Here is a 57,671-nt window from a genome sequence, read left to right as displayed (position 1 = left end):
GGTCGGCGGGGTTGCGCGGGTTCCGGGCGACCGTGGCGGAGCTGGGCGGCCGGGCCGAGGACTACGCCCGTGCGGCGGGCCTGCCGGTGGCCGCGCTCGACGCGGACGACCTGCTGGTGCCGGACCGGGCGGTGGCGGCCGTGCTGGAGCTGGCCGCCGCCGGGCTCGACTGCCCGGACCTCGGCCTGCGGGTGGCGGCCAGGCAGGACTTCGGCATGCTCGGACCGCTCGCGCCGGCCATCCGGAACTCGCCGACCGTGGCCGACGCGCTGGAGAGCACGTCGCGGTACCTGTTCCTGCACGCCCGGTCGGTGAGCCTGGCGCTGGTGGACGACCCGCACGGCGCGCCGGACCTGGTCGCGCTGCACTACGGCGTGCCGCCGGACGCGCCGGTCGGCGCGCAGGCGATCGACCTCGGCCTCGGCTTCCTGCACCGGTCGATCACGTACCTGCTGGGTCGCCCGTACGGGTTGCGCAGCGTCGAGCTGCCGCACACGCCGACGATCCCGGTCGCGGTGTACGAGGAGTTCTTCGGGGTGACCGTCCACACCGGACAGCCCGCGCCACTGCTGCGGTTGCCGCGCGCCCTGCTGCGCCGGCCGCTGGCGCGCGGCGACGAGCGGGTGTGGCGGCTGGCGCTGGCGTTCCTGGCCGAGCAGGACCCGGGCGGCGCGAGCCTGACCGCGCGGGTGCGCGGCGTGCTGACCCGGTCGCTGGGCACGGTCGCGCCGGAGATCGGCGCGGTGGCCCGGCTGGTCGACCTGCACCCGCGCACCGTGCAGCGCCGGCTGGCCGCCGAGGGCACCACGTTCGCGGCCGTGCTGGACGAGGTGCGGCGCGAGGCCGCGAAGCGGTACCTGACCACGACCAACGTGCCGATGAGCCAGGTGGCCGGGATGCTGGGCCTGTCCGAGCAGTCCGCCCTGAGCCGCTGCTGCCGCCGGTGGTGGGGCAGCACGCCGACCGCCGTCCGACGCGGCGCCTGACTCCCCGCCCCCGGCCGCGCTGTCGTCACGGGTCAAATCCCTGTCGCGTCAAGTCAAGCCCCGCCGGTGGGTCAGGGCCAGACTGGGTGCCACCGACGTCCCCAGGAGGCCGCATGTCCCCGCTCCCGCCCTACCGGTTCGCAGGCGGCACGGCCGTGGTCACCGGCGCCGCCAGTGGCATGGGCGAGCACCTGGCATACGGGCTGGCCCGGCGCGGCAGCCACCTGGTGCTGGTCGACCGGGACGCCGAACGGCTGGCGGCGGTGGCCGCGAAGATCCGCGGCGTGCGGGTCGAGCAGGTGGTGGCCGACCTGGCCGACGTCGCCGGGCTGGACGACCTCGTGGCGCGCGTGCTGGCCGGCAACCCCCGGATCACCCTGTTGGTGAACAACGCCGGCGTGGCCCTGGGCGGCACGTTCGACCAGGTGCGGGCGGACGAGTTCGACTGGGTGGTGGACATCAACTTCCGGGCGCCGGTCGCGCTGACCCGGTTGCTGCTGCCGACGCTGCTGGCGTCGCCGGGCAGCCACGTGGTGAACGTGTCGAGCCTGTTCGGCCTGATCGCGCCGCCCGGCCAGACCGCCTACTCGGCCAGCAAGTTCGCGCTGCGCGGGTTCACCGAGGCGCTGCGGCACGAGCTGGCCGACCGGGGCGTCGGCGTGACCTGCGTGCACCCCGGCGGCATCCGGACCAGGATCGCGGAGACCGCCCGGGTCGCGTCGGGGGTGAGCGAAGCCGAGGCGGCGCAGGGCAAGGAGAGCTTCGCCAAGCTCCTCACCTACCCGGCGGACAAGGCGGCCGAGCGGATCCTCGCGGGCGTGGCCAAGCGCAAGGGCCGGGTGCTGATCGCGTGGACCGCCGTCGCGCCGGACGTCCTGGCCCGCCTGTTCCCCACCTCGTACCTGAAGGTGATGAACCGCCTCAGCCCGTCCACCACGCGCAACGCGTCCACCCGGCAGTAGCGCCGGAGCGTCACCCCGACACCCCCCGGTTGCGCCGATCAAGCGACAAGAATTTTCTCCGATCACGCAACGCCACTACCGGCGGGATTCCCGGCGAGGGCGACTGGATCAACCGGCCCAACGCGATGGGCCGGGTATCTGATCGACAAACCCTGGTACCTGTGTAGTAGAGGGCGACCACAGGGGGTGCGTTCGCCCGACCCGGTGATCCCGGGATTCGGAGACCTTGGGGGGTCAATGAAGCAGCACGGCACGAACAGCTTCTTCGTGGTGGGCGAAGGAGTTCTGGAGTTGGACCGCGACGGGGTGGCGACGACCCGTCAACCGCTGACGGTGGAGGAGCTGCGCCGGTTCCGCTTCTCCCGGCTGGGCCCGGAGGGGACCCCGTCGACCGAGGGGACCATGGTCGCGCTGGCCGCCGCGATGACGGCCGACGTGCCGCAGCTCGACTCGGCGGACCCGCCGATCCCGGCGGGTTTCACCTACCTCGGCCAGTTCGTCGACCACGACCTGACCATGGACCGCACCGATTCGCAGCTCGGCGAGGACGTCACCCTGGACGAGCTGGTGCAGGGCCGCTCGCCCGCGCTCGACCTCGACTCGGTGTACGGGCGCGGTCCCGGTGACCGCAACGACCGCGTCTTCTACGCCGCCGACGGCGTGAAGCTCAAGGTCGGCACGACGTCACCGGTGCCGTTCCCGGACGAGCGGGTGAACGTCGCGCTGGAGGGGTTCGACCTGCCGCGGTTCGGGGCGTCCGGCACGACGGGCGCCGACCGGCGCCGTCCCCTGATCCCGGACTCCCGCAACGACGAGAACCTGGTCGTCGCGCAGACGCACCTGGCGTTCATCCGGTTCCACAACCGGGTCGTGGACGAGCTGGCGCTGCGCGGCCTGACCGGGCGGCGGCTGTTCACCGCAGCCCGCGAGGAGGTGGTGCGCCACTACCAGTGGATGCTGCGCACCGACTTCCTGCCGCGGATCGCGGACCCGGCGATCGTGGACGACGTGTTCGCCAACGGGCGGAGGTTCTTCGAGGCGCCCGGCCGGGGCAGGTCGCCCCACGGCTTGCGGCCGACCATGCCGCTGGAGTTCTCGGTGGCCGCGTACCGGTTGGGGCACAGCATGATCCGGGGCGCGTACCAGTGGAACCGGGTGTTCAGCTCGGACGGGCCGGGCGGCGTCGCCACGCTGTTCCTGCTGTTCGTCTTCACCGGCACCGCGGGCAACTTCGACCCGGGCGCCCAGTTGCCGGACCTGGACGACCCGAACTCGGGCACGCTCGACACGCTGCCCACCAACTGGATCGCCGACTTCCGCCGGCTGTACGACTTCACCGAGGCCGACCGGCCGGACCTGGTGCCGCCGACCGCGGCCGGCGGCAACGTGACCAAGCGGGTGGACAGCCTGCTGGTGAACCCGCTGACCCAGCTGCCCGCGGGCACGTTCGGCGGGCGTGGCAGCGCGTTCCCGGAGATCCAGCGCAACCTCGCGTTCCGCAACCTGGCGCGGGCCGACATGGTCCGGTTGGCGAGCGGGCAGCAGATGGCGCGCGTGTTCGGGGTGGAGCCGCTGACCGACGAGCAGGTGCTGCTGGGCAACGGCGGCGCGAGCCTGGAGTCGCTGACCGAGGCGCAGCGGGCCGAGGTGACCGCCGCGACCCCGCTGTGGCTCTACGCGCTGCGGGAGGCGGAGTTCAACGGCGGCCGGCTCGGTCCGGTGGGCGGCCGGATCGTGGCCGAGGTGTTCCACCGCGCCATCGAGGGCAGCCGCACGTCGATCGTGCGCGAGCCGTCGTGGCGACCGGCCTTCGGACCGGACGAGCGGACGTTCCGGATGACGGACCTGCTGCTGTTCGCGTTCGAGGGCAAGGCGGACCTGCTGAACCCGCTGGGCGACTGACGTGCCGACCCGCTCGGAGGAGCGGACCGGCTCGTGGCGCCGGGTCGAGCGCTGGGCCGTCCCCGGCCTGCGGATCTCGATCGGCGTCGTGTTCGTCTGGTTCGGGCTGCTGAAGGTGACCGGCTCGTCGCCGGTCGCGGACCTCGTCGGCGCGGCCGTGCCGTGGGTCGACCAGGGGTTCCTGGTGCCCGCGCTGGGTTGGTTCGAGGTCGTGCTCGGGGTGGTGCTGCTGCTCGGCCGGCTGCCGCGGTTGGCGTTGGCCGTCGTGGCGGCACACCTGGCGGGGACGTTCCTGGTCTTCGTCCAGGCGCCCGCCCTCGTGATGACCGGGGGCAACCCCCTGCTGCTGACCACGAACGGCGAGTTCGTGCTGAAGAACGCGGTGCTCATCTGCGCCGCGCTGGTGCTGCTCGCCCGGGCCGGGGCGCGGCGGGCGGGTTAGCCGGTGCGGCACGGGCGCCCGGTCCTCCAGGGGACCGGGCGCCCGTCCTTGACAGGTCGGCGTCCGGGGCGGTTGACTGCGCTGGTTTGAAACGATTCAAGCCGTGGAGCCGCCCATGTCGCCCGTGACCGGGGTTTTCGGAGCCGTCGACATCGGCGCCTCGGGCGGGCGGGTGGTGGCCGGGGTGGTGACCGGCGAGCGGACCACCCTGCGCGTGGTGCACCGGTTCCCCAACGGCGTGGTCGAGCGCGACGGGCGCCTCCGCTGGGACTTCACCGCCCTGTACCGCGAGGTGCTGACGGGGCTGCGGGCGCTGGCCCGCGACTTCGGGGCCGTGACGTCCCTCGGCGTCGACACGTGGGCGGTGGACTACGGGCTGCTGGACGAGGACGGTCGGTTGCTCGCCGAGCCGGTGTCCTACCGGGACGGGCGCACGGCGGGCGCCGTCGACCGCGTGCACTCCCGGGTCTCCCCCGAGGCGCTGTACGCGGTGAACGGGTTGCAGCACCTGCCCTTCACGACGCTGTACCAGCTGGAGGCCGAGCGCTCGTCACCGCTGTGGGAGAGGGCGGCGCACGTCGTGCTGCTGCCGGACCTGCTGGCGTACTGGCTGACCGGCGAGCTGCGGACCGAGGTCACGAACGCCTCGACCACCGGCCTGCTGGACGTGCGGACGCGGACGTGGTCGCCGGACCTGGCCGCCGACGTGCCGTTCCCGCCGCTGCAGGAACCGGGCGAGGTGCGCGGCCCGCTGCGGCCGGAGGTGGCGGCGGCGACCGGCCTGCCGACCACGACGCCGGTCACGGCGGTCGGCTCGCACGACACCGCGTCCGCCGTGGTCGCCCTGCCCGCCGACGGCTCGCGCTTCGCCTACGTGTCCAGCGGGACGTGGTCGCTGGTCGGGGTGGAGCTGCCCGACCCGGTGCTGACCGCGCGGGCGCGGGAGCTGAACTTCACCAACGAGGGCGGCGTGGACGGCCGCACCAGGTTCCTGCGCAACGTCGGCGGCCTGTGGCTGCTCCAGGAGTCGCTGCGCGAGTGGCCCGGCCGGGACCTGGCCGACCTCCTGGCCGAGGCCGGGGCCCTGCCGCCGGGCGGCCCGACCGTGGACGTGGACGACCCGGGCTTCATCCCGCCCGGTGACATGCCCCGCCGGATCGCGGCCGCCGCCACCGGTCCCCTGCGCACGCCCGCCGAGACCGCCCGGTGCGTCCTCGACTCCCTGGCGGTCGCCTACGCCCGCACCGTCGACCAGGCCGTCGCCCTGACCGGCCGCGACGTCGACGTGATCCACGTCGTGGGCGGCGGCTCCCGCAACGACCTGCTGTGCCGCCTCACCGCCGCCCTCTCCGGCCGCCGCGTCACGGCGGGCCCGGCGGAGGCGACCGCCCTGGGCAACGTCCTGGTCCAGGCCCGTGCCCACGGCGCCGCACCACCCACCCTGGAAGCCATCCGCTCCCGCCTGGCCACCACCGAACCCCTCCGCCACCACCTCCCCTGACCCGCGTGTCCCACGTTCCCGACCACCGTGTCCCACGTTCAAGACCACCGTGTCCCACGTTCCCGACCCCCGAGTTCAACGCTCGGGGCCGCCGACGCGGCCGGCGTGCCGGGCCCACTCGCGGTGGAAGCCCTCGACGTGGCGGGTGACCCTGGTGGCGGCCAGGTCGCCGTCGCCCGACCGCACGGCGCGCAGGATCGAGCGGTGCTCGCGGCGCAGGCGGACGGCGGTCCGGGACCAGTCGGGCAACTCCTGCACGGCGTCCAGCACGGTGCGGTGGATCGCGTCGCGCAGCGCGGCCATGATGGCGGTGTTGACGGCGTTGCCCGCGGCGGCGGTGAGGGCGACGTGGAAGTCGGCGTCGAGCTGGTGGAACGCGTCCGCGTCCAGGTCCGGCGCGTCCATCCTGGTCAGCAGGTCGGCGGCGCGGGCCAGGTCCGGGTGGTCGGGGGTGGCGGCGGCGGCGCGCACCGAGTGGCTCTCGACCATCACCCTGGTCCCGACCAGGTCGGCCATCGGCAGCCGCCGGGTGGCCAGGTGCAGCCGCAGGGCCGCGCCGAGGCCGCCCGCCGGGTCCGCGATGACGGTGGTGCCCGCGTCCGGTCCCGAGCCGACGCCGCTGCGCACCACGCCCATCGCCTGCAGCACCCGGATCGCCTCGCGCACCGTGGCCCGGCTGACGCCCAGGTCCTCGGCCAGCCTCCGCTCGGCGGGCAGCTGCTCCCCCACCCCGAGCCTGCCCGCGGCCAGCTCCGACTCGACGTGCCGCAGCACCGCGCCGTACCCGGACAACACCAACACCTCCCGAAGCTGTGGTCAGACCACAGCCTGGTGTGGTCCGACCACAGAGCCTAGACTTCCCGCCGTGAGAGTCGCGCTGTTCGTCACGTGCCTGGTCGACGGGTTGTTCCCGGACGTCGGCAAGGCGACCGTCCGGCTGCTGGAACGGCTCGGCCACGAGGTGGTCGTGCCGCCCGGGCAGACGTGCTGCGGCCAGATGCACATCAACACCGGCTACCCCGGCCAGGCGCTGCCGGTGATCCGCAACCACGTCGCGGCGTTCGACCGCGCGGACGTGGTCGTCGCGCCCTCCGGCTCGTGCGCGGGCTCGGTGCGCCACCAGCACGCCGACGTCGCCCGCGCGCACGGCGACCGCGCGCTGGCCGAGGCCGCCGAGGACACCGCCAAGCGCACCTACGAGCTGTCGGAGTTCCTGGTGGACGTGCTGGGGCTGACCGACGTCGGCGCGTACTTCCCGCACCGGGTCACCTACCACCCGACGTGCCACTCGTTGCGCGTGTTGGAGGTCGGGGACCGGCCGCTGCGGCTGCTTCGCGCGGTGGGGGGCATCGACCTGGTCGAGCTGCCGTCCGCCGAGACGTGCTGCGGGTTCGGCGGCACGTTCGCGCTGAAGAACTCCGACACGTCCACCGCCATGCTCGCCGACAAGATGAGCGCCGTGCTGAGCACGAAGGCGGGCGTGCTCACGGCGGGCGACTCGTCGTGCCTGATGCACATCGGCGGCGGCCTGAGCAGGCTGCGCAGCGGCGTCCGCCCGCTGCACCTGGCGCAGGTGCTGGAGAACGCGCGATGACGTTCCTCGGCATGCCCGCCGGCGGCGGGAACCTGACCGGCGCGCCCTTCCCGGAGGCCGCGCGCGAGGCGCTGGGCAACTCCCAGCTGCGGCGCAACCTGGCCAAGGCCACCGGCACGATCCGGGCCAAGCGGGCGAACGTGGTCGGCGAGCTGCCGGACTGGGAGGCGTTGCGCGCGGCCGGCGCGGCGATCAAGGATGACGTGCTGGCGAACCTGGACGAGCACCTGGTCCGGTTCGAGGAGGCGTTGACGAGCCGGGGCACGCACGTGCACTGGGCGCGGGACGCCGACGAGGCCAACCGGATCGTCGCCGACCTGGTACGGGCGACCGGCGCCCGCGAGGTCATCAAGGTCAAGTCGATGGCGACGGTCGAGATCGGGCTGAACGAGGCGCTGGCCGAGATCGGCGTGCACGCCGTGGAGACCGACCTGGCCGAGCTGATCGTCCAGCTCGGCGACGACCGGTCGAGCCACATCCTGGTGCCCGCGATCCACCGCAACCGCACGGAGATCCGGGACGTGTTCCGGCGCGCGATGCCGGGCGTCGACCCCGCGTTGACCGACGACCCGCGCGCGCTCGCCGAGGCGGCCCGCAGGCACCTGCGGCAGAAGTTCATGACGGTGGACGTGGCGATCTCGGGCGCGAACTTCGGCGTGGCCGAGACCGGGTCGCTGGTGGTGGTGGAGTCCGAGGGCAACGGCCGGATGTGCCTGACCCTGCCGCGCACCCTGATCAGCGTCGTCGGCATCGAGAAGCTGGTGCCGCGCTGGCAGGACCTGGAGGTGTTCCTGCAGCTGCTGCCCCGGTCGTCCACGGGTGAGCGGATGAACCCGTACACGTCGGTGTGGACCGGGCCGACCGAGGGGCAGACCAGCCACGTCGTGCTGGTGGACAACGGCCGCACGGCCACGCTCGCCGACCCGCGGGGCCGGGCCGCGCTGCGCTGCATCCGCTGCTCGGCGTGCCTGAACTCGTGCCCGGTGTACGAGCGCACCGGCGGTCACGCCTACGGGTCCACCTACCCGGGCCCGATCGGCGCCGTGCTGTCGCCGCAGCTGACGGGCGTGGAGCGGAACCCGACGCTGCCGTTCGCGTCGTCGCTGTGCGGTGTCTGCTACGACGTGTGCCCGGTGGCCATCGACATCCCGTCGATGCTGGTGCACCTGCGGGACCGGGTGGTCGCGGCGAAGCGGACCACGCCGGAGTCGACCGCGATGCGGGCGCTGGCGTGGGCGATGTCGGACGCGCGGCGGTGGCGGCGGCTGGTGCGGCTGGGGAAGTTCGGCCGGGTGGCGAGCCGCCACGTGCCGCTGCCCGGCTGGTCGGCGGCGCGCGACCTGCCCACGCCGCCGCAGCAGACGTTCCGCGACTGGTGGGAGTCCCGGTGAGCGCTCGTGACGAGGTCCTGGCGAGGGTGCGGCGGGCGAGGGGCGCGGGCGGGGCGGTGGCGGTGCCGCGCGAGTACCGCGCGGCGGGCACGCGCGGGCCGGGCGACCTGGCGCTGTTCGCCGAACGCCTGCGCGACTACCGGGCCCGGGTCCGGGTCGTCGCGGCCGGCGAGGTGGCTGAAGCGATCGCGGCGGCGCTGCGGGACCGGGACGCGCGGCTGGTCGTGCCGGCTCCGGGCGCACCGCCCGCCTGGACGGCCGGGTGGCCGCGACCGGACGCCCCCGTCGACCGCCCGACCCTCGAACGCGCCGACGCCGTCGTCACCGCCTGCCACGTGGCCGTCGCCGAGACCGGCACGATCGTGCTCGACCACGACGCCGCCGACCAGGGGCCCCGGGCCCTCACCCTGATCCCGGACTACCACCTGGTCGTCGTCCGGGCCGACCAGGTCGTGGCCGGCGTGCCGGACGCGGTGGCGGCGCTGGCCGGGGTGCGCACCCAGACCTGGATCAGCGGGCCGTCCGCCACCAGCGACATCGAGCTGGAGCGCGTCGAGGGCGTGCACGGGCCCCGCACCCTGGAGGTCGTCGTCGCCACCTGAACCGTCCCAACGGGTGGACGGGTGCGCCCAGATCCGCGTTCTTCGCTACGATCGGCCTCCCGACCGAGAGGCGCTGCAACGGGCGACGAGCCCGCCACGCTCGGCCGGGGCTCGCAGAGATCCGCAAGGGCGCCTCCCACCACGGGAGGCCCGCGCGTGTCGGAAAACGCCCTGCGAGAGCTGCTGGACCAGCGGGTCGCGGTGCTGGACGGCGCCTGGGGCACGATGCTCCAAGCCGCCGGGCTCGCCCCCTCCGACTACCGCGGCGACCTGCTCGGCGACCACTCGCACGACGTCACCGGCGACCCGGACCTGCTCAACCTCACCCGCCCGGACCTCGTGCTCGACGTGCACCGGCGCTACCTGGCCGCGGGCGCGGACATCACCACCACGAACACGTTCACCGCGACCGGCATCGCGCAGGCCGACTACGGGCTGCAGGGGCTGGTCCGCGAGATGAACCTGCGCGGCGCGCAGCTCGCCCGCCAGGCCGCCGACGAGGCGGGCGCCGGGCGGTTCGTGGCGGGTTCGGTCGGCCCGCTCAACGTCACCCTCTCGCTGTCGCCGCGGGTCGAGGACCCGGCGTACCGGACCGTGTCGTTCGACCAGGTGCAGGCCACCTACGCGGAGCAGATCAGCGCGCTCGCCGAGGGCGGGGTCGACCTGCTGCTCATCGAGACGATCTTCGACACGCTGAACGCCAAGGCCGCCGTCGCCGCGGCCCGCGAGGTCGCGCCGCACCTGCCGCTGTGGATCTCGGTCACCATCGTGGACCTGAGCGGGCGGACGCTGTCCGGGCAGACGGTCGAGGCGTTCTGGAACTCCGTCGCGCACGCCGACCCGCTGGTGGTGGGCGTGAACTGCTCGCTGGGCGCGACCGAGATGCGGCCGCACGTGGCCGACCTGTCCCGGATCGCGGGCACCTACACGGCCAGCCACCCGAACGCCGGGCTGCCGAACGCGTTCGGCGGCTACGACCAGACCCCGGACGAGACCGCCGAGCTGTTGCGCGGGTTCGCCGAGGAGGGCGTGGTGAACGTCGTCGGCGGGTGCTGCGGCACGACGCCGGACCACATCGCCCGGATCGCGGCGGCGGTCAAGGGCATGGCGCCGCGCCCGGTGGCGCGGCGGCCGGAGCGGACCCGGTTCAGCGGCCTGGAGCCGTTCGAGATCGGCGCGGACACCGGGTTCGTGATGATCGGCGAGCGCACCAACGTGACCGGCTCGGCGAAGTTCCGCCGGCTGATCGAGGGCGACGACCACCAGGCGGCCGTGGACGTCGCGCTGGAGCAGGTGCGCGGCGGCGCGAACCTGCTGGACGTCAACATGGACGCCGACCTGCTCGACAGCGAGCGGGCGATGACCACGTTCCTCAACCTGATCGCCACCGAGCCGGAGATCGCCCGGGTCCCGATCATGGTCGACAGCTCGCGGTGGAGCGTGCTGGAGGCCGGGCTCAAGTGCGTGCAGGGCAAGGGCGTGGTCAACTCGATCAGCCTCAAGGAGGGCGAGGAGCAGTTCCTGGCCCAGGCCCGCCGCATCCGCGACTTCGGCGCGGGCGTGGTGGTGATGGCGTTCGACGAGCTGGGCCAGGCCGACACCGCCGAGCGCAAGGTCGAGATCTGCGGTCGCGCGTACGACCTGCTGACGCGGAAGGCCGACTTCCCGGCCGAGGACATCATCTTCGACCCGAACGTGCTGGCCGTCGCGACCGGCATCGCCGAGCACAACGGGTACGCCAAGGCGTTCCTGGAGGCGATCCCGCGGATCAAGCAGCGCTGTCCGGGCGTGCGGATCAGCGGCGGCATCTCGAACCTGTCGTTCTCGTTCCGCGGCAACGACACCGTGCGCGAGGCGATGCACTCGGCGTTCCTGTACCACGGCGTGCGGGCGGGCCTGGACATGGGCATCGTGAACGCCGGCCAGCTCGCGGTCTACGAGGACATCCCGGCCGAGCTGCTGGAGCTGGTCGAGGACGTGCTGTTCGACCGCCGCCCGGACGCGACCGACCGGCTGGTGTCGTTCGCCGAGACGGTGTCCGGTTCGGGCACCAAGCGGGCGGTCGACCTGTCCTGGCGCGAGGCGCCGGTGGCCAAGCGGCTGGAGCACGCGCTGGTGCACGGCATCGTGGACTTCATCGTCGAGGACACCGAGGAGGCCCGGCTGGCGGCCGCGCGGCCCCTCGACGTCATCGAGGGCCCGCTGATGGACGGCATGAAGGTGGTCGGCGACCTGTTCGGCTCGGGCAAGATGTTCCTGCCGCAGGTGGTCAAGAGCGCGCGGGTGATGAAGCGCGCGGTGGCGCACCTGGAGCCGTTCATGGACGCGGAGAAGGAGGCGTCCGGCTCGACCCGCGGCAACGGCAAGGTCGTGCTGGCCACGGTGAAGGGCGACGTGCACGACATCGGCAAGAACATCGTCGGCGTGGTGCTGGGCTGCAACAACTACGACGTGGTCGACCTGGGCGTGATGGTGCCCGCGGCGAAGATCCTGGACACCGCGATCGCCGAGGGCGCGGACGCGATCGGCCTGTCCGGGCTGATCACGCCGTCGCTGGACGAGATGGTGTCGGTGGCGGCGGAGATGCAGCGGCGCGGGATGGCGCTGCCGCTGCTGATCGGCGGTGCGACGACGTCGCGCCAGCACACGGCGGTGCGCATCGCGCCGGTGTACGACCGGACGACCGTGCACGTGCTGGACGCGTCGCGGGTGGCGGGCGTGGTGTCGGCGCTGCTGGACGACGAGCGCGCCGAGGAGCTGGCCGCGGCGAACCGGGTCGAGCAGCAGCGGTTGCGCGAGGAGCACGAGAACCGGCAGAGCACGCCGCTGCTGACCGTGGAGCAGGCGCGGGCGAACGCCGAGGCGGTGTCGTTCGAGGAGCTGCCGACGCCCGCGTTCACCGGGCTGCGGGTGGTGGCGCCGTCGCTGGCCGAGCTGCGCGAGATGATCGACTGGACGTTCTTCTTCCTGGCGTGGGAGTTGAAGGGCAAGTTCCCGAAGGTCCTGGAGACGAACCCGGCGGCGCAGGAGCTGTTCGACGACGCGAACGCCATGCTGGACGGGATCGTCGCGGACGGCTCGCTGCGGGCGGAGGGCGCGTACGGCTTCTGGCCCGCGCACTCCGAGGGCGACGACATCGTGGTGGGCGGCAGGCGGTTGCCGATGCTGCGCCAGCAGACGCGGAAGCCGCCGAGCCGGCCGAACCGCTGCCTGGCGGACTACGTCGCGCCGGCCGGCGACCACCTGGGCGGGTTCGCGGTGGCGATCCACGGCGCCGAGGAGCTGGCCGCCCGGTACGAGCGGGAGCAGGACGACTACAAGTCGATCATGGTGAAGGCGCTGGCGGACCGGCTGGCCGAGGCGTTCGCCGAGCACGTCCACCTGCGGGCGCGGCGGGACTGGTTCGAGCCGGACGCGGAGCCCGCGCTGGCGGACCTGCACGCCGAGCGGTTCCGGGGCATCCGGCCCGCGTTCGGCTACCCGGCGAGCCCGGACCACAGCGAGAAGCGGGACCTGTTCGAGCTGCTGGAGGCCGAGCGGGTGGGCCTGGCGCTGACGGACTCGTTCGCGATGACGCCGGCGAGCAGCGTCAGCGGCGTGATCTTCGCGCACCCGGAGTCGCGCTACTTCACGGTGGGCCGGATCGGTCGCGACCAGGTCGAGGACTACGCCCGCCGGCGCGGGATGCCGGTGGACGAGGTCGAGCGCTGGCTGCGGCCGAACCTGGCCTACGAGCCGGGGGCCTGACCGGTTCGGGGGGTTGTCCCGGCGGTTTCCACAGGTCACCGCCGGGTTCACACCAACGAGCGACTGCCGCGCCCGAACCGCGCCGGCTATCGTCGCCTTCGGGACCGTAAAGGAATCCTGAAGGGGGAAAAACAATGAAGAAATGGTGGGCCGCGCTTTTCAGCGCGGTGATCGCTTCCGTCCTGATGTCATTCGTGCCCGCGGTCGCGTCGGGGGCGCCGACCGCCGCGTCCCCGTCGGACGTGCCGGGCTGCTGGGTCACGACGAAGGATGGCGTGAAAGCCGTGAACGTGCGGCTGCACCCGCGGGAGGACTCCACCCGCCTGGGCATCCTCTACGCCGATGAACAGGCCACGGCGGCGTGCGACACCACCGAGGGTAGCGAGTACACCGCCTGCGGGGGCACGAACAACCAGTGGATCGGGGTGACCTGGAACGGGCGGCAGGGGTTCGTCGCCGCCCGCTGCGTGAATTGGTGGTCGCAGTGACCGCTCGACCTCACGTGGTTCCGGTGGGGTCGGCCTGATCGGAGCGCCCCGCCGCCGGACAACGGCGACGGGGCGCTCCACCCGGGTCAGACGGTGACCGGTTCGCGCTCCTGCGACGGTCGCTGCTCCCGCTTCGCCGCACGCCGCTCCTTGCGGCCCTCGACCATCGAGTACAGCGTCGGCACCAGCACCAGGGTGAGCAGCGTCGAGCTGATCAGACCGCCGATCACCACGATGGCCAGCGGCTTGCCGATGAACGCGCCCTCGCCGGTGATGCCCAGCGCCATCGGCAGCAGCGCGAAGATCGTGGCGGCGGCGGTCATCAGGATCGGGCGCAGCCGCCGCCGGCCGCCCTCGACCACCGCCTCCCGCACCGGCATGCCGTCCCGCCGGTACTGGTTGACCAGGTCGATCAGCACGATCGCGTTGGTCACCACGATCCCGACGAGCATCAGCATGCCGATCAGCGCGGGCAGGCCGAGCGGGGTGCCGGTGAGCAGCAGCAGGCCGATGGCGCCGGTGGCCGCGAACGGGATGGACACCAGCAGGATCAGCGGCTGCACCAGGCTGCGGAACGTGGCCACCATGATCAGGAACACGATCGCGATGGCGGCCAGCATGGCCAGGCCCAGGTCGGCGAACGTCTCGGCCTGGTCGGCGCTGACGCCACCGATGCTGTGCGACGCGCCGGACGGCAGGTCCAGCGCGTCCAGCCGGGACGTCAGCTCGGTCGTCAGCGCGCCCAGGTCCGAGCCGGTGGCCTTGGCCGACACGGTGGCGCTGCGCGCGCCGTCGGTGCGCCGCACCTGCACCGGGCCGTCCACCACGGCCACCTCGGCGACCTGGCCGAGCGTGACGCCGCCCGGCAGCGGCAGCGCGCGCAGGGCGGCCACGTCGCCGGGCGCGGTCCCGGTGCGCAGCAGGACCTGCTGCGACCGGCCGTCCAGGGGCAGCTGCGCCACCGGCACACCGCGCAGCGCCTGCGCCGCGAACTGGCCGATGGCCTGGCCGGTGAGCCCGCGGGCCGCCGCCGCGGCCTGGTCGACGGTGACCTGCACGCGGGGCGCGCTCACCGAGAGGTCGTCGGTGACCTCGCCGACGCCGGGCGTGCCGGTGACGGCCTGCCGCACGCGGTCGGCCGCGTCCCGCAGGGTGGCCTCGTCGGGCGCGGTGACCAGCACGTCGATGGTGTCCGAGCCGAAGCCGGACGCCGCCGCGCCGAACGCGACCTCGCCCGCGCCGGGCGTGCTCGCCAGCCGCTCGGTCAACCGCTCCCGCAACGCCTCCAGGTCGGTGCCCTCGCGGACGGTGGCGCGGACGCTGGTGTCGCCGTCACCGCCGAAGCCGAACGCGGCCAGGCTGTTGTCGGTGCCGACGGTGACCTGGTAGGTCTCCACCTCGTCGGTCTCGGCCAGCACGCCTTCGAGCTTGCGCGCGGCGTCGTCACGGGCGGCCAGGCTGGTGCCGGGCGGCATCTTCTGGTTGCCCTGCAGCGCGGTGCCGCCCGCGTTGTCGATGAAGTTGGTCTCCAGCGAGCCGGCCAGGCCGAGCGTGCCGCCGAAGATCAGCGCGGCGATCAGCAGCGTCACCCAGCGGCGCGTGGTGGCGAACCGCAGCACGGGCACGTAAGCGCGCTGCAGCGGGCTGCGCTTCTCCTTCTCCAACGCGGCTTCCCGCGCCTTCGCCGCCTCCTCCGGGTCGGTCGGCACGGCCGGGCGCTTGAGGAACCAGAACGCCAGCACCGGCACGATCGTCAGCGACACCAGCAGCGACGCCAGCAGCGCGACGGTGACCGTGATGGAGAACGGCCCGAACAGCTCGCCCGCGATGCCGCCGACGAACGCGATCGGCAGGAACACCGCGACCGTGGTCAGCGTGGACGCGGTCACCGCGCCCGCCACCTCGCGGGTGCCGTCGAGCACCGCGCGCTGCTTCTCCTCGCCGTAGCCGAGGTGCCGCTTGATGTTCTCCAGCACCACGATCGAGTCGTCCACCACCCGGCCGACCGCGATGGTGAGCGCGCCGAGGGTGAGCAGGTTCAGCGACAGGTCGCCGGTGTAGAGCGCGATCAGCGCGACGACCACGGACAGCGGGATCGACACCGCCGTGACCAGGGTGGACCGCACCGACAGCAGGAACAGCAGGATCACCACCACCGCGAACAGCAGGCCGAGCAGGCCCTCGGTGGTCAGGCCGCTGATCGCCTTCTCCACCTGCGGGCCCTGGTCGAACGCGACGGTGAGCGTGGAGCCGGCCGCCTCGCCCCACTCGCCCAGCTTCTCGCGGACCTGGCGGGAGATCTCCACCGCGTTGCCGTCGGAGGTCATGGTGACGCTGATCCCCAGCGTCGGCTCGCCGTTGGTGCGGGTGAGCACGCTCGCCGCTTCCGGCGCGGACTCGACCTGCGCCACGTCGCCGAGCCTGACCGGCCCGCCGGGCGAGGTCAGCGGCAGGTTCCGCAGGTCGTCCACGGCGGCGACCGGCCCGCCGACCTGCACGGTCAGCGTCTTGTCCGCGTCCGGCACGGTGCCGGCGGGCACGACCGCGCCGGCCGTGGTCAGCGCGGAGGTCAGCGCCTGCGGGTCGACCCTGGCCGCGCCGAGGCGGGCGTAGTCGACGGTGACGGTGACCTGGAGGTCGCGCTCGCCGCTGACCGACGCCTCGCGCACGCCGGGGATGGCCTCCAGGCCGGGCACGACCTCGGCGCGCAGCCGGGCCGCGGCGGCGATGTCGTCGCCGCCGGAGGTCGCGGCGAGCGCGATGACCGGGATGTCGTCGGTGCTGCCCTGCGCGACGGTCGGCTCGACGCCCTGCGGCAGGCGCGGCTGGAGCCGGTTCACCGCCTGCTGCAGCTGGGCCACGGCGGCGTCGACGTCGGTGCCGTAGGTGAACATCACCTGGACCGTGGCCGAGCTCTCGGCGGATCGGGTGAGCACCTGCTCGACGCCGTCCACCCCGCGCGCGACCGACTGGATCGGCTCGGCGACCTGGCTGTCCACCAGGTCCGGCGACGCGCCGGGGAACGGCGCGATGACCACCGCGGCGGGCAGCTCGATGGACGGGAACAGCTGCTGCTTGATCGAGGGCAGCGTGAAGACGCCGAAACCGATCACGAGCAGGCTCAGCAGCCCGACGAGACTTCGGTTGGCCAGGCTCAGCCGAGCCAGCACGGACATCGTGGGAATCTCCTTGGTGGGCGGACCGGCCCGCGCGTCGCCGTCGGCGTGGCCGACGGTCGGGCGACCGCGCGGGGGCGCCGCGGGCGGATGTGCGAACGCTGGCACACCCAAGCTGAGAACGGGCTCAGACATGGGGTGATTCCACGCCGCCGAAACGGCCGCTGACCTGCGCGGACGTCGGTCACCGCAAGATCGCCGGCGACCGGTGATCTTTATCACGAGCGTTCCTTCGGAGCCATTGCTCCGTTCGGGGGTTTCTCCGTGACTGCTCGTAACGGCGTCACCACAGAAGTGATGTGACCAGTAACGGAAGAGTGACTGCCATCACCCTCGCGAGGTACCTCATGCCCTTGAACGCGATCGCCGCCGAGAACCAGCAGCCGGGCAACCCGGCGACCGAGTGGGACCTGGGCGGAACGGCGTCGACGACGATCGAGGGCTTCGCCACCCGGATGAGCGTCAACCGCGGCGCGACCGTCGACTTCAAGATCAACACCGACTCCGCCGACTACCGGATCGACGTCTACCGGCTCGGGTACTACGGCGGCCTGGGCGCCCGGAAGGTCGCGACCATCCAGCGCGACGCGCCCTCGCCCCAGCCCGCGCCCGGCGGCGACCCGGCCATCGGCCTGCACGACGCGGGCAACTGGAGCGTCACCGCGTCGTGGGCGGTCCCGGCGGACGCGGTGTCCGGCGTCTACCTGGCCAAGCTGGTCCGCCAGGACGGCGTGGCCGGCGCGTCGCACATCCCGTTCGTCGTCCGCGACGACGGCAACCAGCACGACATCGCGTTCCAGACGTCCGACACCACGTGGCACGCCTACAACGGGTGGGGCGGGGCCAGCCTGTACGGGGGCGGCGCCACGGCGAGCCCCGACGGGCGCGCCTACAAGGTCAGCTACAACCGGCCCATCGGCACCCGCGACGCGATCGGCCTGTACGCCGGGCCGCAGGACTACGTGATGAGCGCCGAGTACGCGGCGATCCGCTGGCTGGAGCGCAACGGCTACGACGTCGCCTACCTCAGCGGCGTCGACACCGGGCCCGGCGACGTGCCGCTGACCCCGTTCAAGGTGTTCATGTCCACCGGGCACGACGAGTACTGGTCGGGCGAGCAGCGCGCGCACGTCGAAGCGGCCCGGGACGCGGGCGTGCACCTGGTCTTCATCAGCGGCAACGAGGTCTACTGGAAGACCCGCTGGGAGCCCGACCTCAACGGCGTCCCCAACCGCACCCTGGTGTGCTACAAGGAGACCAGGTCCAGCCGCAAGATCGACCCGAGCCCGCGGTGGACCGGCACCTGGCGCGACCCGCTCGCCTCGCCGCCGTCCGACGGCGGCCGGCCGGAGAACTCCCTGACCGGCACTGTCTTCCAGGTCGACTCGCACCGCGCCGACGTCATCGAGGTGCCGCACCGGATGGCCCGGCTGAGGTTCTGGCGCGACGCGCCGCTCGCGTCGACCCCGCCCGGTGGCACGGCGCGGCTCAGCGAGGGGTTGCTCGGCTACGAGTGGGACGAGTCGCCCGACAACCGGTTCCGCGCTCCCGGCTCGGTGCACCTGTCGTCCAGCGACGTCGTCGTGCACAAGTACCTGGTCGACTACGGCCTCACGGTCGGGGTCGCGCCCGCCACCCACCACCTGACGCTCCACCGGGCGCCGAGCGGCGCGATCGTGTTCGGCGCGGGCACCGTGTTCTGGTCGTTCGGCCTGGACCCCGAGCACGACTACACCAACAGCGGCGCCGTGCCGGAGATCGGGGAGGACCGCGACGTCCAGCAGCTGATGGTGAACGTCCTCGCCGACATGGCCGCGCAGCCGACCACGCTGCAGGGCGAGCTGACCGCCGCGATCGCCTCGACCGACACCACGCCGCCGACCGTCGTCGTCACCTCCCCCGCTCCGGGCGCCACCGCGGTGCAGCAGCGGCGCTTGGCGGTCACCGGCACGGCGGCCGACGTCGACGGGCTGGTGGCGGCCGTGGAGGTGTCCGTCGACGGCGGCACGACCTGGCGCGCGGCGAGCGGCACGACCGACTGGGCGTTCGACTGGTGGCCGCTCCTGCCCGGCGAGCACGTGGTCCGGGTCCGCGCGATCGACGACAGCCTCAACACCGGGCCGGCCGCGGAGGTGCCGGTGACCGTGACGCCGGCGGCCGAGGTGGCCCTGTTCACCCCCGACGACGTGCCGTTCACCCGGCGGTCCGGCGAGTTCGCCTCGCTGGAGCTGGGCGTGCGGTTCTCGGTCAGCACGCCCGGCACGGCGACCGGCGTCCGGTTCCACAAGAACCCCGACGACGCGAGCGGGCACGTGGCGCACCTGTGGAGCGGCAGCGGGATGCTGCTCGCCGAGGCGGAGTTCACCGACGAGACGGCGAGCGGCTGGCAGGAGGCGTCGTTCGAGACGCCCGTCGGGCTCAACCCCGGCTCGACCTACGTCGCGTCGTACCACACGGTGGGCTACTACTCCGCCGACACGAACTACTACCGCGTGCCGCGCTCCAGCGGCGCGATCACCGCGACCAGCGGCGTCTACGCCTACGGCGCGCCGGGCACGTTCCCGGCCGACTCGTTCAACAACGCCAACTACTGGGCCGACGTCGTGTTCGTCCGCGCGGGCGGCGACGGCGACCTGCCGCCGGTGGCGGGCAACGACGCCGGGTTCAGCACCAACCAGGGCGCCGCGATCGACGTCCCGGCCGCGGCGCTGCTGGCCAACGACAACGACCCCAACGGCTACCCGCTGTCGATCACCGGCGCGCACGACCCGGTCAACGGCGCGGTGACGTGGTCCGCGTCAGCCCGGACCGCCACCTTCACGCCGGACGCGGGCTTCTCCGGCCTCGCCACGTTCCGGTACTCGGTCACCAACGGCCACAACCCGCCGGTGTCCGCGACGGTGTCGGTGAACGTCCTGGCCGCCGCGGTCCGGCAGACGCTGTTCAAGCCGTCCGACGCGCCCGCGACCGCTCCCGCCGACGACGGGGAGGCGACCCAGCTCGGCGTGAAGTTCCGCTGCGGCACCCCCGGCGCCGAGGCCACCGGCATCCGGTTCTACAAGGACGTGCAGAACACCGGCACGCACGTCGGCAGCCTGTGGACGACCAGCGGCGCGCTGCTCGCCACCGCCACGTTCGGCGACGAGACCGCGAGCGGCTGGCAGGAGGTCGCCTTCGACACACCCGTGGCGCTGACCCCGGGCGACACCTACGTCGCGGCGTACCACACCGAGGTCGGGCGCTACTCGGCCACCGCGAACGCCTTCGCGGTGGCGCGGACCAGCAACGCGCTCGTCGCGCCCGCCGACGGCAGCTCCGGCGGCAACGGCGTGTTCGCCCACGGCCCGGCCACCGCGTTCCCGGACTCCTCGGCCGACGCCACCGACTACTGGGTGGACGTGGTGGTGCTGGCGCCCGCGCCGGCCCTCCGCAGCCTGTTCGACGTCGGCGACACCCCCGGGACGGTGACGGTGCACGACGGCAGCCCCGTGCAGCTGGGCACGAAGTTCCGCACCTCGGCGGCGGACGCCAGGGCCGTCGGCATCCGGTTCTACAAAGGACCGCGCAACACCGGCGAGCACGTGGCCCACCTGTGGACCGCCGGCGGGGTGCTGCTGGCGTCCGCGACGTTCACCGGCGAGACCGGGACCGGTTGGCAGGAGGTCGCCTTCGGCACGTCCGTGCCGCTGGACCCCGGCACCACCTACATCGCGTCGTACCACACGAACGGGTGGTACTCGGCCTCGGCGGGCTTCTTCGCCGCCGACCACGTGCGCGACACGCTGACCGCGCCGGCCGACGGCGGCAACGGGGTGTTCACCTACGGCCCGGCGGGCAGCTTCCCCGGCTCGTCGTTCAACGCCACCAACTACTGGGTGGACGTCGTGGTGCGGTCGAGCTGAGCGCGGCCGGCGCGGCGCAGCCACAGCAGCCCGAGCACGGGCAGCACCAGCGGGACGAACCCGTAGCCGCCGCCGAAGTCCGACCACACGGTGGCCTCCGGGAACGCGTCGGGGAACGCGAGACCGGCCAGGCCGACCAGGACCACGCCGGCCAGCTCGACACCGCACGCGAGGTAGGCGACCCGCCGGGACACCACCCCGGCCAGCGCCAACGTGGCCACGACGTACACGGCGGCCGCGAACGCCGACAGCGAGTACGCCAGCGGCGCCTCGCCGAACCGGGTGGCGACCTGCACGGCCGACCGGGCGGTGGCGGCGAGGGCGAAGACGCCGTACACGGCGATCAGCATCCGGCCGGGCCCGGACCGGGTGGTGCGCCGCAGCTCGTCGTGCCGGTCAGCCATGGGTCACCGCCCAGAGCTGGTTCAGGCGCAGGACCATCACCGGCACGCTCAGGCACGCCACGGCCAGCACCCCGGCGCCCCACCGCGACCGGTCGCCCAGCGCCCAGTACGCCCCGGCGGGCAGCACCGCGACCACCGCGATCAGGTAGCCGAAGAACGTCGGCGCGTCCAACCCGGCGCGGTCCGCGGCCAGCACGCTGACCAGGGCCGCGATCGCCTGGACGAGCAACCCGACCTCCAGCAGCACGACGGCGGCGGCCAGGCCCAGGGTCGGCTTGGTGGCGAGCGTGATGGGCCGGTCGGCGATGACGAGCACCAGCGACCACAGGGCCGCGACGAGCGCCAGGACCGTCAACGCGGTCGCGAGGACAGGGATCATCGGGTCTTCCCGGTGGGGCGGACGGGCACCGGAGCAACCTACCCGCAGCCGGGACGGCGCCGGCTCGAAGCCCTGGTTCGACCGGGCCGACGCCGAGCCGGAGGCGGACCGCGGGCAGGGGCACCCGGGTCGAACGGATCCGACCGCGCGCCGACCGGCGTGGTGTCGGCGGCGACCTCGGGGGCTGCTCCCGGCGGGTGGTCGGTGAAGCCGGGCGTCGCGGACCGAGCGGTCAGACCGGGGTCTGGGGTGCCCGGTCCGGGTCGCCGTGCCGGGCGCGGGCGGCGCGGCGGCGCAGCCGGTCCAGCAGCAGTATCGACGGGGTCGCGGTGACGCCGTGCAGGACGATCGAGCCGATCACGACCAGGCCGACCACCCGCCAGATGGCGTCCTGGTCGGCGAACTGCCCGGACTGCAGCGCGTAGGCGACGTAGAACAGCGACCCCACGCCCCGCACGCCGAAGAACGAGATGACCGCCCGCTCGCGCGGCCCGGTCTTGCCGCGCGCCAGGCCGATCAGCCCGGCCAGCGGCCGCACGGCCAGCAGGACGACCAGCGCCACCAGCACGTCCCGCCACCCGACGCCGGCCAGCAGGCCGGTCACGGCCGCGCCGCCCAGCAGGAAGATGACCAGCACCGTCAGCATCCGCTCGACCTGCTCGACGTACTGGTGCAGCACGCGGTGGTAGCCGTGGGAGCGCTCGGCCGCCCGGATCGTGCAGGCGCACACGAAGACGGCGACGAAGCCGTAGCCCTCGGCCAGCTCGGTGAGCCCGTACGCCAGGAACGTGGCGGCCAGCGCCACGAAGCCCTCCGCGTGCTCCGCCAGCCGCAGCTTCTTCGACGGCGCGGCGAAGAACAGCTTGCGCAGCCCCCACCCGGTGAGCAGCCCGACGAGCACGCCGCACGCCAACCGCCACAGCACGTCCACCGCGAGCCACTCCGGCAGCCAGGCGTCCGGCGCCGCGCCGACGAGGCTGATGGCCACGGCGGCGTAGGTGAACGGGAACGCCAGCCCGTCGTTCAGCCCGGCCTCGGACGTCAGCGCGAACCGCGCCTCGTCCTCGCCCTCGCCGGGGTCGTCCGGGTTCTCGGCGGGCTCGGCCACCTGCACCTCGCTGGCGAGCACCGGGTCGGTCGGCGCCAGCACCGCCGCCAGCAGCAGCGACGACGCCAGGCCCCAGCCCAGCACGCCCCACCCCAGCACCCCGACGGCCAGCATGGACAGCGGCATGGTGATGCCGAGCAGCCGCCAGGTCGTGGACCAGCGGCGCAGGCCGACCGGCCGGTTGAGCGCGAGGCCCGCGCCCATCAGCGAGACGATCACGCACAGCTCGGTCAGGTGCACGGTGACCGAGCCGTGCCGCGTCGGGTCCGGGTCGGGCAGCGGCTCGATGACCGCGAACGCGACCGCGCCTGCGGCCAGGAAGACCATCGGCATCGAGATCGGCGCGCGGCCGAGCACCCGCGGCAGCAGCGCGGCCAAGAGCGTCGCCGCACCCGCGCTGGCGTAGGCGACAGCAGCCGAACCCACCGGGCATCTCCTCTCGGTCGAGACCCGCCGTCGAACGGGTTCCGACCGCGCTCCCGCCAGATACCCCCGGTCCGGGGCCGCCAACCCCACCGGTCCCGGCGGCGGTCGAACCCCGGCGCCCGGATCGTCAGCAGCTCGTCAGGTGCAGCGCGCGTGTTCCGGCACAGGATGGGGCGGAGCCGACGAGAGGGATGCCCATGACCTACCGCGAGCACGCGCCCACCAGCACAGCGGACACCACGGCCGGCGCGGCGGCGCGCGCGGTCCGGACGAGGTCGATGCCCGCCGACGCGGAGGCCGTGTTCGACGTCGTCACCGACCTGGAGCACCTGGCCGCGTGGCTGCCGGCGGGCGTCGAGGTGGAGCTGTACGGGCCGGGCCTGCTGCGCCTGTGGCCCCGCGGCGGCGCGCGTGACGAGCCGCGCGAGCGGCAGGTGCGCATCGACTGGGAGGACCTGCGGGTGCAGTGGGGCGGTGACGCGGCGACCTACGCGGGGAGCCTGCGGGTGTTGCGGATGGCGCCGGGGCGCAGCGCCGTCGCGGTGGAGCTGACCGGACCGGCCGGGATGGCCGTGTCGTCGCTGGACGGCTGGCTGACCGAGGCGCTGGACGCGCTGGCCCTCGTCGTCGGCGCCGAACGACCGCACCTGCCGCTGGGCCTGGCGCTCGCGGCACCCTCACCCGTGTGACACCCGGTCGGGACGTCTGGCCATAACCGCTGGCCATAACGCCTGGTCAGACCGCCTGGTCAGACCGGGCAGAAGGCGCAGCGGTGGGGGCCGATCGCACGGTCCCGACCGCGCCACCCGACGGCTATCGCCTTCGCCCACAGGACGACCCACGGCAGGTGCTCGTCGCCCTCGAAGGCGCGGCCGCAGCTGTCGCAGATCAGGAGCAGCGTCAGGGGGTCCCGGCCGCTGGGGATGGCGGTCACGATCGCGGGACGTCGACTTCCGCGCCGCCACGCGCCCGACCGCCCGCGCGTCGCCGGACGGCCGCCCTGACCACCGCGCCCACCCCCGCGACCACCACGACGGCGCCGGTGACCAGGTCGTTGACCGCGGTGCCGCCCGGAGCCGACACCGCGAAGGACTTGACGACCAGCCACGCCCCGACCGCCAGCAGCACCGGGCCCAGCCACGGCGTCTCGCGCGGCGCCATCGCGTGCACCAGCGAGCACACCGCCACCGCGAACCCGACGAGCACGCTGTTCCAGCGGGGGTCGAAGTCGCCGACGGCCTGGTAGCCGAGCGCGAAGGGCGCCATCAGCAGCCAGAGGCCGGCCAGGAAGCTGACCGCGACCCCGAACGAGACCACCGCGTCCCATCGCGCCGCGGACAACGGCGTTCCCACGGACGCCACAGCACTCTCCTCCCCACGAGCGGATGACGGCCGCACGCCGTTGTGCGACCCGTCCAAATCGTGGCACCGCCGCGCGCGGGTGGACCTGACGCTTGCCTTGCGATCCACTCCCGCCGACCGGGCGCGACGGGTCGTCCACAGTAGACGGAGCCGGGCGCGTGCCGGCCGCTGCCGAGTCGCCGTCCCCGCCGACGTGCCCGCGGCCAGGGCCCTGAGCGCCGAGCCACCGGACAAACCGCCCACCGGGCAGCCCGGGGAGCCACCCGGCGGCTCCGGGTTCCCGCGTCGGCGTGATCACAGCGGCGGGCGGTGTCGCCGCGGGCTGGGTAGGGTCGAGGTGTTGCCCCCAGCCGGGCATGGTGTGCCGGGAAGCCTGGTCGGCGTCATGTCCGACCGACCCCTCGGGAGCCGTCCGTGCCGCGCGCCGCAGCCAAGTTGTTCGACCGGGGCACCTGGCCCGAGGCCAAGCGGATCGCCGACATCCTCCGGCTGGAGACCGTCGGCGGGGTGATCATGCTCGGCGCGGCCCTGCTCGGGCTGGTGTGGGCGAACTCGCCCTGGGCGCCCGCCTACGAGGCCCTGCGCGGCTTCGAGTTCGGCATCGCGCCGCTGCACCTGGAGCTGAGCGTCGGGCACTGGGCGTCCGACGGGCTGCTGGCGGTGTTCTTCTTCGTCGCGGGCCTGGAGCTCAAGCGCGAGTTCGTCGCGGGCGACCTGCGCGACCCCCGGCGGGCGGCGGTGCCGGTGGCCGCCGCGGTCGGCGGGGTGGCGGTGCCCGCCTTGCTGTACACGCTGGTCAACCTGGGCACGCCCGGCGCGGCTTCGGGCTGGGCCGTCCCGACGGCCACCGACATCGCGTTCGCCCTGGCGGTGCTGGCGGTGATCGGCCGGTACCTGCCGGGCGCGCTGCGGACGTTCCTGCTCACCCTCGCCGTGGTGGACGACCTGATCGCGATCGTGATCATCGCGATCTTCTACACCGACGACCTGGCGGTGGCGCCGCTGCTGCTGACCGCCGTGCCGCTGGCGCTGTTCACCGTGCTGGTGCAGCGCCGGGTGCGCTCCTGGTGGGTGCTGGTGCCGCTGGCCGTCGCGACCTGGGGTTTCATGCACGCCTCGGGCGTCCACGCGACGGTCGCGGGCGTGCTCCTGGGCTTCGCGGTGCCGGTGATCCGCCGCAGCGCGGGCGAGGGCCCCGGCCTGGCCGAGCACTTCGAGCACCGCTGGCGGCCCCTGTCGACCGGCGTGGCGGTGCCGGTGTTCGCGTTCTTCGCCTCCGGGGTGGCCCTCGGCGGGGTCGACGGGCTGGTGTCGTCGCTGACGGACACGGTCACCATCGGCGTCGTCACGGGACTGCTGCTGGGCAAGCTGGTGGGCATCACCGCCGCCACGTGGCTGGTGGCGCGGTTCACCAAGGCGCAGCTGGACGACGACCTGGCCTGGGTGGACGTGGTCGGCCTGGCGGTGCTGGGCGGCATCGGGTTCACGGTGTCGCTGCTGGTCGGCGAACTGGCGTTCGGCGAGGGCAGCAGGCCCTACGACGACGCCAAGGTCGGCATCCTGCTCGGGTCGCTGCTGTCCGCGCTGGTCGCGACGGTGATCCTGCGGCTGCGCAACCGCGTCTACAAGCGCATCCACGAGGAGGAGACGCGGGACGAGGACCAGGACGGCATCCCGGACGTCCACCAGCGACGCGTTATTGACTAACTTTTGTTAGCGAGTAACACTACGACCCATGGTCGTAGTGGTGGTGGGCGCCGGTCCGACGGGCCTGGCGACGGCGTGCGCGTTGCGCCTGCGCGGTGTGGGGGTGCGGGTGGTCGACGCGGCGCCGGGTCCGGCGACCACGTCCCGCGCGCTGGGGTTGCAGCCGCGCGGCAGCGAGGTGCTGGACCGGCTCGGCGCGCTGGGCGACCTGCCGGAGCGGTCGGTCGGCGTCTGCCGGGTGGTCGTGCACGTCGGCGGTCGCCGCGCGGGCGAGCTGCGGGTCGGACGGCCGACCGCGCTGGTGCGGCGCCCCGGCCTGCTGGTGTCGCAGGCCGAGGTCGAGGCCGGGCTGCGGGCGCGCCTGGCCGACCTCGGGGTCGAGGTGGAGTGGGGCGTCGCGGTCACCGGTCTCACCCAGGACGCGCGCGGGGTGGCGCCGACCACCGCGGCCGGGCCGGTGGCGGCCGACTGGGTGGTCGGCGCCGACGGCGCGCACAGCGCGGTCCGCAAGGCGGCGGGCATCGGCTTCCCCGGCGTGCCGCTCGTCGAGAACTTCGTGCTCGGCGACGTCCGGGCGGAGCTGCCGCTGCCGCCCGACGCGGTCGGGGTCTGGGCGCACGGCGGCGCGGTGTTCTCGGCGTTCCCGCTGCCCGGCGGGGTGTGGCGGTTCATGGCGCCCGCTCCCGGCGCCCCGGTCGAGGACGTGCCGGACTTCCTGGCCCGAGCCGCGCGGCAGCACGCCGGAGCGCGCGTCCGGGCGGCCGACGAGTGGCTGTGGACGTCGGTGTTCCGCATCCACCGCCGGCTGGCCGAGACCTACCGGCGCGGCCGGGTGCTGCTGGCGGGCGACGCCGCGCACATCCACAGCCCGTTCGGCGGGCAGGGCATGAACACCGGGCTGGGTGACGCCGAGAACGTCGCGTGGCGGCTGGCGCTGGTGGCCGAGGGCCGCGCGGGCGACCGGCTGCTGGACGGCTACCAGGCCGAGCGCCGCCCCGTCGCCGAGGACGTGCTCGGCGTCACCAGCGGGCTCACCGGCCTGGTGCTCGGCGAGTCGCGGGCGGTCCGGCTGGTCCGCGACCGCGTGCTGTTCCCGCTGCTGGGCCTGCGGCCGGTGGAGGAGCTGATCTGGGAGCGGGCGTCGCAGCTGCGGACCAGCTACGCCCGCCGGCGCCCCGGCCGACGGCCGCGGGTCGGCGACCGGGTGGCGGAGCACGCCACCGGCAACGGGTTCGGCTGGACGTTGGCCGGACCGGCGGGCGACGGCTGCGCGGCGGTGGTCCGCGACCTGCTCGGCGAGGTCCGGCGGGTCCACCGCGACGGCGACGCGCTGCTGGTGCGCCCGGACGGCCACCTGGCCTGGCGCGGCGAGCCGGAGCCGGCGGAGCTGCGCCGGGCATTGGCGGTCATGCTTGACCGGTGACCACCGGGCCGAACACACCCGCGGGCGGGCTGCGCGAGCAGCGCAAGGCGCGCACCCGCCGGGCCATCCAGGAGCACGCGCTGCGGCTGTTCCTCGACCAGGGCTACGACCGGACCACCGTCGAGCAGGTCGCCGCCGCCGCGGGCGTGTCGCACATGACGTTCTTCCGCTACTTCCCCACCAAGGAGGCCGTGGTCGAGGACGACGGCTACGACCCGCTCATCGCCGAGCTGGTCCGCGGCCGACCGGCGGACGAGCCCCCGCTGACGGCCCTGCGAGCCGCCCTGCGCACCGGCCTGGACGCGGTGCTCGGCGTTGACCGCGACGCCCTCTACACGCGCACCCGGCTGATCGTCACCACGCCCGCCCTGCAAGCCCGGCAGTGGCGCAACACCGCCGCGACCGCCGGCCTGCTGGCCGAGGCGCTGGCCGCCCGCGGGGGGCGGCCGGTCGACCTGCGGCTGCGGGTCGTGGCGGCGGCGGCCACCGCGGCGATCACCACCGCGCTGACCGCCTGGGTCGACGGCGACGGCGCGGACGACCTCCGCGCCCTGGTGGACGAGGCGTTCGCGGCCCTGGTCGACGGGTCCTGAAGCAAGAGCACCGGGACACGCCCTCGTCGGCAGTGCCCCGGTGCTGCGCCCGGCCCCCCTGGTCGGGGAACCGCCCTTCGGGATGGCTTCAGACGTGCGCGGCCCGCCGGTCCTCGACCAGGCCGCCGGTGTCGGCGCCGGCCGTCGCGGGGCGCTCGGCGGCCGGGACCTCCGGCAGCGCCTCGGTGAAGGCGTGGGAGACGCCGAGCGCGGTCGTGAGCGTGAAGACCTCTACCGCACCGAGCAACAAGGCGAGCAGCAACCACACCAGCCACGCGTCCACGGCGCACCGCCTCCCGGCCGGGTCACAGCAGACCGTCACGTCTCTGAGCTGCATCAATAGTCCCGTGACCACACTCAGGAGACAATGACCGAACCCGGCCGGATCACTCGATGCTTCCTTGCCTGTTCCCGGCAAGGAAGGGCTTTACGGCACCGGTGGCGGCGCGGCGCCCGGCCAGCCGAACAGCTTCGCGCCCAGCACCGCGACGTGCAGCGAGAGCGCCTGCGACGGGTCCTCCACCGAGTAGCCGGTCAGCTCCTTGACCCGCTGCAGGCGGTAGGTGACGGTCCGAACGCCCACCCGCAGCTCGCGGGCGCAGGCCGCGGCCACCTGCCCGGCGGCGAAGTAGGCCGACAGGGTGTCCAGCAGCGGCCCGGCCCCGCCCCGCGCGGCGGTCAACGGCTCCAGCACGACCGAGACCAGGTCGGCGAGCGCGGCGCTGTCGCGCAGCAGCACCTGGTACACCAGCAGCTCCTCGGCGCGGTGCACGCGTCCCGGCAGGCCCAAGCGCTCGGCGATGTCCAGCGCGTGCCTGGCCTGCTCGAAGGACCGCACGACGCCGCCCGGCCCCGACTGGGTCCGGCCGACGCCGACCAGCCAGGACGAGTCCGCGCCGAGGGCCGCCGCCACCTGGCGGGCGAACTCGTCGGGCACGCCGGGCAGCGCGTCGGGCGCCACGCAGACCAGCAGGCCGTTCTTGGTGGTGACCAGGACGTCGCGCGACTCCAGCCGCAGGTGCAGCGACGTGTCGACGGCCCTGGCCACGTCGCCGCCGTCCACCACCGGCTGCGGTGCGCGCACGGCCGCCACCACGTTGCTGCCGGCGAGCCGCACCCCGAACCGCTCCGCCCGTTCGGCCAGCTGACCGAGGTTGCGGCCGTCGAGCAGGTCGTCCACGAACTCGCGGCGGAACGACTCCTCCTGGCGCACCGACCAGCGCTGCGCCGTCTCGTACCCCTCGGCGACCGCCACGACCGCCGCGTCGACGGCCTTGAAGACCACCTCCCCCACCGCCCGGACGGCGTCCGCGTCGGCGGCCTCGCGGACACCGGTCAGCAGCGGCCAGGCCAGCCGGGTGGCGGTCAGGTGGAGGTCGATGAGGCTGCGCAGGGACACACCCCGGGCAGCGGCGCTCGCCCCGACGTCGTGCCGCAACCGCAGCCGGTCCGGCCCGAACGGCCGACCCGTCGCGCTGATCCCGTCCAGGTCGGCCAGGTACTCCCGCACGGCGTCCGCGGGCACGCCGTGCGCCTCCCGACCCGCCCGCTCGGCGGCCTCGGCCAACAGGTCGTCGCGCGCGGACGCCGTCCGCCTCATCCGTGCCACCCGCCCAGTCTGTCAGCGGACGGGCCCGGCACCCGGCAGAACTCGACCGCACGCGGAAGCGCGTGGTGGAACCGGTTCCCTCGGACGCAGCGGGAACACACCGTCGAACAGCAGCACGTGGTCATGTGCCGAGTCCCGGGCGCGGCCCGAGGAACCCGTCCACAGAGGACCGGACTGCCTCTCGACCGCAGCGCGCAGGACAGTGGCGGGCTAGTCGGCCGGGTTCGGCCCGCTCATGCCGAACCGCGTCCGCCGTGACCCGACCGGGCACGGCGGACGCGGGGTTGGCGTGAGCGGGTTCAGGCGTCGTCGGCCGCCTGGCCGCGCCGCTCTGCCTCGGAGTGGACCTCCACCTCGCCCTCGGACAGGGCGTCCAGGCTCACCACGCCCTCGTCCTGGCTGATCGACTCGCCTGCGGGCTCGTCCGCCGAGACGTCCGGCTGCTCCTCGTCGAGCCGGTCGGCCAGCGGCCGGGGGTGGGACTCCTCCCACGGCGTCATGCCGTACTTCGTCACGCCGGACCACTGCTCCGGCGGGTCCATCCCGGATTCGAGCGGGTCCTTCCTGATCCGGTCCTCGTCCAGGTCCTCGGCGCTGTTCAAGCCCGCCGGGTCGGTCTCGACGGCGTCCGGCAGCCCAGTCGCCTGCGGTTCGGCGTAAGCGTTCAGGTCATCCGTGCTCATGTCGAGCATGTACCCGCTCACCCCGAATCCAAGCGTCCGCCGCCACCCGGGCAGTCGTCACGAGCCGGCCGGACCCGCCCCGTCCACGTCTCCGGTTCGCTACCTTGGACCGCTCAAGAGCCGGTGCCCGCCGCCCACGTCCCGTAGACGACACCCCGCAGGAGGCTCCTTGTGGCCCGACCCGTGGTCGCCCGGCGCGAGGGGTTCATCGTGCGCATCCGGCGCCACGGCGGCGACGAGCCCGTCGGGGTCGGGTTCGTGGTCGGTGAACGGCACATCGTGACCTGCGCCCACGTCGTCAACGCCGCCCTGGGCCGGGACGAGGGCGAGCGGGGCGCGCCGGACTCGACGGCACGGGTGCAGGTGGACTTCCCGCTGCTGGGCGACGCCGAGGGCGCGCCGCTGCGCAACTGCCGGGTGGCCGCCTGGGAACCGCCGATCGAGGCCGGTCGGGCCGGGCGCGACGTGGCCGGGCTCGTGCTGGTCGGCGGGGACACCCTGCCCGAGGGCGCCGCGCCGGCGCGGCTGGTGGACGCGCGGAGCCCGCACGGCCTGGAAGTCGACTTCTTCGGCTACCCCGGCAGCCCGCCCCGGACCCTCAACGGCGGCTGGAGCGCGTGCCGGTTGCGCGGCGCCGTGGGCGGTGGCCTGGTCCAGCTCGACGTCCGCGGCGAGTCGGCGCTGCGCGCGCAGCCCGGCTACAGCGGCGCGCCGGCGGTCGTCCGGGACGAGTGGGGCGACGCCGTGGTCGGCTTGCTGATCACGGCGAGCCGCGCGGGCGGGGCCGGTGACGCGTACGCGGTGCCGATCGCCGAGGTCGCCGCCGCCTGGCCGGACGTGCTGGCCGGGCGGGCGGCGGCGCCCTGCCCGTACCGGGGGCTGCAGGCGTTCACGGCGGCGGACGCGGACGCCGGCCTGTTCGTCGGGCGGGAGGACGAGGTCGTCGAGCTGCGCGGGATGGTGCGCGACCAGCCGCTGACCGTCGTCGTCGGCCCGTCCGGCGTCGGGAAGTCGTCGCTGGTCGCGGCCGGGTTGCTGCCCGCCCTGCGGGCCGACGGCTGGTCGGTCGCGTCCTTCCGCCCCGGCTCGACGCCCTTCGACGCCCTGGCCCGGGCCCTGCTGGACGTCGAGCGGCCCGGTGGCGGCCACTCGCTCGAAGAGCTGGACGAGCGCGCCGCCAGGGTGCGCCGGGACGGCCTGTGGCAGACCGCGACCCGGCTGGCCGTGCTGACCGGCAGGCGGGTCGCGCTGGTCGCCGACCAGTTCGAGGAGGCGTTGGCCGCCGACCTCGCCGAGGACGGCCCGCTGTTCCTGGACCGGGTGCTGCCCGCCGCGGCCGCCTCCGGCGGGTCGTCGGACGTGCGGTTGGTGTGCGCGCTGCGGGCCGACTTCCTGCCCGCCCTGCTCGACCTGCCCGGCATCGGCCGGAAGCTGCGGGGCCGCCAGCTGAACCTCTCGCCGATGGACGTGCCCACGCTGACCCGGGTGATCACCGAGCCCGCGGCGGCGCGGGGCGTGGGGTACGCGCCGGACCTCGCCGGGACCATCGCCCGGGACGCGAGCCGGGGGCGAGGCGGGCTGCCGCTGCTGGAGTTCACGCTGACCGAGCTGTGGGCCGTGCAGCGGGACGGCAGGCTCGACTTCGACGGCTACCACGCGCTGGGCGGGGTGGCCGGCGCGCTGAACCGGCACGCCGAGCGGGTGTACGGCGCGCTGTCCGCCGAGGTGGACCCGGCGCGGATCCGCCGGGCGCTGCTGGCCATGGTGCGCAGCCGGGACGGCGCGGTGAGCGCGACCCGCGCGGTGGTGCGGCGGGCGCACCTCGGTGACGACTGGGCGGTGGCGGAGGCGCTGGCCCGGCCGGCGAACCGCCTCGTCGTGCTCGGTTCGGACGGTCCGGGCACGGCGGAGATCGCGCACGAGGCGCTGATCCGGGAGTGGACCCGGCTGGCGTCCTGGGTGGACGAGGACGCCCGGTTCCAGCGCTGGCTCACCGTCATGGAGGAGCGCGCCGAGGAGGGCGAGGTGCTGTCCGACGTGAAGGTCGAGGAAGCCCGGCAGTGGCTCGCCGAACGACCCGCCGACATCCCGAGCGCGGTCGTGCGGTTGATCTCCCGCAGCTGGACCGCCGTGCGGCGGCGCATCCGCGAGCTGGAGCGGGAGCGGCAGCGCACCGAGGACCTGCTGGCCGAGTCCCGGCGGCTCACCGCCGAGCTGCGCCGGACCAACGCGGAGCTGGAGGACAAGGCGCGCCAGATCGCCGAGGTCTCGGCGTACCGGTCGCAGTTCATCGCCAACCTCAGCCACGAGTTCCGCACGCCGCTCAACTCGCTCATCGTCCTGGCCGACCTGCTGGCGAGGAACCGGGACGGCACGTTCACCGGGAAGGAGGTCGAGTACGCCAGGACGATCCTCAGTTGCGGGCAGGACGTGCTCCAGCTGGTGGACGACCTCCTGGACATCGGGAGCATCGAGTCCGGCCACCGGCCGCCGCCGGCCGCGTCCGAGATCCCCCTCGCCGACGTGCTCTCCCGCGTGGAAGAGCTCATCGGGCCACTGGCGGCGGAGAAGGGCCTGGACTTCTCGCTGACGATCGACGACGGCGTTCCCGACGCGGTGGTCACGGACTCCTCCGCGCTCTGGCAGATCCTGCGAAACCTGCTGTCGAACGCGATCAAGTTCACCCACCGGGGTGGCGTCGCGGTCCGGTTCGGCGTGGCCGACGGCGACCTGCCGGACGTCGAGGCGCTGCGGAGCGCGGGCCGCGTTCTCGCGATCGCCGTGTCCGACACCGGCGTCGGGGTGCCCGCCGAGGAGGTCGACGCCATCTTCGCGGCGTTCCGGCAGGTCGAGGGGGCGGCGAACCGGCGCTACGGCGGCGCCGGGGTCGGCTTGGCGATCAGCCGGGAGCTGGCGGCGGCGATCGGCGGGGCCATCGCGGTCGAGTCCGCGCCGGGCGCCGGTTCGACGTTCACCCTCTACCTGCCCGACGTCATGCCCGATGTCGTGCCGTCCACCCTCCCCGACGCGGCCGCCGCCCGGACCGCGGAACGCCCGGCGCGGCCGTCCGCCCCACGCCGCGCGCGACGCCTGGACGGCGCCACGATCCTGGTGATCAACTCCGACCTGCGCAACGCCTTCGCCCTGGTCAGCGCGCTGGAGCTGCACGGCGCGCACGTGGTCTGCGCGGACAGCGGCGTGGCCGGCGTCGAGGCGCTGGCCGAGCACCCCGACACCGACCTCGTGCTCGTCAGCCGGGCGATGCCGGAGGTGGACGGCCTGACGACGACCTCGGCCATCCGCGCGGACCCCCGCTTCGCCCGCCTGCCGGTCGTGGTGCTGTCCGCCGTGGCGACACCGGCGGACCGGCAGCGCGCGATCGCCGCCGGCGCCGGTGACTACCTCCTCCAGCCCGTCGGGCTGGACGACCTGCTCGACGCGGTGGAGGCGCTGCTGGCCGACGCCTCGGGATGAGGCGCCGCCGGCCGGCGGTCACTTCCGCCACCGGGTCACTTCCGCCACTGGGTCGCGGGCGACATGCCCGGGAGCGGCCTGCCGATCAGGGCGAGCGGGATGAAGAAGTTCACCTGCCCGATCACCAGGGCGAGCGTGGTCAGCGCCTTGTCGTCGTAGTGCCGGGACGTCGAGGCGTACAGCTCGTCCGGGACGCGTTCGCCGTGCGCGTTCGGCGTGAGGACGGCTTCCACCAGTGCCAGCGCGACGCGTTCGGCCTCGGTGTAGCAGGGCGCGTCGCGCCACGAAGCCACGGCGGTGACGCGCTCCTCGGACTCCCCCGCCGCGCGCAGGTTGCCGGTGTGCAGGACGGTCAGGTAGGTGTTGCCGACGAGCTGCCCGGCGCGCAGCTGCACCAGGCCGATCGTGGTCCGCGGGACCGACCCGTTCCCGACCGCCTTGAACAGGGTCGCGCCGACCTCGGCCAGCTCGGGGACGAGGGCGGTCGGGTCGGGCAGCCGCGACCGGGTGGTGTCCCGCGCGGTCGTCGTGGTGGCGCTCATGGGTTCTCCTCCGGTGGTTGTCGTTCCGCCGCTCTGACGAACGGGCCGCGGCGGATGTGACCGCGGCCCGTGTGGTCACATCACGGGCGTCCCGCTCGTCAGACCCACGACCACCCACGCGAGAGGACGACCGACCATGGACGAGCACGACTTCCTGGCCCGGCGGTTCGAGGAGCACCGCACGCACCTCAGGGCGGTCGCCTACCGGGTGCTCGGCTCGCCGACCGAGGCCGACGACGCCGTCCAGGAGACCTGGCTGCGGCTCGCGCGGACCGGGGCCGCCGACATCGACAACCTCGGCGGCCGGCTGACCACGGTCGTCGGCCGGGTGTGCCTGGACGTGCTCCGCTCCCGGCGGCTGCGGCGCGAGGACCCGCTGGAGGACCGCCTGCCGGACCCGGTGGTCGGCCACGAGGACGACGCCGACCCGGAGGCGCGGGCGCTGCTCGCCGACTCCGTCGGCCTGGCGCTGCTGGTGGTGCTGGAGTCGCTGAACCCGGCCGAACGGCTCGCGTTCGTGCTGCACGACGTGTTCGGCCTGCCGTTCGAGGAGATCGCCCCCGATCGTGGACCGCACCCCGGCGGCGGCCAGGAAGCTCGCCAGCCGCGCCCGCGGGCAGGTGCGGGCCGCGACGCCCGGTCCCGCCCCGGACCTGGGCGCCCAGCGCCGGGTCGTGGACGCCTTCCTCGCCGCCGCCCGCGGTGGCGACTTCGAGGCGCTGCCGGCCGTCCTCGACCCCGACGTCACGCTCCGCGCCGACGCCGGGGCGCTGCTGCCCGGCGGCCCGCGGGTCCTGCGCGGCTCGGCGGCGGTGGCCGGCCGGCTCGCCGTGTTCCACCGGATGGCCACCACCGCGGCCACCTGGCCCGCGCTGGTCAACGGGGCCGCCGGGCTGGTCAACGCGGTGGACGGCGCGCTGTTCTCGATCATCGGCTTCACCGTCGCCGACGGGCGGATCACGGCCGTCGACATCCTGTCCGACCCGGAGCGGTTGGCCCGGCTCGCGCCGACCGCGCCCGGGGTGCGGGGCGACGGGCGGTGACCGGGACCTCTCGGTCCAAAGTGGACGACACTCGTCCGCGTATCCTGTGAGGCCGCTCGGCAGCCCAGGAGGGGATGCGTGGACACCACTCGAACGGATCAGCGGGAGCTGGCGAAGTTCTGCGGCCTGCTGCCGCACCTGGCCCGCTCGGAGCCGGTGGCGGGCTGGTCGGCGCTGCTGGACGACGTCACCGCGCGGCTGCGGGCCGGTGCGGACCCCGCCCGGACCGTGCTCGACTTCTGGCGGACCGTCAACGAGCTGCGGGACGTGCGCGGGCCGGCGGTGCTCGTCGGCCAGGACGCCACCCCGCCGCCCCGGGGCGGCTACCGGTGCCCGCGCGACCGGTGCGACCGGGTGGAGCGCCGGGCGCCCGGCGGGCCGCTGCCCGAGTGCGCCGTGTTCGACGAGCCGCTGCGCTTCGGTCGATGACCGCGTTCCTCGCCGAGCTGGGCAAGAAGCTCGCCGAGCGCTGGGTCGCGCTCCTGGCGCTGCCGGGGGTGCTGTTCCTGGCGACGGCGCTGACCGCGGCCACCCTCGGGCACGCCCGCGCGCTGGACTGGCGGCGGCTGGTCGCCGCCGTCCCGAGCGGTCTCGCCCCGGTCCGGCTGGTGCTCCTGGCGGTCGCGCTGCTGGTCGCCGCGTCGGCGGTGGGACTGGCCGCGCGGGGCCTGGGCGCCCTGGTCGAGGCGGTCCTGCTGGGCCGGGCGCGGGGTCCGCTGCGGTGGCTGGTCAAGCGCAGGCAGCGGCGTTGGGACCGGCGGGACGACGCCTACGAGCAGGCCCCGGTTGAAGAGCAAGCCGACCGCGCCGCCGACCGCAACCGGGTGGCCCTCACCCGGCCGGGCCGCCTCACGTGGGTCGGCGACCGGGTGCGGGCCGCGGGCGTGCGGGTGCACGGCCACTACGGCCTGGACGTCACGTTCACCTGGGCCTGCCTGTGGCTGGTGCTGTCCGACGCGGTCCGGGCCGACGTCACGGCGGCCCGCGCGGCGCTGCGCGACGCGGCGGTGCTGGGCGCGTGGGGCGTCGCGTACCTGGCGGTCGGCGCCTGGTGGTGGCCGGTGGCGCCGGTGGCGCTGGTCGTGCTCGTCACCGCCCGGCGCCGGGCTCGGGCGGCGGCGGACTCGTACGCGGCGCTGGTCGAGGCGGCCTACGACCTGCACGCCGCCGACGTGGCGGAGGCGTTGGGGCTGGCCGCGCCGGACCGCGTCGTCACGCCCGCGCTGGGCCGGGTGATCACCGAACGCCTGCGCAAGGGCGCCTGATCAGCTGGTCAGCACCTGGGGCGAGAGGGTCTTGAGCATGGCGTTGGCCCAGCGCACCTGGCGCAGCGTCTGCGGGTGGCAGCGCTCGGCCAGGTCGAGCAGGTCGGCCTCCCGGGCCGCCTGGGCGCCCTGGGCCAGCAGCTCCCAGTCCAGGGAGACGCCGGCGGCGGTGCGGTGCAGGTGGCGGAGGTCGGCCAGGAGCACGACGCCGGGCGCGGGGTGGCGGCCGGTCCACTCGCTGAGCTTGCTCCGCACGGCGGTCATCAACCCGGTGTCGTGCCGGTCGTCGTCCTCGGCGTCGTCCGCCAGGTCGAGGCCGTAGCGCGGGCCGATCCCGGCGAGGTCGTGCACGTGCTGCCGCGACCACCGGGCGAGGTCGAGGGCGACGTGGTGCACCTCGTGCTCCGCCTCGTGCCGGTCGGCGACCTTGGCCAAATCCGAGGCCAGCGACCGCTCCGAGCGGTGCAGTTCGCGCAGGGCGAGGTCGAGTTTCACCGCGGGCCTCCGGTGGTGTCCGGACGTCCCTCAGCCGAGGGTTCCTCTGCCGGGCGTTCTTGCGCCAGGCGTTCCTCCGCCACGGCGTCCGCGCCGCCGCGGGTGCCCGGGACGTCCGGTGAGACGGGGCGCGAGGCGGTGTTGGTGGGTGCGGGCGCGGGCGTCGGGGCGGGCCCCACCCTGGTCAGGCGGGCCGCGGAGGTCTTGAACAGCGGTTGCTTCGACGCGGGGTCCCAGTCGGTGACGGTGAGCTCGTTCGCGGCGCGGTCGCCCGCCTCGCCGGACCTCCCGCCGTCCTCGGCGAGGTCCCAGTAGCCGTAGTGGAACGGCACGAACAGGACCCGCTCGCGGAGGTGGCTGATCCGCGCCTGCGCCCGGATCGCGCCGCGCGGCGAGGTGACCTCCACGACGTCGCCCTCGGCGATGCCGTGCTCCCGCGCGTCGGCGGCCGACAGCTCCACCCACACCTGCGGCGCGGCGGCGTCGAGCTGCGGCGCCCGGGCGGTCTTGGTGCGGGTGTGGAAGTGGAACAGGGTGCGCCCGGTGATGAGCGCGAACGGGTGCTCCTCGTCCGGCGCCTCGTGGGGCGGCAGGTACTCGGCGGCCTTGATCACCGCCTTGCCCGAGGGGTTCATCGCCCGGTACTCGGTCGGCTCCACGGGCGCGCCGGTGACCAGGTCCTTGCCGTAGTCCTCGCAGTAGTCCGGCGCGCTGAAGAACGCGCCGTCGACGTACAGGCGCTCGGTGCCGTCGGGGTGCTCCTCGTCGCACGGCCACTGGATGCCGCTGCCGCCGCGCAGCTTGGCGTAGCTCAGGCCGGTGTAGTCGCACGGCCGGCCGGCGCTGCACCGCTGCCACGCCTCGAACGCCGACTCCGCGTCGTGCCACTGCGGCAGCGGCTGCCCGTCCCTGTCCCGGAAGTCCATCCGCCGGGCGTAGTCGAGGAAGATGTCCAGGTCGGGCCGCGCCTGCCCCGGCGGGTCGACGGCCTTGTCGGACAGGTGCACGGTGCGGTCGGCGTTGGTGAACGTGCCGGTCTTCTCACCCCAGGTCGCGGCGGGCAGCACCACGTCGGCCAGCTCGGCGGTCTCGGTCAGGAACAGGTCCTGCACCACGAGGAACAGCCGCTGCTGCGCCAGGACCGCCCGGATCCGGCTCAGCTCGGGCAGCGAGACCGCCGGGTTGGTGCCGCTGACCCACAGCATCCGGATCGTGCCCTGCTCGGCGTAGCGCACCATCTGCATCAGGTGCGTCGGCGGCGAGTAGTGCGGGATCTTCGACTGCTCGATGTTCCAGATCCGGGCCAGGTCGGCGACGTGCGAGTCGTTGGCCCAGTTGCGGAAACCGGCCAGGTCGCCGTCCGCGCCGCACTCCCGGGTGTTCTGCGCGGTGGGCTGGCCGTTCATCTGCAGGACGCCCGCGCCCGGCTTGCCCAGCATGCCGCGCAGCAGGTGCACGTTGTTGACCTGCACGGCCGCCGCGGTGGCCTGGTGGGACTGGTAGAAGCCCTGGAGGACGGTGGACAGCAGCCGCTCCGCGCCGCCGAGGACGCGCGCCGCTTCGCGGATGCTCTCGGCGGGGACGCCGCAGAGCTCGGCTGCCCGTTCGGGTGGGTAATCCTCCACCTGTCGGGCGAGTTCCCGGTAACCGACGGTGTGGGCTTCGACGTAGTCGTGGTCGACCCGGCCGGTGCGGATGATCTCGTGCAGCAGCGCGTTCATCAGGGGCACGTTCGTGCCCGGCCGGGGCGCCAGGTGCACGGTCGCCAGCCGGGCGACCTCGGTCCGGCGCGGGTCGACGCAGATCAGCTCCGGCGGCTCCGGTCCGGCCAGCCGGTCCAGCACGCGGGCCCACAGCACGGTCTGCGTCTCGGCCATGTTGTGCCCGTACAGGGCGATGACGTCGGCGTGGTCGATGTCGCTGTAGGAGCCGGGCTGGCCGTCGCAGCCGAAGGACTCCTTGAGCGCCTGCGCGGCGGTCGCCGTGCAGAGCCGGGTGTTGCCGTCGACGTGGCTGGTCCCGATCGCCCCGTGCGCGATCACGCCCAGCGTGTAGTACTCCTCCAGGAACAGCTGCCCGGTGGTGTAGAAGCCCAGGGCGCTCGGCCCCTGCTCGTCCAGCAGCTCGCGGGAGCGCCGCACGACCCGGTCCATCGCGGTGTCCCAGTCGGTCGGCACCAGCGCGCCGCCCTCCCGGACCAACGGCGTCGTCAGCCGATCGGGCGATGCGTTCGCCTGCCAGCCGAACAGGTCCTTCGGCCCGAGCCGCCCCCGGTTGACCCGGTCCACCGCCCGCCCGCGAACCCCGACGACCTCCCCGCCGCGCACCGCGATGTCCATCGCGTCACCGTTGGAGTGCAGCAGCGACGCCGACTGCACCCACCGCTCCACCTGCTCCTCCCCGACCCCGGCGGCGAGGTGGGTGTCGACCCGCACCGGCCACTCCGCCCCGCGCCCGTACGGCGTGCGCCCACCCCAGGGCTCCCCGATCCGATCCCGCTTGGTCACCGGCGTCTCCACGGGCGCACGGGTACCCGCGGGGTAGTGCTCCAATCAGCCGATCGGCGAGGCGTCCGGACTCCGGTCGGCCGCCCGGCGGCGGGCGCGGACCAGGTTGACGGCGGCGAGCAGGACGCCCAGGCCGATCAGGACCAGGCCGCGCAGCCAGACCGAGCCGTCGATCCGGGTGAACAGCAGCGCGCACGAGGCGAGCCCCAGCCACGGGATCACGGCGGGCACCCGGAAGTGGTCGGGTTCGCCCTCGTCGCGGCGCAGGACGAGGACGGCGGCGTTGACGGCCACGAAGACCACCAGCAGCAGGAGGACCAGGGTTTCGGCCAGGGCCGCGACCTCGCCGGTCAGCGCCAGCGCCAGCGACACCGCCGAGGTGGCCAGGACCGCCACCCACGGGGTCCGCCTGCCCGGCAGCACGCGGGCCAGGGGTGACGGCAGCAGGCCGTCGCGGGCCATGCCGTAGGCCAGGCGGGACGACATGATCCCGGTCAGCAGCGCGCCGTTGGCCACGGCGACCAGCGCGATCAGGCCGAACAGCCAGTCCGGCACGCTGCCCGCCAGCCGCACGACCTCCAGCAGCGGCCCGCTGGACGCGGCCAGCCGGTCGGTCGGCACGGTGGCGCCGGCGACGACGCCGATCAGCAGGTACACGACACCGGCCGTGGCGAGGGCGCCGAACAGCGCGCGCGGGTAGGACCGGCGCGGTTCCTCGACCTCCTCGGCGAGGTTCACCGACGTCTCGAACCCGACGAACGAGTAGTACGCCAGCACCGTGCCGGCCAGCGTCGCCCCGATGACGCCGTGCCCGCCGGCGCCGATCTCGCCCAGCCGGGACAGGTCGGCGTCACCGCGCAGGATCACCCACGCGCCCAGGCCGATGATCAGCACCAGCCCGCCGACCTCGACGAGCGTCGCCACGACGTTCGCGCCCAGCGACTCCTTGATCCCGCGGATGTTGAGCACCGCCAGCGCGGCCAGGAACACCACCACGACGGCCACCGTCGGCAGCGACACCAGCGCCCGCAGGTAGTCCCCGGCGAACGCCCTGGCCAGCGCGCCCACCGACACCACGCCGGCGGCGAGCATGCAGAACCCGACCAGCGAGCCGGCCGCCGGGCCGAACGCCTTGGTGGCGTAGTGCGCCGAACCGCCCGCCCGGGGGTACTTGGTGGCCAGCTCGGCGTACGAGCCGGCGGTCAGCGCGGCCAGGCCCAGCGCGGTCAGCAGCGGCAGCCACACCGCGCCGCCGGACTCCCCCGCGACCGAGCCGACCAGCACGTACACGCCCGCGCCGAGGATGTCACCCAGGATGAAGAAGTAGAGCAGGGGCGTGCTGACAGCCCGGTTCAGCGAGGTGGCCATGCCGTCCAGTACCCCGCCGACCCGCCGCCGAAGCCCCCTCGGGCGACGGACCGGGGTGGTGCGGGTCCCCCGACCTCGGAGGACCCGCACCACGACCTCAGACGCGGGTGAGCTGGAACTGCTGGTTCTGCCCGCTCCCGCACGGGTACTGCTTGAACTGGACGTTGGCCGTCGAACCGCTCGGCAGGTCGAGGCACTTGCCCGAGTGCCGGGCGACCAGCCGCGAGTAGCCCGACCCCGCGTCCACCAGCGACCACTGCTGGTTCTGCCCGGAGTTGCAGCTCCACTGCACGACGGCCGCGCCGTCGGCGGTGCTCGCGTCGCTCACGTCCACGCACTTGCCGGAGTGCCGGGCGACCAGCTGGTAGTAGTCGCCACCGGCCGCCTGCAGGCGGAACTGCTGGTTCGCGCCGCTGCCGCAGGTGTACTGCAGCACCGCCGCGCCGTCGGCCTGGCTGACGTCGGAGACGTCGAGGCACTTGCCGGAGTGCCGCACCGAGATGCGGTTGTACTGCGACGCGACCGCGCCGACCGTGCCCGCCGCCGTGTCGATGACGACCCGGTCGGCGTTCGACAGGGTCATCGAGGTGCCGCTCGGGAACGTGATCGGCAGCCAGACGTAGCTGGAGTCCCCGACCGGGCCGCCCCACGCACCGGCCCAGCGGTCGCCCATGTACAGGTAGGACGTCCCCTGGCTGCCCTGGATCGGCAGCACGTAAGCCGGTTGCGAGCGGAACGTGGTGGAGTCGCCGACGTTCTGCATGGCGCTCCACGGGCCGGACACGCTGGTGGCGGTGGCGTACTTCGCCTGGTTCGGCGACCAGCCCGTAGCCCCGGACGTGAGCATGAAGTAGACGCCGTTGCGCTTGAACAGCGCGGGCGCCTCGCGGTGGCCGCCCGGCCACGGGTTGCCGACCAGCTGCGCCACACCGCGGTAGTCGGCGCTGAGGCGGTAGATGTGCAGGTCGTAGTTCTCCCGCGCGGCCGAGATCATGTAAGCCGTGCCGTCGTCGTCCTTGTACAGCGTGATGTCGCGTGACATGTGCTGCCCGAGCGGCCGGAAGCTGCCCTGGTAGGTGTAGTTGCCGTCCACCGTGGACGAATACGCCACCGCCGCGCGCGCCTCGCCGTAGTGCTGGCCGTTCTCCCAGTGCATCCACATGACGTACTGCCCGGTGGACGCGTTGTAGACGACCTTCGGCCGTTCCACCCACGAGGTGCGCAGCTCCGCGTGGCTGTTCTGGGTGAGGACGTTGTTGCGGAACTCCCAGGTCTTCAGGTCGGTCGACCGGTAGACCGAGACGGCCCGGAACAGGTTGTCCGGGTGCCGGTTCTCGCCGAACCAGTAGTAGTAGGAGCCGACCTTGATCACGCCGCCGCCGTGCGCTTGCACGAGGTTGCCGCCGGTGTCGGCGAACTGCACGCCGACGTCGACGGTGACGGGCGCGGCCTGCGCGACGCCGCCGGGCAGCAGGGTCGTGGCCAGGCCGATGGCCGCGGCGGTCAGCACCGCACGCCATCGCCGGTGGGACAAGCGGGACATCTGGACTCCTTTGTCCGGCCCACGGCGGGGAGGGACGGCCGGCGCACGGCGTGGGCCGGGCCCGCGCGCCGGCGTCTCCACCACCCGCGGTGGGGTCAGCCGAGGACCCACTGCTGGTTGGCCTGGCCGTTGCAGGTCCACTGCCGGACCTCGGCGCCCGGTTCGGCGCCGGAGTTGTAGTTGTCCAGGCAGAGGCCGCTGTGCCGGTTGACCAGCGTCGTGGCGCCGTTGGTGGTGGTCAGCCGCCACTGCTGCACGGTCAGGCCGTTGCAGGTCCACTGCTGCACGACCGAACCGGGCGCGGTGGCGAAGTCCTTGTTGTCCAGGCACAGGCCGCTGTGGCCGTTGGCGACGGTGTAGTAGCCGGAGCCGACCGCGGTCAGGTACCACTGCTGCACGGGCTCGGTGTTGCACGTCCACTGCCGCACTTCCGCGCCCGGCGTGGTGACGAACTCGTAGTCGTCCAGGCAGAGGCCGCTGTGCTGGTTGCGGATGCGCACCCGGGCGCCGGACCCGCCGGTCTCCCCCGAAGGCCCGGCCAGGACGGTGGAGGTGGACACGGGGACGCCCAGGTTCGGGGTGCCGTCGGCGTTCCAGGAGACCTTCTGCACCCGGGTCGTCCTGGTCGTGCCGCAGCCCTGCGAGGCCGAGGAGTTCGCGTGGTAGGCGATCCAGGTCTCCGTGCCGTCCGGCGAGGTGAAGAACGAGTGGTGGCCGGGCCCGTAGACGCCGTTGGCGTCGCTGCGCTGGAAGATCGGGTTGGCGAACTTGGTCCACGACGACGCGGCGAGCGGGTCGCCGCCCCGGTACTCCAGCATGCCCAGCTTGTAGTCGGCCGTGCCGCAGTAACTGGCCGAGTAGGTCAGGAACGTGCGGCCGCCGCGCTGCAGGGCGAACGAGCCCTCGTTGACCGGCTGGCCCTGCCGCTCCCACGCCAGCGTCGGCGCCGAGATCCGGGTGCCGAAGGCCGACACCGAGGTCGGGCTGCTCATGGGCGCGATGTAGATCGACTGCAACCCGTCGGCGTGGAAGGCCGAGTAGTGGAAGTACAGCGCGCCGTTGAGCTTGAGCACCGCGCCGTCGATCGCCCAGCCGTTGTTCGGCATCAGGTTCAGGATGCCCCGGTAGGTGTACGGCCCGGCCGGGTCGTTCGCGGCGCTCTCCAGCACGTGGGTGCGCCGGGGCGCGCCGGACAGCTCCACGGAGTAGTAGAGGTACCAGCGGTTGTTGATCTGCTCCAGGTGTGGGGCCCACATCGTGGTGCCGGAGGCGCGGTGCACCACCTGCTCCGGGGCGCTGCGCAGCCCGGCGATGGTGGACGACCGGCGCATCACGATGTTCGAGGTCCACGTCGTGGCCACGTAGTAGTACTGGCCGTTGTGCTGCACCAACGTCGGGTCGGCGCTGTTGGGCGCGGGCACGACCGGGTTGCTGAACGACGGGCCGGGCGCGGCCTCGGCGCGGTGCTGGACCGCCGCGGTCAGGGACAGGGCGGCGAGGAGGGCGGCGAGGACCGGCAGGAGCCGTCCCCTCCGGTGTGCGAGCGACATCGGGCACTCCTGGTGGCAGGGATGGGCTGCGGGCGGTCAGGCCGGACGGGTCGACGGGGCGGCGGTGATCCGGTGCGAGCGGGTCGGCTCCATCGCCTCTCCTGTTCTCGGAGGTGGTGGCCCGGCCCCCGGCGCGGGCGCCGTTGAGCCGTCCGGCGGACAGCGGCCATCGCGGGATGCGCGCGGCGGGCGGCACCCCGGTGATGTTTGCGTTAACACGCGGCGGCTCAGCTAGTGTGTGAGCTGGCACACGATGGTGTCAAGAGGTCGTTCACATGAATGAAATCGGCCCGGGAAGACGGATCGGCTGTGATGTTAGCGCTCACAGCCATTCACAACGGCGGCCCGCCGCATCGAAGAGGTCCCGGCCGCGAGCGGCTGGGCGACCGGCCGCGGTCAGACCCGGACCTGGTCGAGCACCAGGCGCACCGCCTCGGCCAGGGTGGCCGGCCGCCGCACGGACGCGGGCAGCGGGCAGCCGTCCCAGCCGGGGCCGGCGGCCACCACGACCGTGTCGACGCCGCGGCGCAGCTCTTCGAGCGGCACGGCGGCGGCCAGGTCGGTGTGGTGCGCCCAGATCACCGTGACGGCCGGGCGCAGGCGTTCCAGCGCGTCGCACAACGCCGTCGTCGGCACGCGCGCGCCCAGGCTGCGCCACCGCTGGTCCTCTTCGGACAGCGCGGCGCCCAGGGCTTCCAGCGCCAGCGTGTGCTGCTCGTCCGGCGCGCACGACAGCAGCGCGGTCAGCCCGCCCTCGCCGGTCGGGTACGGCACGGCCCGCAGCGCGTGCAGCAGGCCGGCGCTGGCCAGGTGCTCCACCTCGACCCCGGCGCCGCGCCGCTCCACCCGGTCGCCCAGCTCGACCAGGCACGGCGCGAGCACCGACTGCCACGCCGCCACGACGCCGTGCCCGGCGATCAGGTCCACCGCCAGCCGGTGCATCAGCGGCTCGTCCAGCCGGTCGGCGGCGGTGAGGAAGCCGCGCCGGGCGGCCTTGGCGGCGGTCGCGGTGAGCGCGGGCCTGACCGGCTCCGGCCGGTCCGGGACCGGTTGGCGGGCCTGCTCGGCGGCCTGCGCGGGTGCGACGCCCCGCGCGGTGAGCGCGACCATCCGCCGCAGCTGCTCGACCTCGTCGGCGCGGTAGCGGCGGTGACCGCCCGCCGTGCGGCCGGACGGCCCCAGTTGGTAGCGCTGGTCCCAGGTGCGGAGCGTGGTGGGCGAGATGCCGAGCATCGCCGCGACCGCGCGGGGTGTCCAGCTCATAGACTCCCGGCTCACTTCCTGGCGCGTTCGGAGAGCATAGCCCTCAGCTCGCTCTCACCGAGGCCGCCCCAGATGCCGAATGTCTCGTGCACCTCCAGCGCGTGCTCCCGGCACTCCCGCATCACCGGGCACCGCCGGCAGATGGCCTTGGCCATCGCCTCGCGCTGCTCACGAGCGGCGCCGCGCTCGTTGGGCGTGTGGAAGAAGTAGGTGCTGTCCATGCCGCGGCACAGACCGGACATCTGCCAGTCCCAGGACTCGGTGACGGGGCGGGGGAGTCGGGAGAGCTCGGGCATGGCGCACGTCCTCTTCGAGTCGACTGCGGGGTGCTGTCGTGCCCACCCTAAAATCGACTCAAAACCGATGCAACTCGACCAGGTCAGCCGGGGAACTCACCCCGCGACCGGAGCGCGTGCCGGCGCTCGGCGTAGGCCAGGTCGTCGCGCCACAGCCGGGCGGCGGCCCAGCGCATCAGCGGCCGGATCGCCGGCGCCGCCCGCCTGACCAGCGGGAACCCCGGACGGGACGAGTGCGCGATGGTGGCCTCCACGACCGCCGTCCGCCCGTTGCCCAGCGGTGTGGCGTGCGTCTCGACCACGCTGCCCTCGCCCTCGCCGGCCACGATGTGCATCACCACCGTGCGCGGTTCGGGGCAGGCGAAGGCGGCGGTCACCGGCACGCCGAGCCGGCCCGCGACCCGGAACGTCACCTCGACCAGGAACCGGTCCTCCTCGTCGGTCGGCACCTCCAGCACCCGCAGGTTCGCGAACGAGTACGGGTGGAACCACGCCCCGTGCCACGGGTCGAGCCGGTTCGCGATCACGTCCTCGGGCTCGCAGCGGCCGATCAGCGTGGCGACCGCGTCCAGCGCCCCCTCGGGCGGGCGCGCCGGCAGGACCGGCCGGGGCAGCGGCTCCTCGCCGCCGACGTCGTCCAGCCGCACCCACACCAGCACGCCGTCGTCGTGCGCGGGGTACGGGCTCCACGCGCCGAACCGCTCGCCGCGCAGCGCGAGCCCGTGCCAGCGGCAGATCAGCGCGCCCCCGGCGACCGCGCCGTCGCACAGCGGCGCGCCCAGGTGCGGGCACGAGCCGGGACCGGCCAGCAGCTCGCCACCGGACCCGCGCCACAGCACCACCTCGCGGCCGGCGACCGCGCGGCCGAGCGGCTTGCCGCCCACGACGTCACGGCTCGCGCCGACCACGAACCAGTTGCCGGAGGGTCGGGCGGTGGCGCGCTTCAGCGCCGCCTCGATGAGCGCGGGCTTGGCGTCCCGCCACGTCGGTTCCTGCTTGGACCAGGCAGGACTGCTGAACGTGCGCAGCGGCAGGCGGTCTGGCATGGCTCTCCTCGGTGCGGGTCAGGCCGTGCGGGCGAGCACGGCCCTGGCGAACGCGGGCAGCGCGACGGCGAGCCGCCTGCCGTTCGACACCGCGACGCGCCGGGACAGCACGTCGCAGTCCACTTCCTCGACCAGGTCGAGGATCCGGCTGTAGAGCCGGTAGGCGGTGCTCACGCAGGGCCGCGACCGCGGCGCCAGCATCGCGATGCCGGGCAGGGCCCGCGCGTACACCTGGCGGGTGCGGTCGATCTGGTCGCGCAGCGCCGCCCTGATCCGGTCGTCGGTCCGGCCCGAGGCCCGCGCCCACAGCAGCCGCTCCCGGTCGACGTCGAAGGCCGCCAGCTCGTCGGCGGGCAGGTACACCCGGCCGCGGTCGAGGTCTTCGCCGACGTCGCGGATGAAGTTGGTGAGCTGGAACGCGACCCCGAGCGCGGCGGCGGCCGGTTCGGCCTCCTCCCGCGGCACGACCGTGCCGAGCACCGGCACCACCTGGAGGCCGATCACCGCCGCCGAGCCGTGCACGTACTGCGCCAGGTCCGCCCGCGTCGGGTAGTCGGTGACGGTCAGGTCCATCCGCATCGACGCCATGAAGTCGCCGAAGTGCTCGGTGGGGATGTCGTAGCGCCGGACGGTGTCCAGCAGGGCCGCGTAGACCGGGTCGGAGCTCGCGCCGCGCTCCAGGGCGGCGGCCAGCTCGGCGTCGGCCGCCGCCAGCCCCTCGACCTTCCGGTCCAGTCCACTGTGGACGTCGTCGACCACGTCGTCCACCCGCCGGGCGAACCCGTACAGCGCGTGCACGGCGGGCCGCTGGTCCGGGCTGAGCATCCTCGTCGCGAGGTAGTACGTGCGGCCGTGTTCGGCGTTGAGCGCGCGGCACCGCCGATAGGCGTCGCGCAGCGATGGGTCGGTGATGCCCGCGGCATCCAGTTCCCGGTCTGCGGACATGCGTTGGGCGTCCTTTCCCGATGGTCTCGGCTCAACGCTATGCGGGCGGCGGGCGGTCCGCACAACCAGTGCGCTCGTTGTGCGGACCGCGCGCGGCGCTGCTTAGCTCGGTCCACCAGATCCCGACCCGTCACGCGAGGGGACGACGATGTCGCTGTTGGCCGGCACTGGCACGCGCACGCCCACTCCCCCGGCCCCCGACTCGTTCACGACGCGGTTCGCCACCGCGCTGGACGACTTCTTCCGCACCCGGCCCGAGGTCGACGCCGCCCAGGAGCTGGCCGAGGAGGTGCGCGAGCTGGTCCTGGCGGGCGGCAAGCGGATCCGGCCGGCGTTCGCCTGGTGGGGCTGGCGCGCCGCGGGCGGCCGGGCGCACGGCGACGTGGCCGACGCCACCGTGCGCGCCCTGGTGTCGCTGGAGCTGCTCCAGTGCTGCGCCCTGGTCCACGACGACGTGATGGACCGCTCGGCGACCCGGCGCGGCAGGCCGGCCGCGCACGAGGCGTTCGCCGCGCGGCACCGGCGGTCCGGGTGGTCGGGCAGCTCCCGGCACTACGGCGACAGCGTCGCGGTGCTGGTCGGCGACCTCGCGCTGGCGTGGGCCGACGACGCGCTGGTGACCGCCGGGCTGCCCGGTCCCGCGCTGCAGCGCGCGTGGCGGCCGTGGCGGGAGATGCGGACCGAGATGATGGCGGGCCAGCACCTGGACCTGCTCTCCACCGCGTGCCGGGAGGAGTCGCTGGAGGTCGCGCTGCGGGTCGCGGCGCTGAAGACGGCCGCGTACACCGTCGAACGCCCGCTGCACCTCGGCGCGGCGCTCGCGGGCGCGCCCGCCGACGTGGTCGAGTGCCTGCGGGTGTTCGGCCGGGACGTCGGCGTGGCGTTCCAGCTGCGCGACGACCTGATCGGCGTGTTCGGCGACAGCGCGGTGACCGGCAAGCCCGTCGGCGAGGACCTGCGCGAGGGCAAGCGGACGCCGCTGGTGGCGATCGCCCTGGCCAGGGCCGCGGCGGCGGGCGACCACGCCGCGTCCCGGGTGCTGCACCGGTGCCTCGACGGCACGCCCGTCCCGGACGAGGTGGTCGACGCCGCCCGCGCGCTGCTGGTCGACCTCGGCGCGGTCGCGGCCGTCGAGGAGCACATCGAGGTGCTGGCCGCGAGCGGGCTGGCCGCGCTGGACCGGGCCGACGTCGACGACGACGCCCGCGCACACCTGGAGCGGCTGGCGGCCAGGGCCGTCCGCCGCCGCGACTGACGAGGAGAACGCCGTGGCGCACGTCGTGAAGGGCCGCACCGACTCGGTCGTCGTGGTCGGCGCCGGCCTGTCCGGCCTGTCCGCCGCGCTGCACCTGCGCGGCGCCGGGCACGAGGTGACGGTGCTGGAGCGGCACGGCCACCCCGGCGGCCTGGCGGGCAGGCTGGACGTGGCCGGGCACCGGATCGACACCGGGCCGACCGTGCTGACCATGCCGGAGCTGCTGGAGGACGCGGTCTCGGCGGTGGGCGCGCGCCTGTCCGACCACCTCGACCTGGTGCCGCTGCACCCGGCCTACCGCGCCTCGTTCGCCGACGGCAGCGCCCTCGACGTGCACACCGACGCCGCCGCGATGGAGCAGGCGGTCGGCGAGTTCGCCGGCGACCGGGAGGCCCGGGGCTACCGGGAGCTGCGCGCCTGGCTGACCCGGCTGTACCGGGTGGAGCGCGACCGGTTCATCGGCGCGAGCTTCGACTCGCCGCTGGACCTGGTCGGCCGCGACCTCGTCGCCCTCGCCCGGCTGGGCGGGTTCGGCTCGCTGGCGCGGGCGGTGGGCCGGTTCCTCCGGGACGACCGGCTGCGGCGCGTGTTCACGTTCCAGGCCCTGTACGCGGGGGTCTCCCCTTCCGACGCGCTCGCCGCCTACGGCGTGATCGCCTACATGGACACGGTGGCCGGCGTCTGGTTCCCGCGCGGCGGCATGCGGGCGGTGCCGCAGGCGCTGGCCGACGTGGCGGCGGCGGCCGGCGTGCGGTTCCACTACGACACCGAGGTCGTCTCGCTGGAGCGCACCGGCTCGCGGGTCGCCGCGGTCCGCACCACGACCGACCGCTTCCCCTGCGACGCGGTGGTGCTCGCCACGGGCCCGGCGCAGAGCACCCGGTTGCTGCGCGGCCGGCCGCGGCGGGTGCGCCCGCTGCGCTGGTCGCCGTCCGCGGTGGTGGTGCACCTCAGCTCGCCGCGGGTGGTGGACGGGACGGCGCACCACACCATCTCGTTCGGCTCCGAGTGGGAGGGCACGTTCGAGGAGATCATCCGGCGGGGGCGGTTGATGAGCGACCCGTCGCTGCTGCTCACCACGCCGACGGTGACCGATCCGCGGCTCGCGCCGGAGGGGCGGCACCTGCAGTACCTGCTGGCGCCGTGCCCGAACCTGGAGGCGGGCGCGATCCGGTGGGACTCGGTCGGCCCCCGGTACGCGGCGGAGGTGGTCGAGGAGGTGGTCTCGCGCAAGTTGGTCGACCCGGGCGCCGAGGTGCTGTCCGTGACGACGCCGGCGGACTGGGCCCGGGACGGGCAGGCGGCGGGCACGCCGTTCTCGGCCGCGCACACGTTCGGCCAGACCGGCCCGTTCCGGCCGCGCAACCTCCCGTTCCGGGAGGGGAACGTGGTGCTGGCGGGCAGCGGCACCACGCCGGGCGTGGGCATCCCGCCGGTGCTGATCTCCGGCAGGCTGGCCGCCGAGCGCCTTCGGCGGCCCGCGGGGTGAGGCGCCGACCTCCGGCTGTGAGCTGCGCGTCGTGATCCCGGTGAACGCACCCGACCTGCCGGAACCGCTCGCCGCGCCGCAGCGGTTCGCGGGCCGGCTGGAGGCCGAGGTCGTCTGCACCGACGTCCTGCTCCCCCTCGACCGGCCGTCGCCCGCGGTGGTCGCCGTCAGCCTGGCCGCCCGCGCGAGCGGCCTGTGGCCGGCCATCGCCGGCCTGCTGGCCCTGCGCCCCGGAGTCACCCGTCGCGCCGCGCGCCACGGCGTGATCGCGGTCGCCGCCGCCACCACCGCGGGCCACCTGCTCGGCCACCTCGTCCACCGCCGCCGCCCCGATGTCGCCGACGTGCCTGCCCGTCGGGCCCTGCCCGAACACCCCTCGTCCTCCGCCTTCCCCTCGGCCCACGCCGCCTCCACGGCGGCGTTCGCCACCGCGATCGCCCTGGGAGCCCCGGCCCTCGGCGCCCTGCTGACCCCGCCGGCCGCCCTGGTCGCCTACTCCCGCCTCCGCACCCGCGTGCACTGGCCGACCGACGTCCTGGGCGGCGCGCTGCTGGGCTCCGGCGCGGCCCTGCTCACCCGCCGCCTGTGCCGGTGAAGAGGGCGTGCTCCAGCTCGTCCGGAGCGCGATCCAGGTCCTCCGCCCACCGGGCGAGCAGGTCGCAGTAGCGCGCGTAGGTCCGAGCGGGCCACTGGCCCCCGCCGTGCAGCGAGGTCCAGCCGCAGTGATCACGGAGGGCGGCGGCCACCACCCGGTCGAGGATGAGGCACGGGTGCTCCGGCGCGCCGCCGCCGGCGAAGTGCAGGAACTTCGTGAGGAACGACGGGCCGAGCCCCGGCAGCGCGCCGCGCCCGTCCGACCACAGCACCGAGTACGCCCCGGCCGCGTCGTGCCGGGCTGCCTCGGCGGCCTCGACCAGCAGGCGCCGCGCCCGCGGCACGTCGGCGGCGATGCCGGTCAGCCTGCGGGCGTTCTGCCGGAGGTAGCGGCCCGACCCCCACGCCAGGGTCCGCCAGAGCAGCGTGAACACGTCGTCGGTCGACGCCCACACGTCGGCGCGGGTGAGGCTCGGGCCCGGTGGCGGCGTGCCGGGCAGGCCGCGGGAGGTGATCCCCCGGCGCCACCAGTCCGCGCGGATCTCGACCGGGTGCCCGGCGACGGCGGTCACGCGCGGTGCGGTCGGTGTCAGCCAGGCGGGCGGCACGAGGGTGGTCAGGTCGGTCATCGGCACACGGCGTGCATCGGTCCGGGCCGGTGGGCGTTACCTCGTGTCACCCCGCTGGTGAGCAGGGGGGTGCGGCGGCTCGAAGGTCGTGCCGGGTTCGGCGGGTTCGGCGGGGCGGGCGGGACGACCCCGGGCAACCGGGAGGCGGCCGGTTTCCGTCCTAGCGGTGTGAAGCCCCACAGCACGCACGCGCCGGCCGTCGTGACGGCGGTGCTCGCCGCGCTCCTCGGCCTGGTCGTGGCCTCCTGCGGCGCGCGGACCGCCACCGGGCCCGGCGACCCGGCCGCCACGACGACCGCCACGTCGACCCCGGTCGGCGCCCCGGCGCTCGACACCGCCGCCGCGCTCGTCCAACCCGTGCTGGAGGAGCGGTTCGCGGACTCCTTCGCGGGCCTGGAGGTGCGGCACGACGAACCCGCGCTGGTGGTCCACCGCCGCCCCGATCCGCGGCTGGACGCCGAAGTCACCCGGTTGGCGCCACACGTCCAGGTGATCTTCCGCGACGCCGAGCACACGCTGGTCGAGATGGTGGCCGCCGTGCGGCGGATCGAGGCGGACGAGGCGCACTGGCGCGACCTCGGCGTCCGCATCGTCACGATGGGCCCGGCCGTGGACGGTTCGGGCGTCGAGGTGCGGACGACGAGCGACCCCGCCGGCGTGCGGGAGCGGCTGGAGGCCCGCTACCCGGGCATGTCGTTCACCGTCGACGCCGGCCCGGCCGTCGTGCCGCCCACCCACTCCGGCTCGCTGCCGCCCGTCGACCGGCGGACCGCACCGCCGCCGAAGGACCTGGACCCGCCCCCGACCCGCTGACCGGGGCAGCGGTGAAGAGGTCCCCGACGTCGCGCTGAACTACGCTCGACGGGGTCGGGAGGAGTGGCTGTGACGGACGAGGAGCTGGTGGTCGAGTTCGCCCTGACCCGGCTGGACAACCCCGGTCTCGACCTGGAGGAGATCGCCGCGCTGGTGGTCCGGCGGGTCGGGCCGGACCGGATGCTCGACTTCGCCGCGCGCAACCTCGCCACCCGCGGCGAGCTGCGGGGCGCGGCCTTCCCCTCCGCCGTCGAGCACGTGCTGCGGGTGGTGCTGATGCTGCGCGGCCCCGCCGACTGAGCGTCAGACGCTGCGCAGCACCGAGGTGACGACGCCGAGCACGACCGCCCGGTCGCCGTCGATGTCCCGGTAGGACCGGTTGCGCGGCTCCAGGACCACGTGGCCGTTGCGCCGGCGGTAGACCTTCACGGTGGCCTCGCCGTCGATCATCGCGGCGACGATCTGGCCCGAGTGGGCCTCCTGCTGCTGCCGCACGACGACGATGTCGCCGTCGCAGATCGCGGCGTCCACCATCGAGTCGCCGCGCACCCGCAGGCCGAAGACGGTGCCGCGGCCGGTGAGCCCGCGCGGCAGCGTCAGCACGTCGTCCACGTGCTCCTCGGCCGCGATCGGGCTGCCCGCCGCGATGTGGCCGACCACCGGCACCGGCACCGAGTCGGACGGCTCGCGGTCCGCCGGCTCGCGCAGGAACAGCCGCACGTCGATCGGCCGCGACACCGTCCCGCCGCGCCGGAGGAAACCCTTCTCCTCCAGGGCGGCCAGGTGCTTCGACACCGAGGACGCCGACCGCAGGCCGACCGCGTCGCCGATCTGCCGGGTGCTCGGCGAGTAGCCGTGCCGGACGACCCAGTCCCGGATCGCCACCAGGATCCGCTGCTGCCGGGGCGGCAGCGCCGAGGTGTCCAGGTGCTCGAACGCGTCAAGATCGTCGTAGGCGGTCACCCACCGGATGATAGAGGGCGGGCGAGGCGGGTCGGGGGCCCGCCTCGCCCGCCGGGTCACCGCGCGCGGGCCTCCTCGGCGAGTTGTCGCAGTTCGGCCGTGCACATCATGAACCGGTCCGCGGGCAGGTGCTTCAGGTAGTGGCCCACGTCCCCGCCGAGCGCGAACACGTGCACCGGGACCCCGGCCTCGCGACCCGCCTCGACCGACTGCCGCAGCCCGGACAGCACGGCGGGGTGCCGGGTCTGGTACGAGGACGCGACCCGGTGGTTGCCCCGGTCCGCGGCGAGGTAGAACTGGGTCAGGTCCTTGGTGCCCATGAAGATCTCGCTGGCGCCGGCGGCGCAGAACCCGGCCGCCGAGTGCACCGCGGCCGGTGTCTCGACGAAGACCGACAGCGGCACGTCGTCGGGCAGGTCCAGCCGCTCCCGCAACCGCAGGAACTCGTCCTGGTCGTTGATGAACGGCACCGCGAAGCTCACCCGGCCCGCGTCGGGGCCCAGGTGCTCCCGGACGTGCGCCCGCAACGCCGCGAACGCGTGCGGGTAGTACGGCTCGTGCAGCAGCCACCGCGCGCCGTGCAGGCCGAGCTCCGGGTTGTCCTCGTGGTCGACGTCGACCACCGTGGTGATCTGCGCGGCGTCGTCCGACCTGAGGTCGAGCAGCCGCATCACCAGGCGCTGGCCCGGCAGCAGCTCCTTCACGATGGCGCACAGCTCCGCGCCGATGGCCGCGCCGTAGCGCTCGGCCTCGGGCACGCCGGCGCGCAGGGCGTCGAGCGGGCTGAGGCCGGACGAGAGGCAGACGAACTCCTCGCGGATGAAGAACGACGTCACCTGGTCGACCCGCGGGCTGATCGCGTTGGTCGACTGGATGTCGGTCGCGTCGGCGATGACCACGCAGACCGAGCGCAGGTCGTCCGGCGTGACGACGGGGAATTCCGCCGACGACGCCACGGGTTCGTGCTCCCCCAGGGTGACCGACTCGCGATCCGTTCGCACGGTCACCTGACCGACGATTCCGGCGAGTTCGGCGTTCGGGACCCTGAGCACCGGAATTCCGCGTGAGCGGCAAAGCGATTCCATGTGTCCGGTCCGGCCGCCGCTGGAGCAGATCACCGCGGCGGACTTGACGATGGTGTCGTACAGCTCGGGGCCGAGCGCTTCCACCACCAGCACCGAACCGGGCAGCGGTCTCCCGGTGTGGTTGGAGATGCCGCGAACGCTCGTCGACGGCGAACCGACGAGCAGGACTCCGGGAATCTCGCGCGGGCTCACGGCATCCTCCTACCGAATCCGTTCCGTGCGCGGACAGGGCGAACGAGTCGGCCTTCGCGCCGACCGCCGGGGCCGACGTCGGCACGCGCGACGTCGGCCCCGGGTTTGCGTCGAACATGGCGAGCCATGGCACGAGCGTCGCAGCACCCGGAGCCGCCGCGCATCTTCTCCAGTGCGAGGTGGTGGTCCGTTCGAGCCGATTCGCGACGGGCGGGACCGGTCCGCCCCGTCGTGGTCGGCTGCGCAATCACGAAGTAGTCGCCTCCGCCGGCCGCGCGCTACAAATGATCGGTGGTAAGGGGAATCGGATCAGGCGACCGGTTCCGCCGAGCCCTCCAACCCGAGTCCGAGCCGGAGGTCGCGCGGGGTCACCGAGAGGTCGGTCAGCTTCGCCGTGGCGGCGGCGTTGACGGCGAACCGCAACGCGCGGTCGGTCGGCGGCGACCCGCCGTCCCGGCTCACCACGTCGCGGACGCGCCGCAGGTCGCCCTCCAACCGGGTCGCCAGCGCGAGCCGGTCGTCCAGCCGCCGGGTGGCCATCCGGCGGACGTCGAGCATGACCGCGCGGGACACGGCCTCGCGCACCTCGGGGTTCGGCGCTTCGGCCAGCGACGCCGCGACCTCGGTGGCGCGGTCGTCGTAGCAGTTCTCCAGCCGGTGCAGGGTGGTGGCCGCCACCTCGACCGAGTGGTTCTTGATCGCGGCGAGGTTGAAGGTGAACGCGCCGGTCCGCCCGTTGCGGACGATCTCGTCGCCCTCGCGCGGGCTGCCGACCACCGAGATGGGGCCGGACGGCGTGCCGTCCGGGCCGAGCAGCCGGCCGCACGGGTCCACCTCGACGCCGCGCCCGGTGCGCCGGTGGGCGACCGCGAGGCCCTTGCGCAGCAGGCTCGACCACAGCGCCGAGTCGGCGCGCTCGTAGTTCGACTCGCGGCCGAAGTTCGACACGACCAGGTCTGCCTCGACGGTCACCGTCGAATCCGGGCCCGCGACGGTCAACTCCAGCGTGCCTCTGCCGGTGTCGTCGATCCGCTGCACCCGGCCGTTGGTGAGCACCACCCGGCCGCCTTCGCCCATGGCCGAGTCGACCACGTTCGTGGTGTACGCCATGGCGCTCACCCGCAATACCGCGAGCAGCGTCCCGTAGCCGTCGAGCAACGCGCGCAGCTCGTCCGTCGGAATCCGTTCCATGACCGCCGGGAGGTAGGGTTCCCACGCTTTTGCGACCCGTTCCGTCACGACCACCGGAGAAATTCCCGGGTGGTCGGCGGTGACCATCGCGCAGGCGCGTTCCCATTCTTCGCGGAATCGGCGGACGAATTCCTCGCGGCCTTCCCAGGTGTCGCGGAGGAGTTGCGGCGGCGGCAGTTCGAAAACCAGGTGCCGGTGGTCGTCCGGATAGGTGCGCGGCGTCAGGCCGGAACCGGAGATCAGGTGGATCCGGCCCTGGTGGCCGCGGCGCAGCAGGACCGTCGCCGAGTCGTACGCGCTGAGCAGCGTGCCGATGACGGCGACGACACCGTCCCGGTGGACGCCGAGAACGCGCTCGACACCGCTCTCGGAATACGGGTTGCGCACGAAAGCGGGGTGGTCGAGGACGTCGGCGGCGAATGCCGGGTGCTTGACCTCCAGCCCGGTCGCGAGCACGACGTGATCGGCTTCCAGGGTGGTCGGCCCGGCCTCGGCGCCGTCGGGCGCCGTCGCCGGCCCCGCCACGACGACCCGCGCGTGATCTGCGAAGACCTCGATGTCGACCGCTTCACCGTCGGTCTCGACCAGCGTCACGCCCGGCGCCGCCTCGCGGACGGCCTCGGCCAGCCGGCTCTCCAGGTAGTCGTGGTAGATCCGCCGCGGCGCGGGGCCGGACTCGGTGAACTCGAAGTTCCGCCACTCGTCGGGCCAGTCCGACCGGTCGGCCTCGCGATTGGCCCAACCGACGAAGTCGTCCACGTCCTCCCGGAATGCCGACATGCGGCCCGCCTGGATGTTGAACACGTGGTACCAGTGGTTGCTGTCGCGCTGGTACGCCACACCGGAACTGCGGTAGTCGGGGCGCCGCTCCAGGAGCACCACCTGTAATGGCTCGCGGGCGAACCGGAGGAGGCGGATGGCGGTAGCGGTACCGGCCAGTCCCGCTCCGACGACGACAACCCTGCGAAACCGGTCGAAGCTTTTCACCATGCCACCTCTGTCCCCTCCGGCACCGACGCGAGCGCCGTCGCGGAACGGGCGCGCGGCACCGGCCGCGACGTTCCGCGAAGCGCATTCGGGTGATCGCCAGTAGAATACCGGCGATCATGCGGGGTGAACAGCCGCGAAGGGAAAGCGGCTCAATCATTCCGAGAATTTCACGCCCGGTGACGGGGAGGTCGCGGGAAAGTGACCGCATTTTCCCGAAGGCGTTCCGACCTGGGCACTTGACAATTCATCCGCCAGGTGCGGGAACCGGCCCGGGGGCGTGGTCGGCAGGCGACCGCGGGACGCCGACGCCACCCGCGTCGGCGACCGCACGGCCACAGGGGGGCACGGACGCCGGTCAGGAACCGTTCGACCGCGGCGCGGCGGTCGACAGGATCGTCTCGGCCAGGCGCCGTGCCTGCTTCGCGGGACCGTTCGGGCCGAACGACTGACCCGAGGCGTGCACGCCGTCGAACACCAGCATGAGGTGGTCGGCCACCTCTTCCGGGTCCTCGACGTCGAGGCACGCGGTCATCTCGCCGATCCGGTCCCTGGTCCACGACTTCGCCGTGACGGCGTTGCGGTGCGCGGGCAGGTCCGTCTCGGGGAACTCGGCCAGCAACATCTGGAAGGTGCAGCCGCGGAACGTGGTGGCCGCCACCTGCTCGGAGACGATGTCGAAGACCGCCAGGAGCTGGTCGCGCGGATCGGGACCCGCGCCCTCGACGGCCTCGTCGAACCGGCGCCGG

The 57,671-nt window shown here is 74.1% G+C and carries 47 protein-coding genes and 2 pseudogenes (2 of these 49 running past the window's edge); 24 read left to right on the top strand and 25 right to left on the bottom strand.

Features of this window, described 5'->3' with window-relative positions:
* The 5 genes from AB0F89_RS19975 to AB0F89_RS19955 all read left to right on the top strand — a co-directional run.
* Positions 1–986 carry the 3' portion of an AraC family transcriptional regulator ligand-binding domain-containing protein gene (locus AB0F89_RS19975; protein ID WP_367138338.1) on the top strand. 13 nt of this gene lie to the left of the window's left edge, so 986 of the gene's 999 nt are visible here — the last part of the coding sequence; the start codon falls outside the window, past its left edge; it ends in the stop codon at positions 984–986.
* 113 nt (positions 987–1,099) lie between these two features.
* Positions 1,100–1,948: an SDR family NAD(P)-dependent oxidoreductase gene (locus AB0F89_RS19970; protein ID WP_367138336.1), complete on the top strand. Its 849-nt coding sequence runs from the start codon at positions 1,100–1,102 to the stop codon at positions 1,946–1,948.
* 237 nt (positions 1,949–2,185) lie between these two features.
* Positions 2,186–3,850, top strand: a complete 1,665-nt coding sequence (locus AB0F89_RS19965) for a heme peroxidase family protein (RefSeq protein WP_367138334.1) — start codon at positions 2,186–2,188, stop codon at positions 3,848–3,850.
* Position 3,851: 1 nt separating this feature from the next.
* Positions 3,852–4,292 (top strand): DoxX family membrane protein, encoded by a 441-nt coding sequence (locus tag AB0F89_RS19960; protein ID WP_367138332.1) that lies wholly within the window; start codon positions 3,852–3,854, stop codon positions 4,290–4,292.
* Positions 4,293–4,407: 115 nt separating this feature from the next.
* Positions 4,408–5,793 (top strand): rhamnulokinase family protein, encoded by a 1,386-nt coding sequence (locus AB0F89_RS19955; protein ID WP_367138330.1) that lies wholly within the window; start codon positions 4,408–4,410, stop codon positions 5,791–5,793.
* Between the two features lie 75 nt (positions 5,794–5,868).
* On the opposite strand, the gene AB0F89_RS19950 is transcribed toward AB0F89_RS19955, so the two are convergent.
* Positions 5,869–6,594 (bottom strand): FadR/GntR family transcriptional regulator, encoded by a 726-nt coding sequence (locus AB0F89_RS19950; protein WP_367138328.1) that lies wholly within the window; start codon positions 6,592–6,594, stop codon positions 5,869–5,871.
* 64 nt (positions 6,595–6,658) lie between these two features.
* Here AB0F89_RS19950 and AB0F89_RS19945 point away from each other — a divergent pair, with 64 nt between their 5' ends.
* The 5 genes from AB0F89_RS19945 (at position 6,659) to AB0F89_RS19925 (ending at position 13,615) form a co-directional block, all read left to right on the top strand.
* Positions 6,659–7,387 (top strand): (Fe-S)-binding protein, encoded by a 729-nt coding sequence (locus AB0F89_RS19945; protein ID WP_367138326.1) that lies wholly within the window; start codon positions 6,659–6,661, stop codon positions 7,385–7,387.
* The gene (locus AB0F89_RS19940; RefSeq protein WP_367138324.1) at positions 7,384–8,778 is read left to right on the top strand and encodes a LutB/LldF family L-lactate oxidation iron-sulfur protein; all 1,395 of its coding nucleotides are present in this window, start codon (positions 7,384–7,386) and stop codon (positions 8,776–8,778) included. The genes AB0F89_RS19945 and AB0F89_RS19940 overlap by 4 nt, the downstream gene beginning before the upstream one ends.
* On the top strand, positions 8,775–9,380 hold the full coding sequence (locus AB0F89_RS19935) for a lactate utilization protein C (protein WP_367138322.1): 606 nt from the start codon (positions 8,775–8,777) through the stop codon (positions 9,378–9,380). Before AB0F89_RS19940 ends, AB0F89_RS19935 begins: the two co-directional genes overlap by 4 nt.
* Positions 9,381–9,536: 156 nt before the next feature.
* Positions 9,537–13,127 (top strand): methionine synthase, encoded by a 3,591-nt coding sequence (gene metH, locus AB0F89_RS19930; RefSeq protein WP_367138320.1) that lies wholly within the window; start codon positions 9,537–9,539, stop codon positions 13,125–13,127.
* 275 nt (positions 13,128–13,402) lie between these two features.
* The gene (locus AB0F89_RS19925; RefSeq protein WP_367138318.1) at positions 13,403–13,615 is read left to right on the top strand and encodes a hypothetical protein; all 213 of its coding nucleotides are present in this window, start codon (positions 13,403–13,405) and stop codon (positions 13,613–13,615) included.
* An 86-nt stretch (positions 13,616–13,701) separates the two neighbouring features.
* Here the strand turns inward: AB0F89_RS19925 and AB0F89_RS19920 are convergent, their stop codons facing one another.
* Positions 13,702–16,791, bottom strand: coding sequence for an efflux RND transporter permease subunit (locus AB0F89_RS19920; protein WP_367138316.1), 3,090 nt, complete (start codon positions 16,789–16,791; stop codon positions 13,702–13,704).
* 347 nt (positions 16,792–17,138) lie between these two features.
* On the opposite strand from AB0F89_RS19920, the gene AB0F89_RS19915 reads away from it, so the two are divergent.
* Positions 17,139–20,693: a DUF4082 domain-containing protein gene (locus tag AB0F89_RS19915; protein ID WP_367138314.1), complete on the top strand. Its 3,555-nt coding sequence runs from the start codon at positions 17,139–17,141 to the stop codon at positions 20,691–20,693.
* On the opposite strand, the pseudogene AB0F89_RS19910 reads toward AB0F89_RS19915, so the two are convergent.
* The 3 genes and pseudogenes from AB0F89_RS19910 to AB0F89_RS19900 form a co-directional block, all read right to left on the bottom strand.
* A pseudogene (locus AB0F89_RS19910) lies at positions 20,660–21,073 on the bottom strand (hypothetical protein); the annotation flags it as partial. The gene AB0F89_RS19915 and the pseudogene AB0F89_RS19910 sit on opposite strands and share 34 nt — an antisense overlap.
* A gap of 16 nt (positions 21,074–21,089) precedes the next feature.
* Positions 21,090–21,476, bottom strand: a complete 387-nt coding sequence (locus AB0F89_RS19905; RefSeq protein ID WP_367138312.1) for a hypothetical protein — start codon at positions 21,474–21,476, stop codon at positions 21,090–21,092.
* Between the two features lie 232 nt (positions 21,477–21,708).
* A complete protein-coding gene (locus AB0F89_RS19900; protein ID WP_367138310.1) occupies positions 21,709–23,010 on the bottom strand; it encodes a cation:proton antiporter in 1,302 nt (433 codons plus the stop codon).
* Between the two features lie 197 nt (positions 23,011–23,207).
* Here AB0F89_RS19900 and AB0F89_RS19895 point away from each other — a divergent pair, with 197 nt between their 5' ends.
* Positions 23,208–23,699, top strand: a complete 492-nt coding sequence (locus AB0F89_RS19895) for an SRPBCC family protein (RefSeq protein ID WP_367138308.1) — start codon at positions 23,208–23,210, stop codon at positions 23,697–23,699.
* Positions 23,700–23,758: 59 nt separating this feature from the next.
* Here AB0F89_RS19895 and AB0F89_RS19890 read toward each other — a convergent pair whose 3' ends face one another.
* Both AB0F89_RS19890 and AB0F89_RS19885 read right to left on the bottom strand, forming a co-directional pair.
* A complete protein-coding gene (locus AB0F89_RS19890) occupies positions 23,759–23,944 on the bottom strand; it encodes a hypothetical protein (protein WP_367138306.1) in 186 nt (61 codons plus the stop codon).
* Positions 23,941–24,372, bottom strand: a complete 432-nt coding sequence (locus AB0F89_RS19885; RefSeq protein WP_367138304.1) for an SPW repeat protein — start codon at positions 24,370–24,372, stop codon at positions 23,941–23,943. Before AB0F89_RS19885 ends, AB0F89_RS19890 begins: the two co-directional genes overlap by 4 nt.
* 414 nt (positions 24,373–24,786) lie before the next feature.
* Here AB0F89_RS19885 and nhaA point away from each other — a divergent pair, with 414 nt between their 5' ends.
* The 3 genes from nhaA to AB0F89_RS19870 are packed head-to-tail and all read left to right on the top strand — an operon-like array spanning position 24,787 to position 28,095.
* Positions 24,787–26,079, top strand: coding sequence for a Na+/H+ antiporter NhaA (gene nhaA / locus AB0F89_RS19880; RefSeq protein ID WP_367138302.1), 1,293 nt, complete (start codon positions 24,787–24,789; stop codon positions 26,077–26,079).
* Positions 26,080–26,107: 28 nt separating this feature from the next.
* Positions 26,108–27,502: an FAD-dependent monooxygenase gene (locus tag AB0F89_RS19875; RefSeq protein ID WP_367138300.1), complete on the top strand. Its 1,395-nt coding sequence runs from the start codon at positions 26,108–26,110 to the stop codon at positions 27,500–27,502.
* Entirely contained in the window at positions 27,499–28,095 is a 597-nt protein-coding gene (locus AB0F89_RS19870; protein ID WP_367138298.1) for a TetR family transcriptional regulator, read from the top strand. The genes AB0F89_RS19875 and AB0F89_RS19870 overlap by 4 nt, the downstream gene beginning before the upstream one ends.
* Before the next feature lie 88 nt (positions 28,096–28,183).
* Here the strand turns inward: AB0F89_RS19870 and AB0F89_RS19865 are convergent, their stop codons facing one another.
* The 3 genes from AB0F89_RS19865 to AB0F89_RS19855 form a co-directional block, all read right to left on the bottom strand.
* Positions 28,184–28,378, bottom strand: coding sequence for a hypothetical protein (locus tag AB0F89_RS19865; protein ID WP_367138296.1), 195 nt, complete (start codon positions 28,376–28,378; stop codon positions 28,184–28,186).
* A 144-nt stretch (positions 28,379–28,522) separates the two neighbouring features.
* Positions 28,523–29,695, bottom strand: coding sequence for a PucR family transcriptional regulator (locus AB0F89_RS19860; protein WP_367138295.1), 1,173 nt, complete (start codon positions 29,693–29,695; stop codon positions 28,523–28,525).
* Positions 29,696–30,003: 308 nt separating this feature from the next.
* Positions 30,004–30,387, bottom strand: coding sequence for a hypothetical protein (locus AB0F89_RS19855; RefSeq protein ID WP_367138293.1), 384 nt, complete (start codon positions 30,385–30,387; stop codon positions 30,004–30,006).
* 171 nt (positions 30,388–30,558) lie between these two features.
* Between AB0F89_RS19855 and AB0F89_RS19850 the strand changes: the two genes are divergently transcribed.
* Positions 30,559–33,861 (top strand): ATP-binding protein, encoded by a 3,303-nt coding sequence (locus AB0F89_RS19850; RefSeq protein WP_367138291.1) that lies wholly within the window; start codon positions 30,559–30,561, stop codon positions 33,859–33,861.
* Positions 33,862–33,896: 35 nt separating this feature from the next.
* On the opposite strand, the gene AB0F89_RS19845 is transcribed toward AB0F89_RS19850, so the two are convergent.
* Positions 33,897–34,403 carry a carboxymuconolactone decarboxylase family protein gene (locus tag AB0F89_RS19845; RefSeq protein WP_367138289.1) on the bottom strand — a complete coding sequence of 169 codons (507 nt, stop codon included), beginning with the start codon at positions 34,401–34,403 and terminating at the stop codon, positions 33,897–33,899.
* Between the two features lie 136 nt (positions 34,404–34,539).
* On the opposite strand from AB0F89_RS19845, the pseudogene AB0F89_RS19840 reads away from it, so the two are divergent.
* The 3 genes and pseudogenes from AB0F89_RS19840 (at position 34,540) to AB0F89_RS19830 (ending at position 36,711) form a co-directional block, all read left to right on the top strand.
* Positions 34,540–35,446, top strand: a pseudogene (locus tag AB0F89_RS19840) (sigma-70 family RNA polymerase sigma factor).
* A gap of 78 nt (positions 35,447–35,524) precedes the next feature.
* Complete coding sequence (locus AB0F89_RS19835) at positions 35,525–35,875, top strand: hypothetical protein (protein WP_367138287.1); 351 nt, start codon at positions 35,525–35,527, stop codon at positions 35,873–35,875.
* A complete protein-coding gene (locus tag AB0F89_RS19830; protein ID WP_367138285.1) occupies positions 35,872–36,711 on the top strand; it encodes a hypothetical protein in 840 nt (279 codons plus the stop codon). Before AB0F89_RS19835 ends, AB0F89_RS19830 begins: the two co-directional genes overlap by 4 nt.
* Here the strand turns inward: AB0F89_RS19830 and AB0F89_RS19825 are convergent, their stop codons facing one another.
* The 9 genes from AB0F89_RS19825 to AB0F89_RS19785 form a co-directional block, all read right to left on the bottom strand.
* Positions 36,712–37,206 carry a hypothetical protein gene (locus AB0F89_RS19825; RefSeq protein WP_367138283.1) on the bottom strand — a complete coding sequence of 165 codons (495 nt, stop codon included), beginning with the start codon at positions 37,204–37,206 and terminating at the stop codon, positions 36,712–36,714.
* Positions 37,203–39,713, bottom strand: a complete 2,511-nt coding sequence (locus tag AB0F89_RS19820; protein WP_367138281.1) for a molybdopterin oxidoreductase family protein — start codon at positions 39,711–39,713, stop codon at positions 37,203–37,205. Before AB0F89_RS19820 ends, AB0F89_RS19825 begins: the two co-directional genes overlap by 4 nt.
* 45 nt (positions 39,714–39,758) lie before the next feature.
* Positions 39,759–41,081: an APC family permease gene (locus AB0F89_RS19815; protein WP_367138279.1), complete on the bottom strand. Its 1,323-nt coding sequence runs from the start codon at positions 41,079–41,081 to the stop codon at positions 39,759–39,761.
* Between the two features lie 97 nt (positions 41,082–41,178).
* Positions 41,179–42,624, bottom strand: a complete 1,446-nt coding sequence (locus tag AB0F89_RS19810) for an RICIN domain-containing protein (RefSeq protein ID WP_367138277.1) — start codon at positions 42,622–42,624, stop codon at positions 41,179–41,181.
* Between the two features lie 95 nt (positions 42,625–42,719).
* On the bottom strand, positions 42,720–44,174 hold the full coding sequence (locus AB0F89_RS19805) for a family 43 glycosylhydrolase (protein WP_367138275.1): 1,455 nt from the start codon (positions 44,172–44,174) through the stop codon (positions 42,720–42,722).
* A gap of 396 nt (positions 44,175–44,570) precedes the next feature.
* Positions 44,571–45,437: a MerR family transcriptional regulator gene (locus AB0F89_RS19800; protein WP_367138273.1), complete on the bottom strand. Its 867-nt coding sequence runs from the start codon at positions 45,435–45,437 to the stop codon at positions 44,571–44,573.
* An 11-nt stretch (positions 45,438–45,448) separates the two neighbouring features.
* Positions 45,449–45,733 carry a WhiB family transcriptional regulator gene (locus AB0F89_RS19795; RefSeq protein ID WP_367138272.1) on the bottom strand — a complete coding sequence of 95 codons (285 nt, stop codon included), beginning with the start codon at positions 45,731–45,733 and terminating at the stop codon, positions 45,449–45,451.
* Between the two features lie 83 nt (positions 45,734–45,816).
* Positions 45,817–46,779 carry a DUF5914 domain-containing protein gene (locus AB0F89_RS19790; protein WP_367138271.1) on the bottom strand — a complete coding sequence of 321 codons (963 nt, stop codon included), beginning with the start codon at positions 46,777–46,779 and terminating at the stop codon, positions 45,817–45,819.
* A gap of 18 nt (positions 46,780–46,797) precedes the next feature.
* Positions 46,798–47,724 carry a phytoene/squalene synthase family protein gene (locus tag AB0F89_RS19785; RefSeq protein WP_367138268.1) on the bottom strand — a complete coding sequence of 309 codons (927 nt, stop codon included), beginning with the start codon at positions 47,722–47,724 and terminating at the stop codon, positions 46,798–46,800.
* A gap of 148 nt (positions 47,725–47,872) precedes the next feature.
* Between AB0F89_RS19785 and AB0F89_RS19780 the strand changes: the two genes are divergently transcribed.
* Genes AB0F89_RS19780 through AB0F89_RS19770 form a run of 3 tightly spaced genes read left to right on the top strand, consistent with a single transcriptional unit; the run spans position 47,873 to position 51,063 of the window.
* On the top strand, positions 47,873–48,979 hold the full coding sequence (locus AB0F89_RS19780; RefSeq protein ID WP_367138266.1) for a polyprenyl synthetase family protein: 1,107 nt from the start codon (positions 47,873–47,875) through the stop codon (positions 48,977–48,979).
* Between the two features lie 13 nt (positions 48,980–48,992).
* Positions 48,993–50,468, top strand: coding sequence for a phytoene desaturase family protein (crtI, locus tag AB0F89_RS19775; protein WP_367138264.1), 1,476 nt, complete (start codon positions 48,993–48,995; stop codon positions 50,466–50,468).
* Between the two features lie 40 nt (positions 50,469–50,508).
* Positions 50,509–51,063, top strand: a complete 555-nt coding sequence (locus AB0F89_RS19770) for a phosphatase PAP2 family protein (protein ID WP_367138262.1) — start codon at positions 50,509–50,511, stop codon at positions 51,061–51,063.
* On the opposite strand, the gene AB0F89_RS19765 is transcribed toward AB0F89_RS19770, so the two are convergent.
* Positions 51,041–51,691, bottom strand: coding sequence for a hypothetical protein (locus AB0F89_RS19765; protein ID WP_367138260.1), 651 nt, complete (start codon positions 51,689–51,691; stop codon positions 51,041–51,043). The two genes, AB0F89_RS19770 and AB0F89_RS19765, sit on opposite strands and share 23 nt — an antisense overlap.
* A 57-nt stretch (positions 51,692–51,748) precedes the next feature.
* Between AB0F89_RS19765 and AB0F89_RS19760 the strand changes: the two genes are divergently transcribed.
* Both AB0F89_RS19760 and AB0F89_RS19755 read left to right on the top strand, forming a co-directional pair.
* Positions 51,749–52,504, top strand: a complete 756-nt coding sequence (locus AB0F89_RS19760) for a hypothetical protein (RefSeq protein ID WP_367138258.1) — start codon at positions 51,749–51,751, stop codon at positions 52,502–52,504.
* Between the two features lie 69 nt (positions 52,505–52,573).
* On the top strand, positions 52,574–52,804 hold the full coding sequence (locus AB0F89_RS19755; RefSeq protein ID WP_367138257.1) for a hypothetical protein: 231 nt from the start codon (positions 52,574–52,576) through the stop codon (positions 52,802–52,804).
* Between the two features lie 3 nt (positions 52,805–52,807).
* Here AB0F89_RS19755 and lexA read toward each other — a convergent pair whose 3' ends face one another.
* The 4 genes from lexA to AB0F89_RS19735 form a co-directional block, all read right to left on the bottom strand.
* Positions 52,808–53,467: a transcriptional repressor LexA gene (lexA, locus tag AB0F89_RS19750; protein ID WP_367138255.1), complete on the bottom strand. Its 660-nt coding sequence runs from the start codon at positions 53,465–53,467 to the stop codon at positions 52,808–52,810.
* Positions 53,468–53,523: 56 nt separating this feature from the next.
* Positions 53,524–54,744 carry a putative PEP-binding protein gene (locus AB0F89_RS19745; RefSeq protein WP_367138253.1) on the bottom strand — a complete coding sequence of 407 codons (1,221 nt, stop codon included), beginning with the start codon at positions 54,742–54,744 and terminating at the stop codon, positions 53,524–53,526.
* Between the two features lie 309 nt (positions 54,745–55,053).
* Positions 55,054–56,925, bottom strand: coding sequence for an FAD/NAD(P)-binding protein (locus AB0F89_RS19740; RefSeq protein ID WP_367138251.1), 1,872 nt, complete (start codon positions 56,923–56,925; stop codon positions 55,054–55,056).
* A 355-nt stretch (positions 56,926–57,280) separates the two neighbouring features.
* On the bottom strand, positions 57,281–57,671 hold the 3' portion of the coding sequence (locus tag AB0F89_RS19735; RefSeq protein WP_367138249.1) for a TetR/AcrR family transcriptional regulator. Its footprint extends 197 nt past the window's final position; the window shows 391 of its 588 coding nt (coding positions 198–588); the start codon falls outside the window, past its right edge; the stop codon is at positions 57,281–57,283.

Source organism: Saccharothrix sp. HUAS TT1 (assembly GCF_040744945.1).
GTDB lineage: Bacteria > Actinomycetota > Actinomycetes > Mycobacteriales > Pseudonocardiaceae > Actinosynnema.
Note: the sequence above shows the minus strand (reverse complement) of the source record. Positions and strands in the feature narration are given on the sequence as shown.

What these genes read in the sequence shown, in the direction of transcription:
- AB0F89_RS19800 (WP_367138273.1), bottom strand. Translation starts at nt 45,437, where the DNA reads ATGAGCTGGACACCCCGCGCGGTCGCGGCGATGCTCGGCATCTCGCCC.
- AB0F89_RS19845 (WP_367138289.1), bottom strand. Translation starts at nt 34,403, where the DNA reads ATGAGCGCCACCACGACGACCGCGCGGGACACCACCCGGTCGCGGCTG.
- AB0F89_RS19965 (WP_367138334.1), top strand. Translation starts at nt 2,186, where the DNA reads ATGAAGCAGCACGGCACGAACAGCTTCTTCGTGGTGGGCGAAGGAGTT.
- AB0F89_RS19810 (WP_367138277.1), bottom strand. Translation starts at nt 42,624, where the DNA reads ATGTCCCGCTTGTCCCACCGGCGATGGCGTGCGGTGCTGACCGCCGCG.
- AB0F89_RS19805 (WP_367138275.1), bottom strand. Translation starts at nt 44,174, where the DNA reads ATGTCGCTCGCACACCGGAGGGGACGGCTCCTGCCGGTCCTCGCCGCC.
- AB0F89_RS19790 (WP_367138271.1), bottom strand. Translation starts at nt 46,779, where the DNA reads ATGCCAGACCGCCTGCCGCTGCGCACGTTCAGCAGTCCTGCCTGGTCC.
- AB0F89_RS19830 (WP_367138285.1), top strand. Translation starts at nt 35,872, where the DNA reads ATGACCGCGTTCCTCGCCGAGCTGGGCAAGAAGCTCGCCGAGCGCTGG.
- AB0F89_RS19875 (WP_367138300.1), top strand. Translation starts at nt 26,108, where the DNA reads ATGGTCGTAGTGGTGGTGGGCGCCGGTCCGACGGGCCTGGCGACGGCG.
- AB0F89_RS19955 (WP_367138330.1), top strand. Translation starts at nt 4,408, where the DNA reads ATGTCGCCCGTGACCGGGGTTTTCGGAGCCGTCGACATCGGCGCCTCG.
- AB0F89_RS19940 (WP_367138324.1), top strand. Translation starts at nt 7,384, where the DNA reads ATGACGTTCCTCGGCATGCCCGCCGGCGGCGGGAACCTGACCGGCGCG.
- AB0F89_RS19920 (WP_367138316.1), bottom strand. Translation starts at nt 16,791, where the DNA reads ATGTCCGTGCTGGCTCGGCTGAGCCTGGCCAACCGAAGTCTCGTCGGG.
- AB0F89_RS19915 (WP_367138314.1), top strand. Translation starts at nt 17,139, where the DNA reads ATGCCCTTGAACGCGATCGCCGCCGAGAACCAGCAGCCGGGCAACCCG.
- AB0F89_RS19970 (WP_367138336.1), top strand. Translation starts at nt 1,100, where the DNA reads ATGTCCCCGCTCCCGCCCTACCGGTTCGCAGGCGGCACGGCCGTGGTC.
- AB0F89_RS19740 (WP_367138251.1), bottom strand. Translation starts at nt 56,925, where the DNA reads ATGGTGAAAAGCTTCGACCGGTTTCGCAGGGTTGTCGTCGTCGGAGCG.
- AB0F89_RS19855 (WP_367138293.1), bottom strand. Translation starts at nt 30,387, where the DNA reads ATGAGCACGGATGACCTGAACGCTTACGCCGAACCGCAGGCGACTGGG.
- AB0F89_RS19795 (WP_367138272.1), bottom strand. Translation starts at nt 45,733, where the DNA reads ATGCCCGAGCTCTCCCGACTCCCCCGCCCCGTCACCGAGTCCTGGGAC.
- AB0F89_RS19895 (WP_367138308.1), top strand. Translation starts at nt 23,208, where the DNA reads ATGACCTACCGCGAGCACGCGCCCACCAGCACAGCGGACACCACGGCC.
- AB0F89_RS19860 (WP_367138295.1), bottom strand. Translation starts at nt 29,695, where the DNA reads ATGAGGCGGACGGCGTCCGCGCGCGACGACCTGTTGGCCGAGGCCGCC.
- AB0F89_RS19785 (WP_367138268.1), bottom strand. Translation starts at nt 47,724, where the DNA reads ATGTCCGCAGACCGGGAACTGGATGCCGCGGGCATCACCGACCCATCG.
- AB0F89_RS19780 (WP_367138266.1), top strand. Translation starts at nt 47,873, where the DNA reads ATGTCGCTGTTGGCCGGCACTGGCACGCGCACGCCCACTCCCCCGGCC.
- AB0F89_RS19815 (WP_367138279.1), bottom strand. Translation starts at nt 41,081, where the DNA reads ATGGCCACCTCGCTGAACCGGGCTGTCAGCACGCCCCTGCTCTACTTC.
- AB0F89_RS19905 (WP_367138312.1), bottom strand. Translation starts at nt 21,476, where the DNA reads ATGATCCCTGTCCTCGCGACCGCGTTGACGGTCCTGGCGCTCGTCGCG.
- AB0F89_RS19765 (WP_367138260.1), bottom strand. Translation starts at nt 51,691, where the DNA reads ATGACCGACCTGACCACCCTCGTGCCGCCCGCCTGGCTGACACCGACC.